We start from the raw sequence: 54986 nt of genomic DNA, 5'->3' as shown, positions 1-54986 counted from the left end.
CGGGAAGGTGACGGACGCTGAAAACACCCAACGGATGGCGCGGCGATAGGTTTCCCGCTGGCGACCCCCGGGCGGCCATCCGCGCCGCGTCGGGCGCGGATTGTGGTGCGGCGGGGCCTGTCGCAGCATCGCGCCGCACAGGAGGAATGACACGGCATGGACATGCGACCGCTGGGACGGACGGGGCTTGAGGTCTCGGTCATCGGCTATGGCTGCGGCGCCATTGGCGGGCTGATGGTGAAGGGCAGCGCGACCGAGCAGGACCGCGCCATCGGCCGCGCGCTCGACCAGGGCATCACCTATTTCGACACGGCCAGCGCCTATGGCGACGGTGCCTCCGAGCGCAACCTGGGCCGCGCGCTGCGGGGCCTGGGCGCCAACCCCGTCATCGGCACCAAGGTCCGCATCTTTCCGGAGCAGCGCGGCGACGTGGCCGGCACCATCGCGGCCTCGCTGGAGGCCAGCCTCGCGCGGCTGGGGCGGGAGCGGGTGGACATCTTCCAGCTGCACAACCCCATCACCGCGGCGGGCGCGGCGCCGGCTTTCACCGCCGACGCCATTCTCGAACAGGCCGTGCCCGCGCTGCGGCGCCTGCAAGCCGAGGGCAAGATCGGCCATTACGGCATCACGGGCCTGGGCGACGCGTCCGCCCTGCTGCGCGTGCTGGAGGGAGGCGGCTTCGCCACCGCCCAGATGCCCTACAATCTGCTGAACCCGAGCGGTGTGGCGCCCCTTAAGGCCGGCTCCGACATGCCAGATCTCGGCGGCGTCATCGCGGGTGCCGCGGCGCTGGGCGTGGGCGTCATGGCCATCCGCGTGCTGGCCGGCGGCGCGCTGAGCGGCACCGAGGCGCGCGGGCCCATGGGCGTGCCGGCGCCGGCACCCATCGCCTCGGGCGCGGACTACGCGGCGGATGTGGCCGCCGCGCAGCGCTTCCGCCCGCTGGTGGCGGCGGGTTTCGCGGCGGATCTGGTGGAGCTGGCGCTGCGCTTCGCCGCCATGCCGCGCGAGATCAGCACCATTCTTGTCGGCAGCGGCAGCGTGGAGGAGATGGACCACGCGGTCGCGGCCATCGCGCGCGGCCCGCTGCCGCCCGAGGCCCTTGCCATGCTGGAGACCCTGTGATGCCCCGACTTTCTTCCGAGGGGCTGATCGCCCTCGTCGCCGCCATGCTGGGCCGCGTCGGCGCCGAGGCCACCGTGGCGCGCCAGGTGGCTGCCGATTTGGTGGAGGCGAACCTCCAGGGCCATGACAGTCACGGCATGCAGCTCGTGCCGCGCTATGTGGCGAATGTGGAACAGGGCCTCATCACCCCAAACGCCGGCGCGCAACAGGTGGGTGGCATGGGCGCGTTGTCGCTGTGGGATGGCGGGATGGGCTTCGGCCAGGTGGTCGGCCGCCAGGCGACGGCGGCGGGCATCGCGGCCGCGCGCGAACATGGGCTGGCAGGCTTCGGGCTGCGGAACACCCACCACCTCGGCCGCATCGGGGCCTATGCCGAGATGGCGGTGGCCGAGGGGCTGATCGGGATCTTCTTCGTGAATGCCGTCAGCGGCGTGCCCTTCGTGGCGCCCTTCGGCGGCGCGGATGGGCGGATGGGCACCAACCCCATCTGCATCGGCATCCCGAAATCCCCGCACCCCATCCTGCTGGATTTCGCGACCAGCGCCATCGCGGTCGGCAAGGTGAAGGTGGCCTTCAACGCCGGCAAGCAGGTGCCCGCCGGCGCGCTGGTGACGCATGAGGGCGAGGCCAGCACCGACCCCGCCGTGATCTACGGCCAGGGCCCGCGCGGCGCGCTGCAGCCCTTTGGCGGGCACAAGGGCTATGGGCTGGCGCTGGTCTGCGAAATCCTGGGCGGCGCGCTGACGGGCGGAGGCACCAACCAGCCCGCCACGCCCAATGACCGCGGCATCGTGAACGGGATGCTGGGCCTCCTGCTGGACCCCGCGCGGCTGGCGGAGAGCCCGGCCTTCGCCGCCGAGGTGGACGCCATCAGCGAACACGTCATGGCCAGTGCGCCGGGCCGCGTGATCCTGCCCGGCGAGCCGGAGCGGCGCGCGCGGGCCGAGCGCCTGGCGCAGGGCATCCCGCTGGATGACGTGACCTGGGGCGATCTTTCCGCGACGGCCACGCGGCTGGGGCTGCCGGAGGGGGAAATCCGGGCGGCGATGGTGGGTTAAGCCGCAGTCCCAGGCCTTCGCAGCGCCGCCGCCAGCAGCGCCCGCGTGTAGTCGTGGCGCGGCGTGTCCAGCACCGCATCACGCGGGCCTTCCTCCACGATGCGCCCGTGCTGCATCACCACGATGCGGTCCGCGATTTCTTCCACCACGCCGAGATCATGCGTCACGAAGAGGCAGGCGAAGCCGCGCCGCCTCTGCTGTTCGCGCAGCAGCCCCAGCACCTGCTTGCGCACCGTGGCATCGAGCGCGCTGACGGCCTCATCCGCCACCACGAAGGCCGGGTCGCGCACCAGGGCGCGGGCAATGGCCACGCGCTGCCGCTGCCCGCCCGAGAGCGCGTGCGGGAAGCGTGTGCCGAGGCCGCCCAGCCCCACCTCCTCCAGCAGCGCCTCGGCGCGGCGGTGGCGTTCTTCCATCGGCATGCCGCCGGGCAGGCGCAGCGGTTCGGCCACGATGTCGCGCACGCGCATGCGCGGGTCGAGCGAGGAATAGGGGTCTTGGAAGACGATCTGGCAGGCCAGGCGGAAGTCGAGCAGGGCCGGGCCGGTGCGCGCCGTGACGTCCGTGCCGCGGAACAGCAATTGCCCCCCGCTGACCGGCACCAGGTGCAGCATGGCCCGCCCCAGGGTCGTCTTGCCCGAGCCCGAGCCGCCCACCAGCGCCACCACCTCGCCCGGATGGATGGCGAGCGAGACGTTGTCCACCGCCTGGAACATCTCCGCACGCCGGAACAGGGCGCCGCGCTTGGGGTAGGTGACGGAGAGGTTGCGCGCCTCGATGAGCGGCGGCGCGGGCGGCACGGCGCGGGCGGGGCCGCGCCGGGGCAGGGCGTCCACCAAAGCGCGCGTGTAGGCCTCGCGCGGGTTGTCGAGCAGGGGCGCGGCCGGCCCTTCCTCCACCACACGCCCATGCTGCATGACCAGCGCGCGGTCGGCGTAGCGCGCGACCAGTCCGAGATCGTGCGTGATGAGCAGCAGCGCCGTGCCCTGCTCGCGCGCGAGGCCCGCCATCAGGTCCATCACCTCAGCCTGGGTCAGGCTGTCCAGCGCGGTGGTGGGTTCGTCGGCGATGAGCAGGCGTGGGCGCAGCAGCATGACCGAAGCCAGCATGATCCGCTGCCGCATGCCGCCCGAGAATTCATGCGGGTAGGCCTCAAGCCTTCGCGGCGCGTCGGTGATGCCCACGCGTTCGAGCATGGCGATGCAGGCGTTGCGCCGCTCCGCGCGGTTCAGGCGCGTGTGCAGGGCAAGGCCTTCCTCCATCTGCGCGCCGATTCGGTGGGCCGGGTTCAGCGAGGTCATCGGCTCCTGGAACACCATGCCGATGCCGGGGCCGCGCAGTTTCCGCAGGGCGGCGGAATTCGCCTCCAGCGGCGCGCCCTCGAAGCGGATCACGCCGCCATCGGGGGCGAGGCCCGGCGGCAGCAGGCCGATGACGGCGCGGGCGGTGGCGGATTTGCCGGAGCCGCTTTCGCCCACCAGCGCCAGCGCCTCGCCGGGCGCGATGCGGAAGGAAAGGCTGTCCACCACGCGGCGGCCGCCGGCGGCGATGGAGAGGCGGTCCACCTCCAGAACGGGGGTCATGCGCGGTCCCTCGGGTCGAGCAGGTCGCGCAGCGCGTCGCCCAGGAGGTTCACGCCCAGCAGGCAGGTCGCGATCATCACGCCGGGCGCGATGGAGAGGATGGGCGCGTCCTGCATGAAGGGCCGCGCGGAGGCCAGCATGTTGCCCCAGGTGGCCGCCGGCGGCGGCACGCCGAGGCCGAGGAAGGAGAGCGCGCTCTCCGACAGGATCACCCAGCCGAAGAGGGAGGTGGCCAGCACCGTCACGGGCGCCGCCGTATGCGGCAGCACATGGCGCAGCAGCGTGTAGGCCTCGGAATTGCCCAGGGCGCGCGAGGCTTCGACGAACTCCCGCTCGCGGATGGAGAGCACCGTGCCGCGCACCACGCGCGCGACCGAGGGCGCATAGGCGAGGCCCAGCGCCAGCACGATGCCCCAGCGCGACGGTCCCAGCACCGCCAGCAGCCCCAGCGCCAGCAGGATGCCCGGGAAGGCCAGCAGCGTGTCGTTGATGGCGCCCAGGATGCGGTCCGTCCAGCCGCGCAGGAAGCCGCCGGCGAGGCCGATGGCCATGCCCAGCGCCAGCGCCACCAGCACGGTGGAGGCGGCGACCGTCAGGCTGGTGACGGCGCCTTCCATCAGGCGCGAGGCGACGTCGCGGCCGAACTCATCCGTGCCCAGCCAGTAGTCGGAGGAAGGCGGCACCAGGCGGCGGCGGAGGTTGGTCCGCACCGGGTCATAGGGCGTCCAGACCAGGGCCGTGGCCGCCACGACGAAGACGAAGCCCAGCAGCGTGCCGCCGATGAGCAGGTTGGGGCGCAGCCGCATCTCAGCCCGCCGTCACGCGCGGGTCGAAGACCGGATAGAGCAGGTCCACGATCAAATTCACCACCACATAGATCACCGCGATGAAGAGCATGACGCCCTGGATGACGGGATAGTCGCGCGCGAAGATGGCCTCCACCAGCAGGCGCCCGAGGCCTGGCAGGGTGAACACCGTCTCGATGACGGCGATTCCGCCCAGCAGGCTGCCCATGATGAGGCCGATCAGCGTCAGCGTCGGCGCGAAGGCGTTGGGGAAGGCGTGGCGCGCCAGCACGCGCCATTCGGGCACGCCCTTGGCGCGGGCATGCGCGATGTAGTCCAGCCGCAGCACCTCGACGGTGGAGGCGCGCGCCATGCGGATCAGCACGCCCGTCTCGATCAGCGCCAGCGTGACCACCGGCAGCGCGATGTAGTGCAGCGCGCCCCAGAAATCCTCGGCGAAGGTGACATAGCCCACCACCGGCACCCAGCCGAGCCACAGCCCGAACACCAGCAGGAAGATCAGGCCCAGCCAGAAGGAGGGGATGGAAAGCAGGAAGGTCGCCGCCGCCACCGCCGCCACATCGCCCCAGGAATTCTGCTTCCACGCCGCCAGCATCCCCAGCGGCACCGCCAGCAGCACCGCGATGCCCACCGAGGCGAAGACGATGGCCGCCGTCACCTGGAAGCGGGCGAGGATGAGCGGCCCCACGGCCTCGCCGCTCGTGATGGAACGCCCGAGATCGCCCGCCAGCGCGCGTTCGATCCACAGCGCGAACTGCACCAGCACCGGCCGGTCCAGCCCATAGGCCAGGCGCAGATCGGCCACCGCCTCGGGCGTCGCCGCATCGCCCAGGATCACCGTCGCCGGGTCGCCGGGGATGAGGCGCATGAGGAAGAAGACGCTCGCCGCCACCAGCAGCAGGGTGGGCAGGGCGACGAGCAGGCGCTTCAGGACATAGGCGAGCACGTCAGCGCCGCGCCAGCCGGACACCCCAGGCGCGCGGCGCGTCCACCGCCCAGCTGCGGAAGCCCTGCACATGGGCGGGCGTCACCGCATTGTTCGTGGAGGAATAGAGCGCCACCACCGGCACATCCTCCATCAGCTGGCGGAACATGGTCTCGAACAGCGCGATGCGGCGGGCGCGGTCGGTCTCGCGCATGGAATCCTCCAGCATCGCCTGCACCTGCGGGTTGTCCCAGGCCTTGCGCGGCTGGGTCGCCTTGGGACCGGTGAACATCTCGAAGGAGAGCGAGGGGTCGAGGCGCGCCGAGAAGCCGAAGGCCATCATCTGGTATTCGCCGCGCGTGTAGCGTTGCAGCTGGGTGGCCCATTCCAGCACCTCCAGCTCCAGGTTGATGCCCGCCTCGCGCAGCATGTCCTGGGCGAGGACCGCGATCTCGTAGAAGGCCTCGTAGCGGCGGGTGGTGACGATGCGGATGGGCTGGCCGCGATAGCCGGCTTCCTGCGCCAGGCGCCGCGCGGCGGCCAGGTCCCGCGCCGGCACCTCGGACATGAGCGGCGTGTGGAAGCCCGAACCCACCGGAATGGGCGCGCGGGAGGGGCGCGACCCACCCTCGGTCAGCGCCCGCACCAGCTCCGGCACGTCCAGCGCCAGGGCAATGGCGCGGCGCATCCGCACATCGGACAGCAGCGGGTCCGTCGTCTGCATCAGGATGATCTGCAGGTCGAAGGAGGGCGAGGAATGCACGGTCAGCCCCGGCCGCGCGCGCAGGTCACGCAGGTCGCGCGTGCGGGCATCGGGCAGGATGTCAATGTTGTCGGCCAGCAGGGCCGCGCGGGCCGCGGCGTCATCGGGAATGACGGTGAAGCGCACACGGTCCACATGCGGCGTCTTGTTGCCGGCGAGTCCATCAGGCTCGCCGGGCAGGGCCGCGTATTCCGCGAAGCGCTCCAGCTCGATGAACTGGCCGCGGCGCCATTCGCCCAGGCGGAAGGGACCAGTGCCCACGGGCGCGCGCCAGCCGCCATCGGCGTTCAGGCTGTCACGATGGAAGATGCCCGTCTGGCCGCAATCGGTACGGGCGAGGGTGGTGAGGAACAGCGCGGATGGGCGTTCGAGGCGCATCACGACGGTCTGCGGGTCCGGCGTCTCGATGGCGGTGATGCGGGTGACGGCGCCGTCGAGGTCGCCGCGGCAGCGCCAGTTGGTCTCGCGCGCGCGGTAGCGTTCCATGGCGAAGGCGACATCGGCCGAGGTCAGGGGCTGGCCGTTGTGGAAGCGCACGCCCTGGCGCAGCGGGAAGGTGTAGGTCAGCCCGTCATCCGAAACCTCCACGCGCTCGGCCAGCATGGGCGCGACGGTGGCGTCGCCGCGCAGCGCGACCAGGCCCTCCAGCACGTGCCAGACCAGGCCATCGGTGTTGGCGTCCCGGTTCACGCCCGGGTCGGTCGAGCGGATATCGGCGTTGAGGCGGATACGCAGGGTGTCCTGCGCGGCGGCGGGCGCGGCCAGGCCGAACCCCAGGCTGGCGGCGAGCGCCAGGAATGATGCGCGCAGTCGCATGGACAGACCCCTTTCGTGACCCCTGTTTGGTTCTTCATTTGCAGAAAATACCAAGATGGCGGTAAACACAAGCGTGATGATGCAGGCCACCCCGCTCCACCACGAACTGGCCCGCGCCGCCCGCGCGCTGTGGCTGGCCGAGGCCACGCCGCCCGGCACGCCGGTGACCGAGGCCGCGCTGGCGGCACGGCTTTCCGTCTCGCGCACCCCGCTGCGTGCCGCGCTGCGCCTGCTGGAGCAGGCGGGCATCACCAGGCGCGAGGGCCGCGCGACCCTGCTCGCCGACCCGGCGCGCGACCTGCCCGAGGAGACGACGCGCGACCCGGCGGAGACGTTGGCCACCGAGATGGTCCGCGCCCATGGCGAGGGTGCGCTGCAGGACCCGCTGCGGGAGGCCGACCTGATGCGCCATTTCGCCCAGCCGCGCGGGGTGGTGGCGCGGGCGCTAGGGCAATTGGCGAAGCTTGGCATGGTGGCGCGCAACCCGGCGCAGGGCTGGCATTTCGCGCCGGGCCTGACCTCCGCCGAGGACCGCGCGGCGGCGCAGCGCTTCCGCCTGGTGGTGGAACCCGCGGCACTTCTGGAGCCCGGATACCGCCTCGACCCCGGCTTCGCGCGCGCCATGCGCCAGGGCCATGAGGCGGTGCTGGCGCGTCCCTGGCAGGACCGCCACGCGGTGGCCTTCTTCGAGATGAATGCGGCCTTCCATTCCGGCCTGGCGGCCGGCAGCGGCAACCGCTTCTTAGTGGATGCGGTGGAGGCGCAGAACCGCCTGCGCGCGCTGCGCAACGCCGATTGGCGCTTCGGCGAGGAACGCGCCCATGCCTCTTGCCGCGAGCATCTGCGCGTGCTGGACGCGCTGGAGGCCGGCAGCCCGCCGCGCGCCGCCGCCCTGCTGGTGGAGCATCTGGTGAGCGCGGGGATATGAAGGCGCAGAACTCGCTCTGGGAAGCGACGGCCGAACCGGCGCCGGATCTGTCCCCGCTGGAGGGCGCGGCGGAGGCGGAGGTCGCCATCGTCGGCGCGGGGTTCTCGGGCCTCTCCACCGCGCTGGCGCTGGCCGAGCGCGGCGTCGCGGTCACGGTGCTGGAGGCTGTCGCGCCGGGGGCCGCGGCCTCGGGCGCCAATGGCGGCCAGGTGATCCCGGGGCTGCGGCATTTCGTGCAGGACCTCATCGCCGAATATGGCGAGACCCTCGGCCGCCGCCTGCACGAGCACGGCGCGCGCGACGCGGACGCGACCTTCGCGCTGATCGAGCGCCACGGCATCGCCTGCGAGGCCACGCGCAATGGCTGGCTGCAGGTGGCCGACAGCGCGCCCGAGATGGAGGCCTGTCGCAAGCGCGCCCGCGCCTGGGCCGAATGGGGCGCGCCGGCCCACGCGCTGGACGCCGAGCAGGTGCGCGCCATCACTGGCGCCGAGGGCTATCTGGGCGGCTGGATGGATATGCGTGGCGGCACGGTGCAGCCCTTGTCCCTCGCGCGCGGGCTGGCGCGGGCAGCGCTGGCGGCGGGGGCGCGGATCCATGCGCCTTCGCGCGTCACCGCCATCCGGCCTGATGGGCGCGACTGGCGGCTGGAGACGGCGACGGGCCACCTCCGCGCGCGGCGCGTGCTGCTGGCCACCAACGCCACGGGCGGCGCGCTCTGGCCGGGGCTGGCCGCCACCATGATCCCGGTCTGGTCCTTCCAGACCGCGACCGCGCCGCTGCCGGCAGGCAGCCCGGTGCTGCCTGGCCACCAGGCCGTCTCCGACACGCGGCGCGTGCTGCGCTATTGGCGGCGCGACGCGGCCGGGCGGCTGGTCGTGGGCGGCAAGGGCACGCTGCGCCCGCCCCGCGGCCCGAATTCCTTCGGCGTGCCGGAGCGGATGCGCGCGCGCCTCTACCCCGCGCTGCCGGACGTGCCGCCCGAATACTGGTGGGGTGGGCAGGTGGCCGTCACGCTGGACCGGCTGCCGCGCCTCTTGGCCCTGGCCGAGGGCGTCTTCGCCACGGTGCAATGCAACGGCAAGGGGGTGGGCTGGTGCACCGCCTCCGGCCCCGCCTTCGCCGATTTGCTGACGGGGGTGGATGCGCGGGACCTACCGCTGCCGCCCGTGACACCGCTCCAGCCCATTCCCCTTCACCCGCTGCGCACGCTTTACGCCATGGCCGGATCGCTCTGGTTCCGGGCACGCGATGCGCTCGACCGCGCGAGGCCCACGCCATGAACATGCTCCGCAACACCCCTTCGCCCGAGGAAGGCTTCTGGCTCCCCTTCACCGCCATGCGCGCCTTCCACGACGCGCCCATCCTGTTCGAGCGCGCGGAGGGCATGCACTACATCACCCCCGACGGGCGCCGCGTGCTGGACATGATGGCCGGCCTCTGGTGCGTGAACGCCGGCCATGCGCATCCGCGCGTGACGGAGGCCATCCGCGAGGCGGCGGGGAAGCTCGACTTCGTCTCCTCCTTCCGCATGTCGCACCCCGCGGCCTTCACCTTCGCGAGGCGGCTGCTGGACGCGGTGCCGATGATGGGGCGGGCCTTCTTCTCCAACTCGGGGTCGGAGGCGGTGGACACGGCGCTGAAAATCGCGCGCGCCTATCACCGCGCGCGGGGGGATGCGGGGCGGACCAAGTTCATCGGGCGCGCGAAGTCCTATCACGGGGTGGGGTTCGGCGGGCTGTCGGTGGGCGGCATCGCGCGGCACAAGAAGGAGTTCGGGCCGCTGCTGGCGGACGTGTTCCACATGCCCCTGCCGCATGACCCGGCGCAGAGCTTCCTGACCGACCGCCCGGCGGAGAACCCGCGCTGGATGGCCGCGCTGGAGGAGATCCTCTTCGTGCAGGATCCGAGCACGGTCGCCGCCATCATCGTGGAGCCGGTGACGGGTTCGGGCGGCGTCTATCCGCCGCCGCATGGCTATCTGGAGGGGCTGCGCGCCATCTGCGACCGCCACGGTATCCTGCTGATCTTCGACGAGGTCATCACCGGCTTCGGGCGCCTCGGCGCCTGCACGGCCAGCGAGGCGCTGGGCGTGACACCCGACATCATCACCATGGCCAAGGGCCTGACCAATGGCGCGGTGCCGATGGGCGCCACGCTGGTGACGCAGGCGGTCTATGACGCCTTCATGGCGCATCCGCGCGGCGCGCCTGAGTTCCTGCACGGCTACACCTATTCGGCGCATCCGCTCGCCTGCGCCGCGGGGATGGCGACGCTGGACGCCTACCAGCAGGAGGGGATGTTCGAAGCCTCGGCGCGCATCGCCGGCCCCTTCCGCGACGCGCTGCTGGCGCTGCGCGGCGCGCCGCATGTGGTGGATGTGCGCTGCTGCGGGTTGCTGGCGGCGGTGGACCTCGCCCCCCGCGCGGACGCCCCTGGCGCGCGCGGCGCGGAGGTGGCCGACCATTGCCTCGCCGCCGGCGTGCTGGTGCGCGCGGCGGGGGACATGATGGTGCTGTCGCCGCCGCTGGTGGTGACCGAGGACCAGGTGGCGCAGACGGTGGCGGCGCTGCGCGCGGCGCTGACGGCGACCGCCTGACTATTCGGCGGCCCGCGCCACCTTGGCCGGGTCCAGGCTGTAGCTCGTGAACTGCCGGTTCAGCGCCGGCAGCGGCGCGACTTCCATATGGCCCTCGGCGGGCTTCATCAGGATCATCGCCACCGTGGCCGAGAGGTTTCCGCCCAGATTCATCCGCGGCGGGCGGCACACGGACCAGGGCGTCTGCCAGTCGTCGAAGAAGGCGGCGCGCAGGTCGTCCATCGTCAGCTTGCCGCGCTTCGCCTCCAGCGCCGCCCGCACGCGCCGGTCGCGATAGACACTGTCCGGCGTGGTGGCGATGCCCGTGTCCCGCAGCTTGGACAGCGCCACCGGCGAGCGCCAGTTGTTGGCATGCACCAGGATGCCGCCCTCCGCCTCCAGCAGGAAGCTCTCATCGGGCGCGCATTCGATGTCGAGGCCCCAGCCCGAACCGTGCGACAGCATGACGTTGTTCGAGGCCGATTTCGGCGTGGCATATACCGTCTTCACCGCCAGGGCCACATGCTCCTGCTCCAGCACCTTGCGGCGCAGCAGGGAGAGGGGGATGCCCTCGCTCTGGTAGTCGCGGTCGCTCTCCAGGTAGTTGGCCGTGATGGCGATGCCGGCGGCGTTCAGCCCCGCGCGGGAGAGGCCGCCGGCCTCGACGAAGGTCAGGATGTCCGGCCCGTCCTCACGGCGGATGCGCAGCACCACGCCCGTCTCGGCGCATTCGCTCTTCCAGTCCCAGTTCTGGCCGTGGATCAGCGCGCCATCGGCGGTGGCTTCGGGCAAGAGGATGGCGCCGGTGCAGCCATCCGGGTCCGCCTCCGGCAGCAGGCCGCGTTTGGCGAGCTGCAGGATCTCGGTGCGGCAGTTCAGCAGCATCACATCCTCGAAGGCCACCTCGGCCCCCGTCGCGATGCCGCGCATCTCGGCCACGTAGTCGGCGTCGAAATTCTCCACGCGGGGCGTGAAGGCGCGGGCCAGCCTGTGGATCTTCGCCCCGTCCAGCCCGCCCGCCGAAAGCTGCGCGTGGTAATGGCCGATGGAGCGCTTCACCCGCTCCGCCGCCTGGCGCCCGTAGGAGAGGCCGCGCGCCTCGGCCCCGCCCGAGACCTCGTAGAGGGGGAAGGGCGGCGGGATGGGATGGGCCATGGTTTTCCCTCGCGATTGAATACCGAGGCGCAAGGTGGCACGTCGGCGCCCGCAGGGCCAGCCCGGCCCTTGCCTTGCGCCCCATTCTGCCCCCCATGTTGCAAGGCACAGCCCCACAGGAACCCCAGCATGCGCGTCCCCGTCCCGCACCCCCGCCCCGGCATCATCGGCGAGAACCGCACGATGCTGACGCCGCATTACTGCGTCTTCCCGGCCGAGGGCATCATGGACAGCGTGCTGCCGGGCTGGCCGGGCTGCGTCATCCGCTTCCAGACCTCGCCCGCCATGGGGGCGCGCTTCGCTCAGGCGCTGCTGATCGTGCCCCCGGGCGCCGGCACGGACGCGCCCGTGGATAATGGGCTGGAGCATTTCTTCTACGTGCAGAAGGGCAGCCTGACGGTGAAGGTGGGCGGGCGCGAGACGGCGCTGCCGCCCGGCGGCTATGTCTATGTGCCGGCCGGCACGCCCTTCACGCTGAACAACATGGGCGGCGAGGAAGCCCGCGCCCTCTGGGTCAAGCGCCCTTACCAGCCCGCCCCCGGCGTGCCGGCGCCCGGCGTCATCCTGGGCCACCGGGACGACGCGCCCCGCGAGGACAACGGCCCGCGCTGGCGCTACTTCCTGCTGGGCAACAAGGCCATGTCCATGGACTTCGAGATGAACATCATGTGCTACGCCCCCGGCGCGCATTTCTGGTGCATCGAGACGCACATCATGGAGCACGGCATGGTCATGCTGCAGGGCCAGGCGCTGCAGCTGCTGGGCCGCGACTGGCACGAGCTGTGGGAGGGCGACTTCGTCTGGATGGGGCCCTATGTGCCGCAGCAGATCTACGCCGTCGGAAACGTGGATGTGGAATACATGCTCTACAAGGACGTGAACCGGGACGTCACCTTCGGCTGACTTCATATGCACGAAGGCTTTGCCTTCGTGCCCCTCAGTCGCCGGGCGCCGCGCATCCGCGCGGCTTGGCTTCGCGGCACTTGCCGCGGCGGCCGTTCGGCCCCTGCGGGCCGAACTTCCCTGCGCGGCGGCGCCCCGGCTCACATGGGCCGGGACGCCATGTTCCGCTCCCGCGACGTGGCCGCGGTCAGCGCGCGGCGGATTTCCTGCTCGCACTTGGCCAGTTCGGCCTCCGCCGTGCGCCGCTGGGCCTTGGCTTCGTCGGCGATGCGCAGGCTGTCCTCGATGGTGCCGACCAGGGCGGCGTTGGCCTGCTTCACCGCCTCGATGTCGAAAGTGCCGCGCTCCAGCTCCTTGCGCGCCTCGGCATTGCCGGCGCGCAGCGTCTCGGCATTGGCCACCAGCAGCTTGTTCGTGAGGTCGGTCGCGGTCTTCACCGCCTGGCCCGCCTGGCGCATGCGGTGGATGGCCAGCGCCTGGGCAAGCTGCTGGCGCCAGAGCGGCACCGTGTTGGCCAGCACCGACTGGATCTTCGACGCCAGCGCCTTGTCGTTCTCCTGGATCAGCCGGATCGAGGGCAGGGCCTGCATGGCCACCTGCCGCGTCAGGCGCAGATCGTGGACGCGGCGCTCCAGCTCGTCGCGCGCGGCGCGGGCGTCGCGCAGCTGCTGGGGGGCGAGGGGCTTCTCGGGGTCCTCGGCCTCGGCCTGCAGGCGCGGGATCATCTCCTCGTCGGTCTGGCGCAGCACCATCTCGCCGGCGGCGATGTGGTCGGCCAAGGCGTGGAACCAGTCGAGCGTCGCGACATAGAGGCGTTCCAGCCGCTCCACATCCTCCAGCAGCTTGGTGCGGTGGGTGTCGAGCTTGTCGCCGATGGCCTCGATCTGCCCGCGCACGCCCTCGTATTTCTGGGTGATGGCCGTCACCTCGGCGCCGGCGCGGGTGAAGACGCGCTGGAAGAAGCTGGGCTTCTCGGCCAGCGTGGTCACGTCGAAGCCCTTCAGCGCCGTCAGCATGGAGGAGAGGGTCTGCCCCGCCTCGCCCGTCTCGCGGTTCTGGGCACCTTCCAGCATGGCGTCGGCGGCCGCCTGGGCGCGGGACTGCGCGGCGGCGCCGAAGCGCAGGATGGTGCCCGGGTCCTTCAGCGAGATGGCGCTGGCAAGGCGGGTGATCTCCTCCTGCCGCGCGGGTTCGATTTCGTTCATAGGCCCTCCTGGCGCAGCCGGTCCGACAGCACCTTCACTTGGATATCCAGCGCCTGGCTTTCCACCTGGCGCAGCTCGCCGCGCAGGCGGTGGGCGGAGGCGGCCAGGTCACGCAGCAATTGCGGCAGGGTCTCGGGCGGTTCGGCGCCCGCTTCCAGCCGTTCGACGATCCGCACCAGCCCGTCCAGGTGCACGGCCAGGAAGCGCCGCGCCTCGTGCAGCTGGGCGGGGCGGGCGGCCAGGTCATCCACCACGCCCTGCATGGCGGAGACCGCTTCCAGCAGGAGCGGTGCGTGCGGCAAGGGTGGGGCGGCGGCACGGATGCGGGCGATCTGGGCACGCGGGCCCACCAGCGAGGCGGCCTCGGGCGTAGGCGTCGGCGCCGGCGGTGGCGGCGCCGGCGGCGGGGGCTCGTAGGCGGCCATGTCGGCCGTCAGCAGCCGCACGCCGAAGAAGGTGCCAAACCCCATGGCGACCGCGATGGGCGGAAAGATCTTGGCGGCCAACCCCGCGGTCAGCCCCGCCGCGACACCCATCAGGATGGCGCCGGCGCGCAGGTCGCCGGGGCCGCCGCGCGCCATGCGCGCCGCGCCCATCCAGGCCAGCGCCACGCCAAGGATGCCGCCGACCAACTGGCTGGCATTGCCGCGCAGGATTTCGATGGGAATGTCGAAGGCCAACGGCCAGAGAAACAGCGGCAGCAGCCAGACCCGCCAGCCGAAGATGGGGCCGGGGCGTTCGGTGCGTTCCTCTTGCCGCTCTCCGCGGCGCTGGGCCTTCCAACCGCGCTTGTAGTCCTTCCAGGCGCGCTTGCGGTCTTCCCACTCCTGTTGCGCGCCCATCAGCGGAACAGCGCGGCGAAGGCCGGCAGCCACATGCAGAAGGCCAGCAGGGTGAAGCCGAGCACCAGCCGCACGGGCAGGGGCGCCGAGGCGAAGGGGATGGGCGGGCGCGGCTTGTCCATGCGGCGCAAGTTGGGCCTTGCGGGGGGGCGCTGCAAGCGTGGGGAGCATATCCTCATGTGAGCAATGTAAACATTGCCCGCGCGGGTTTCAAGGCGGCGTGGGCGAGAGTTCGGCGATCAGGCGCGGGATGTTCTCGCGGAAGGGGAAGAAGCCGCGCCGGGCCAGCGGCCAGCAGGCCGCATCCCAGGGGCGGCGCCAGCGGTGCAGGGTGATGCCTTGCGCCGCGAGGGGCTGGCGCAGCGCCTCCAGCGTGTCGGCCGTCTCGCCGATGGCGGGCTCGGGGGCCAGGACAGCGCGGGCGCCCGAGGAGGCCGCCCATTCGGCGATGGCGCCGGGCGGCAGCATGTGGCCCCCCAGGCCGAAGCGCGCCGAGGCGCGGGCCAGCCCGTCCTGCAGCGCGGCCTGGGTGAAGGCCTGGGCGGCCTCCGCGCGGGGCGCCGGGGCCAGCGCCGCCAGCGCCGCGACCCGCAGCGGGGGCAGACTCTCCGGGTGCAGGTCCTCCTCGTGCAGCAGCAGCGCCACGGGGCCCTCGGGGAGCGGCTCGGCAGGGGGCAGGGGGCGTGCGGAGGGTGGGGGCGGTTCGTCCAGCGGTGCCGCGTCCTCGTCCAGCTGCTCGCGCGGGTCGAAGCGGCCTTCCGTGTGGCGGGCGATGTTCTCGGCCCGCGCCAAATAGTGCTTGCCCGGCGTCTGGATGCCGGCCACCCAGCGCCAGGACAGCGTGTTGGACGCCGCATCCGCATCCTTCAGGTGGTGGCGGAAGAACTCGGCGCCGAGCGGCCAGGGCAGGCGCAGCGTGAAGATCCAGATGCTGGCGAACCACATGCGGGCGTGGTTGTGCAGCCAGCCCGTCTCAACCAGCTCCCGCGCCCAGGCGTCGAAGCAGGCGATGCCGGTGGCACCCGCCATGGCCTGTTCCACCGCGCGGCGGCGGCCGCCCTGGGTGAGCAGGGCGTCCTGCGCCTCGGCCACGCGCGCGCGGTAATCGGCCCACATCGCGGGCCGCAACTGCAAAAAGCCCTTCCAGTAGCTGCGCCAGAAGACCTCCTGGATGAATTTCTCCGCGGCCACGGGGCCGTGATGGGCGAGGGCGGTGCCGACCAACTCGCCCTCCAGCAGCAGCCGGTGCCGCACATGCGCCGACAGCAGCGACACGTCGCGCCGCGCCCCCGGCCCCGGGTCGGTGTTGCGCCCGGCCGCGTAATGGCGGCCCATGCGCGGGGCGAATGCGTTCAGGCGGCGCAGCCCATCGGCGCGAGTCGGGGCGGGGAGGTCGGACATGGCGCCGAATTGGCCCCGCTTCATCGCGCGGCAAGCCAGTGCGTGCTACGCGGCACGCATGTGGAAACGCCGTGCCCTCATCGCCGCCGGCCTGGCCGGCGCCGCGCCCGCTGCCTATGGCTTCGGCATCGAGCCCTATTGGGGGCCGCGCGTGGCGCGCTACCGGCTGTCACCGCAAGGGTGGCCCGCGGGCCGCCCGCTGCGGATCGCCGCCCTGGCCGACCTGCACGCCGGCGCGCCGGCCATGACGCTGGACCGTATCGCCACCATCGTCGCCGCGACCAATGCCCAGGCGCCGGACCTGGTGGTGCTGCTGGGCGACTATGGGCCGACCACGCCCCTCATTGGCCCACCCTATCCGCATGCCGAGGTCTGCGCCCTGCTGGCGGGGCTACGGGCCCCGCTGGGCCGCTACGCCATCGCCGGCAACCATGACTGGTGGGAGGATGAGGCCGCGATGCAACGTCGCGGTGGCCCGCTGCTGTGGATGGAGGCGCTGGCGGAGGCGGGCTTCACCCCCCTGCAGAACCAGGCCCTGCGCCTGGAACCCGGCTTCTGGCTGGCCGGGCTGGACAGCCAGGTGGCCTTCCTGCCCCTGCCCTGGCGGCCGCATCGCGGCGCGGACGACCTGGAGGCGACGCTGGCCCAGGTGACGGACGATGCCCCCGTGATCCTGCTGGCGCATGAGCCCGACATCTTCGCGGCCGGCACGGCGCGCGTGGCGGTGCAGCTGTCAGGGCACACCCATGGCGGGCAGATCCGGCTGCTGGGCTGGTCGCCGCATGTGCCCTCGCGCTACGGCAACCGCTATGCCTATGGGCATGTGCGCGAGGAGGGGCGGGACCTGGTGGTGTCCGGCGGGCTCGGCACCTCCACCCTTCCGGTGCGGCTGGGCGTGCCGCCGGAGGTGGTGGTGGTGGAGTTGGCCCGCGCCTGATCCGCGGCGGGCTTCCGCCGCGGTGAATCAGTCGCGCAGCAATCCGCGCCTGATCCGCGGCGGGTTGCCGCCGCGGTGAATCAGTCGCGCGAAAACCCGCTACTTCCGGCGGGCTTCGACCAGCACGCCGGCTTCCTCGAGCTTCGCGATCTCGTCGGCCGAGAAGCCCTTTTCGGCGAGCGCGCTGCGCGTGTGCTCGGCGAAGCGGGGCGGGGCGGCGCGGGTGCCGCCCGGCGTGCGGCTGAGCTTGATGGGCGTGCCCAGGCCGACGAAGCCGTCCTTCTCCGTGATCATGGCGCGATGGGCGGTGTGCGCCTGCGCCATGGCCTCGTCCACATGCAGCACGGGGCCGGCGGGCAGGCCCGCCGCCAGCATGCGCTGGCAGAGGTCATGCCCGTCCTCCTCCGCGAAGCGCGCCTCCAGGATCTCAGTCAGCGCCGCACGGTTCGTGGTGCGCCCGCCATTGGTGGCGAAGCGCGGGTCACTGCCGAGGTCGCCGAGGCCCAGGAAGGCCGCGAATTTGCGGAAGGTCGGGTCATTGCCGCAGCCCACGAAGATCTCGCAGGTCTTCGTCTTGAACTTGGCGTAGGGCGCCAGGTTCGGGTGCGGGTTGCCCGTCGCCACCGGCCGCTTGCCCGAGAGGAAGAAGTTGGCCGCGTGCGGGTGCAGCAGCGCCATGCCGCAATCATGCAGCGTCATGTCGCAATACTGGCCCTTGCCCGACCGCTCCCGCTCATGCAGCGCCATCAGGATGGCGATGGCGGAGTAGAGGCCCGTCGCGATGTCCACGATGGGCGTGCCGAGGCGCGTGGGGCCGGAGGTCTCGGTGCCGTTGATGGACATGAGGCCCACCATCGCCTGCACGATGGCGTCATAGCCCGGGAAGCCGCCCAGCGGCCCCGTGGCACCGAAGCCCGAGACGCGGCAATGCACCAGGCGCGGGAAGCGCTTGGACAGCACCTCCTCATAGCCCAGGCCCCATTTCTCCATGCTGCCGGGCTTGAAGTTCTCGATGAGCACGTCCGCGCCTTCGAGCAGGCGCATCAGCACCTCCCGCCCCTCCGGCTTGCCGAGGTCGAGGCCCACCGATTTCTTGTTGCGGTTCACGCCCACGAAGTAGCTGGCGTCGCCATCTTCGTTGAACGGGGGGCCCCAGTCGCGCACCTCATCGCCCTGGGGCGGTTCCAGCTTGATGACCTCGGCGCCGTGGTCCGACAGGATCATGGTGCAATAGGGGCCACCCAGCACGCGGGTGAGGTCCACCACGCGCAGGCCGGACAGGGCGCCGGGGCCTGTGGCCAGCGCGCGGCCCTCGTTCATGGGAACAGCATCGGTCATGCGGCGGCCTTTCTCTCGAACACGCGGGCGCAGAAGTCGGGGTAGGTTTCCAGCATTTCGTCGCAGACGGCGCCGCGCAGCAGGGCGAGTTCGGCGTCGGAGGGCGGCACGGTCTCGCCCACGCCCTCGGGCACGTCGAACTCGAAGCCGGTCATGGCGCGGATGCTCTCCACACTCTCGCCCGCATGGTAGGAGGCGAGCGAGAAGCGGCCGCGATCGGGGTGGAAGTCGAAGACACAGCGGCCCGTCACCAGCGCCTGGGCATGGCCGCGGCGGAACACGCCGGGCTCCGAGGTGCCGGGGGCGGAGATGTGGTCCACGCGGTCCACGAGGACGCGCGGCGAATGCTCCTCGCGGAACAGGATGGTGCGGCCGGACATGTAGTACATGAAGGCCGAGCCGAAGCTGCCCGGGAAGCGCACCTCCAGCCCCGGCCAGGCGCCGGTGCCGATGAGGTTGATGTTCGCCTGCCCATCAATCTGCCCGCCGCCCAGGAAGAAGAGGTCAATGCGGCCCTGGCCCGTCAGGTCGAACAGCTCGCGCGAGCCATCGGTGAAGGGGTTGCCGCTGCGCTTGTGCAGCAGCGACAGATGCAACGGGTCGCCCTGCTTCACGCAGAGCCAGGCGGCCGCGGCTGGGATGGGCGAGGCCGCGCCCACCGCGATATGCCGCGTGGGCCGCGCGCGGATGAGGCGCGCGATGCAGACGGCCAGAAGTTCCTCGGTCTTGTAGCTCATTCCGCGGCCACCGCCTGGTTGTCAAAGACGTGCTCGGCGCACCATTCGGCGAAGCCCGCCTCGGTCTTGGCGGCGCGGGCATAGGCCATGACATAGTCGGTGTCGAAGCCATATTCGTCGAGCAGCGCCGAGGGCTGCGCGCCGCGTTCGGCGATGGCGATGCCGCTGATGTAGGTGGCGTTGATGGCGCCGGGGCAGAGACGCTCATCCTCCAGGAAATTGCCCTCCACCACGCGCTCGACGGTGACGAGGCTGCGCTGGCTGGCATGGGCGATGGTGGCGCATTCGCGCCGGCGCCCCACCCAGACATTGCCCGCGCTGTCGGCCATCACCGCGTGGAACACGGCCACGTCGGGGTGCAGGGCGGGGAGGAGGGTGATCTTTTCCCCCGTTCCAAACGGGCTTTCGATCACCATCCAGTCGGGCCGGTTGGCCAGGATGTCGCTGCCGATCAGGCCGCGCAGCGGCATGAAGGGCACGCCCTTCTCGGCGGCCTGGAGCATGGTGTGCATGGCCGGGCAGGTGGCGTCGCGCACCACCAGCGTGCCGGCCTTCAGCGCCGCCGAGAAGCGCGGCGCGAAGCCGGCCTCGCCCAGGGTGACGGCGCTGGTGTTGACCTCAGCCACGCAGCCCGCGCCGATCAGGATGTCGGTCGCGAAGCCGGAGATGGGCACGCCCACCAGGCGCAGCCCCCGCGCGCGGCGGCGGATCAGCGCCTTCGCCAGCGCCACGGACGGGATGGAATTGTCCGGCGGCAGGGCCACCATGGCGCCATCCGGGATCGAGGCGGCCATTGCCGCGAGGCTCATCGGGGTCATGTTGCGTCCCTCCCCCGGCATGATTATGCCCAAGGGCGCATTGGGGGAAGGGGACGCCGCCATGATCCTGGAAGGGCCGCGCCTGATCCTGCGCCCGCTGGAAGACGCCGACGCCACGGAATTCGCCGCCATGAACGGCGATGCGGCGGTGATGCGCCATTTCGTGAAGCCGCTGGATTTCGCCGCCTCCGAGGCCTTGCGGGCCCGCATCGCCGCCCACATCGCCGCGCACGGCTTCGGCTTCTGGGGCGTGTTCCGCCGCGACGCGCCGGGCCTGGTCGGCATGGTGGGGCTGCTGCGCGTGGCGTTCGAGGCGCGCTTCACGCCCAATGTGGAAATCGGCTGGCGCATCGCGGCCGCGCATCAGCGCCAGGGCTATGCGGAGGAGGCCGCGCGGATCGCGCTGGCCACGGGCTTCGGCCCGCTGCGCCTGCCCGAGATCGTGGCCTGGACCATCCCGGACAACGAACCCTCCTGGCGGCTGATGGAAAAGCTCGGCATGCGGCAGGATGGCACCTTCGAGGAACCGCGCATCCCCGAGGGGCATCCGAAGCGCCTGCAGCGCCTCTACCGCATCACTCGCGCCGAATGGGTTCGGAGCCGCATGGGCTGAGGGCGCCTTCACCAAGCCTTCATCATGGGGGTGGCATGCGTGCCCGGTGCCCCAACTCGACGCCGCGCAGTTCGATCCGGTCCGCTTCCCCGGTGTGCCCGAGGATGTGCGCTGGCCGCCCGATAGTTTCTCCTTCGAGGCGCCCTGGCTGCGCGGCAATGACCTGGCCTTCGAACGCGGGCTGGACGGGCAGATCATCTTCGTGCGGCGCTATGACGCCATCCGCCTGGTGCTGGACGTGGACACGGCCCATTCCGCGCTGGACCTCAAGCCGGGCAGCCATGATTTCCGCCTGCTGCGGCTGATCCCCTCCGCGCTGCGGCTGGTGGAATGCGTGGTCCCCGGCGACCCCATGCCGCCCGCCCTGCTGGGCGAGCCGTTGCCATTGCCGGCCGAACACCTGCTCTATGCCGCCACCACCGCGCTGGTGGGTGCCCTGTCGCGCGGCGCCGGCGAGGCGGGCGAGGCCTATCTGGCCGCGCTGCGCCGCACACCCCCCGGCCTCGACATGTTCGAGACGGCGGCCGCGCGCTGCGTCACCGACGGGCATTTCGAACTGGCGCGAATCGCGAAGCTGGCCCGCGCGCTGAAGCGCCTGGCCCGCGCCCATGCGGAGGTGCTGGGCGCCCACGCCGCCCAGCCCGACTATCCCGGCATGGAGCGCATGGTGACCGCCACCACCAAGGTGATGCTGCGCGACGCCCATTGGTCCGGTGACCTCATCGCCCAGGCGTTGCGGCAGGTCTCGCCGCTGGTGACGGTGCCGCGGCAGACGGCCGACATGCTGATGGCCGCCGCCGTGGCCGCGCTGGAGGAACAGGGCAGCCTGGAAGCCGTGACGCGCATGACCGACACCCAGGCCCGTCTGCGCGACCGGCTGACCGAGCTCGGCCTGTTCTGGCGCCGCGCCGCCGCCGCCTGGGCCACTGTCCATCCCGAGACGACCGACCGGCGGGAGATCGACCTGCTGTGCCGGAACCTGCTGCGGCGGTTGCAGATCAAGTCGCTCTACCTGCCGGAGTAGCGGCGCCGCGCGTTTTGCGCGAGGCTGCGCGGCGCAACGGGTGGCAGGCCATGACGGGCAGCATGACGGAGGAATTCGGCGTCCAGGGCGAATGGACGCTGGCCAAGCGGCATACCATCCGCTGGGCCGAATGCGACCTCTATGGCCATGTGAACCACGCCGCCTACCTGATCATGTTCGAGGACATGCGGATCGAGCATTGGGCCTCGCTCGGCCAGGTGCTGCGCGCCGATGCCGCCGGGGCCGGTCGTGGCCAAGCTGGAGGCGCGCTATGTGCGGGCCATCGGCTTCCAGGAAGAGGTGCTGCTGACCCTGCGCTGCCCCAGCCTGCGCCGCACCAGCTATGTGCATGACTATGCGGTGTGGAAGAACGGGCTGGTGTTCGAATGCCAGGCGCTGCTGGTCTGTGTGAAGGATGGCGTCTCCACGCCCATCCCGGATGAGGCGCGCCGTTTGATGGTGGAGCGGGACGGGGCGCGGCAGGCCTGAACCTGGTTTGAGCGACTGATTCACCGCTCCGGCGATTCCGCCTCCGCGGATCAGGCGCTAGACGGCCACCACCAGGTCAATTTCCACCAGCGCACCCAGGGCGAGGCCGGTCACCCCCACCGTGGTGCGGGCGGGCAAGCGGCCGGGCGGGAATTCCGCTTCCCAGATGGCGTTCATGGCCGCGTAGTCGCGGGCGAATTCGGTCAGGTAGATGCGCGCCATCACCACGCGCTCCCACTCTGCGCCGCAGCCCGCCAGCACGGATTTCAGTTGACGATGACCTGGCGCGTCTGCGCCTCAATGCCGCCCGGCACGCAGCGCGTGTTGTCGCCGGGGTCGGTCGGCATCTGGCCGGTGACGAAGAGGAAATCCCCCGCCCGCACCGCATGGCTGAAGGGGGCCACGCGCCTGGGGCCATCGCCCAGGACGAAATGGGTAAGGTCCGTCACAGGCCCCGCTCGGCCCGTGTGGCCCGCAGGTCATCCTCGCGGAAGGCGGCCAGGATCTCGGCCACGCCCTCCTGCGGGGCGAAGCCCAGGGCGCGGGCGCGGTCTGCGGTGAAGCTGGCGGGCCAGCCGCCCACGATGGCGGCGACGGTGGCGTCGGGCTCGGGCTTCACCAGGGCGCGTTCGGCGGGGGTGAGGGCGGCCAGCATCTCGCGCACCGTGACCGAGAGCCCCGGCGGGTTCACGCCGCGGTCGAGGCCCAGCGGCGCCGTGTCCATCCGCGCCGCGTGCAGGAACCACTCCACCGCGCGGCGGGGCGAGCAGACCCAGACGGCGAAGTCCTCCGGCACGGGCAGGGGCGTCTCCAGCCCCAGCAAAGGCTCGCGCAGGATGGCCGAGACGAAGGAACTCGCGGCCTTGTTGGGCCGGCCCGGGCGGACGATGACGGTGGGCAGGCGGATGGAGACGGCATCCATGAAGCCCTTGCGCGTCGCGTCCTGCAGCAACAATTCGGCCGCCGCTTTCTGGGCGCCATAGGAGTTGGCGGGAAGCTGGCGCGAATCATCGGGCAGGTGGGCGGATTGCCCACCGCCGAAGCTCGCCACGCTGGAGGTGAAGATCACGCGCGGGGGGGCGGGCAGGGCCCGGCAGGCCTCGATGACGGCCAGCGTCCCATGCAGGTTCACCCGCATGCCGAGGTCGAAATCCGCCTCGGCCGCCGCACTCACCACGGCCGCCAGGTGCACCACCAGGCCCGTGCCGGGCGGGATGGCGGCGCGCAGTTGCGCGGGGTCCGCCACGTCGCCGGCCAGGCGGCGCACCGGGAAGGGGGCCTCCAGCGGCGCGGGTTCGTGCAGGTCGAACAGGGTCAGCCCCGTGCAGCCCGGGATCGCGCCCTTGGCCAGCCGTTGCGCCAGCTTGCGGCCGAGGAAGCCCCCGCCGCCCAGGATGGTGATGTGCATGTCGCGGAGATTGCCCCGCGCCGCCCGCCCCGCCAAGCTGCGCGCCATGCATCGTCTCGTTCCCAATGCCCACCACGGCACCCCCGGCATCATCGTCCTGCCCGAAGGGGGGTATCGCCGCGCCCGCGCCGAGATCACCGCCTGGCCGGGCTATGCCCCCACCCCGCTGCACGCCATCCCCGCCGAGGGGGTCGCCAGCCTGCACTACAAGGATGAGAGCCAGCGCTTCGGGCTGCGCAGCTTCAAGGCCCTGGGCGGCGCCTATGCCGTGGCCCGGCTGCTGGGGCAGGAGCTGGCGCGGCGCGGCACGGCCAACAACGCCAATGGCGCGGCGCTGGAATCCGGCCAGTATGCCCATGCCACGGAACAGATCACCGTCACCTGCGCCACCGACGGCAATCACGGCCGCAGCGTGGCCTGGGGCGCCCAGCGCTTCGGCGCGCGCTGCGTCATCTTCGTGCACGAGAACGTGTCCCAGGGAAGGCGTGACGCCATCGCCGCCTTCGGCGCCGAGGTGCGCGAGGTGCCGGGCAACTACGATGACAGCGTCCGCGCCGCCCAGCGCGCGGCGGATGAGAATGGCTGGTTCGTCATCAGCGACACCTCCTACCCCGGCTACACCGAGCCCCCGCGCGACGTGATGCAGGGCTACCGCCTGATGGCGGAGGAGGCGCTGGCCCAGATGCCCGCGCCCCCCACCCATGTGTTTGTCCCTGGCGGGGTGGGCGGGGTGGCGGCCGCCGTCTCGGTGCAGCTGCGCCACCAGGCCCCCGGCGCCCGGCTGGTGGTGGCCGAGCCGGAGGAGGCCGCCTGCCTGCTGGAAAGTGCCGCCGCCGGCGAGATGCGGGCCGTGACCGGCGCGCTGGACACGATCATGGCCGGGCTGGCCTGCGGCGAGCCCTCCCTGCTCGCCTGGCAGGAGCTGGAGCGGGCGGCCTTCGCCTTCATGGCGGTGCCCGATTCGGCCGTGGCGCCGGCCATGCGCGCCCTGCATGCGCGGGGCATCGAGGCCGGCGAAAGTGCCGTGGCGGGGCTGATCGCCTTCGAATCGGCCATGGCCGATGTCTCGGCCCGGGCGATGCTGGGGCTGGATGCGGACAGCCGGGTGCTGGTCTTCGGCACCGAGGGGGCCACGGACCCCGCGCTCTACGCCGAACTGACGGGGGGATGAACGAAGCCTCTTGCCAGGGGATGGTCGCCTTCATCATTGTGCAAAAAAACTGTCACACCGAGGCAACCAAGCGCGTATAGCGCCCCGCAAGACCAAAACCCCTGGGAGAGCACCTTCATGCAGCGCCGCTCACTGCTGGCCGGTTCGGCCGGCCTTTTGTCCGTTCCCTTCATCGCCCCCTCGGCCCGCGCGCAGACCGGCGCCGGCGGCCGCACCGAGATCCAGTTCTGGTACGGGCTGGCGGGCGCCCTGGGCGAGCGCGTGGCCGAGCAGGCGCAGCGCTTCAACGAGAGCCAGGACCGCTACCGCGTGGTGGCCACCTTCCGCGGCTCCTACCCCGAGGTGATGAGCGGGGCGATCGCCGCCTGGCGCGCGGGCACGGCCCCGCACATCGCGCAGGTCTTCGAGGTCGGCACCGCCACCATGATGGGCGCGGGCCCCGCCATCCGTCCCGTCTATGAGCTGCTGGGCGAGGCGGGCATCGAGCTCGACCCGCAGCGCTACCTGGCCGGTGTCCGCGGCTACTACAGCGACACCCAGGGCCGCATGATCTCCATGCCGCACAACTCCTCCTCGGCGGTGATGTGGCTGAACCTGGACGCCTTCGAGCGCGCGGGCCTCTCCACCACCGACCTGCCCAAGACCTGGGCCGAGGTGCGCGCCGCCGCCCAGGCCATCCGCGCCCGCAACGCGGCCGAGATGGCGATGACGACCGCCTGGCCGACCTGGGTGATGTACGAGCAGATGTCGTCCATCCACGACGTCGCGCTGGCCTCGCCCGCCAATGGCTTCCAGGGCCTGGACGCGCGGATGAACCTCGCGGACCCGATCTTCCTGAAGCAGACCGAGATGCTGCTGGAGATGCAGCGCGCCGGCCACTTCACCTATGGCGGCCGCGATGGCGGCGGCGGCGCGGCCTTCCCGGCCGGCCAGGCGGCGATCAGCTTCAACTCCTCGGCCGGCCGCGCGGCGGTGCAGCGCGAGGCGCGGTTCCGCTGGGCCTCGGTGGTGCTGCCGCACCATGCCGACATCACCACCAGCCCGAAGAACGGCGTGATCGGTGGCGCGAGCCTCTGGGCGCTGACCTCGCGCAACCGCACCGCGGCCGAATATCGCGGCGTGGCGGAGTTCTACCGCTTCATCTCCGACGTCGAGCAGGACAAGTGGTGGCACCAGGTCACCGGCTATGTGCCTCTGACGCTGGCCGCCTACGAGGCGTCCAAGGCCGAGGGCTTCTACGAGCGCAACCCGGGTGCGGACGCCGCCATCACCCAGCTCTCGCGCGCGGAGCCCACGCCGAACAGCCAGGGCTTCCGCCTGGGCGGCTTCGTGGAAATCCGCAACATCATCCAGGAGGAGCTTGAGCGCGGCTTCCAGAACCAGCAGAACGCGCAGACGGCCCTGGCCAACGCCAACCGCCGCGCCGACGTGGTGCTGCGGAACTTCGAGCGCGCCAACCGCCGCTGAGACTGAACCTTACCGGGGGGCGGCTGTTCCGCCCCCCACCATCCCGAGAGAGGCCCAATGCGGCGCAAGGTCATCTTCGGCAACAAGCTGCTTCCCTATCTGCTGCTTGCGCCACAGCTCATCGTCACCGCCATCTTCTTCTTCTGGCCCGCGGCGGAGGCCATCCGGTATTCCTTCCTGCGCCAGGACGCCTTCGGCATCTCGGTCATGTTCGTGGGGCTGGAGAACTTCCAGGACCTCTTCGCCGATGAACGCTACCTGCAGGTGGTCTGGAACACGATCTGGTTCAGCTTCTGGGTGACCGTGCTCTCCATGGGCGTGGCGCTGCTGCTGGCCGTGCTGGCGGACCGGCACATCCGCGGGCGCGACACCTACCGCACCCTGTTGATCTGGCCCTATGCCATCGCGCCCGCCATCGCGGCGGTGCTCTACATCTTCCTGTTCCACCCGAGCCTCGGTCTGCTCGGCCGGGCGCTGAACGGCTTCGGCGTGCCCTGGGACTACCGGCTGAACGGAGACCAGGCGATGCTCGTCGTCATCCTGGCCGCGGCGTGGAAGCAGGTCTCCTACAACTTCCTCTTCTTCCTGGCGGGGCTGCAATCCATCCCGAAATCCGTGCTGGAGGCGGCGGCCATTGATGGCGCCAGCCCCTCGCGCCGCTTCTGGACCGTCATCTTCCCGCTGCTGTCGCCCACCACCTTCTTCCTGCTGGTGATCAACATCACCTCGGCCGTGTTCGACACCTTCGGGATCATTGACGCGCTGACCGGCGGCGGGCCCGGCAACGCCACCCAGACCATGATCTACCGCGCCTATGTGGACGGGCGGGTAAACCTCGACCTCGGCTCCTCGGCCGCGCAATCGGTGGTGCTGATGATCGCGGTCATGGCGCTGACGCTGGTGCAGTTCCGCTTCATCGAACGCAGGGTGCATTACTGATGTCCCAGGCCCAACCCGCCATCGCGGCGCCCGTGCCGCTGGCCGCGGAGGCGCCGCGCCGCCGCCGCTTCCTCGGCGCCGACCTCACCACCCATGTGATCCTGCTGCTGGGCGTGGTGCTCTTCGCCCTGCCCATCTGGATCGTGCTGATGGGCTCCACCCATGACGCGGCCACCATCGGCCGGGGCGAGGTGCCCCTGCTGCCGGGCTCCGAGGGGTGGAACAACTACGCGACGGCCTGGAGCGAGGGGAACACCCGCCGCGCCTCCGTGCCCGTCTCGACCATGATGTTCAACAGCGCGGTGATGGCGCTGCTGATCACGGTGGGCAAGCTCGCCATCTCGATCACCTCGGCCTATGCGGTGGCGTTCTTCTCCTTCCCCGGGCGGATGCTCTGCTTCTGGGCCATCTTCATCACGCTGATGCTGCCCGTGGAGGTGCGCATCTTCCCCACCTTCCAGGTGGTGAGCGACCTCGGCATGGTGAACACCTATCAGGGGCTGATCATCCCGCTGATCGCGTCCGCGACGGCCACGCTGCTGTTCCGCCAGTTCTTCCTGACCATCCCGGATGAGCTGGTGGAGGCCGCGAAGATGGACGGCGCGGGGCCGATGCGCTTCTTCAAGGACATCGTTCTGCCGCTCTCGGCCACCAACATCGCGGCGCTCTTCGTCATCCTCTTCGTCTATGGCTGGAACCAGTATCTCTGGCCCCTGCTGGTCACGACCAGCACGGATGTGGAGACGATCGTCATCGGCATCGTGAAGATGCTGGGGGCGGAAGCCGACACCGAATGGAACATCGTCATGGCGACCACCGTGCTGGCCCTGCTGCCGCCGGTCGCCGTTGTCATCCTCATGCAGCGCTGGTTCGTGAAGGGCCTGACGGAGACCGAGAAGTAATGGCGACCCTCAACATCCAGGGCGTGACCAAGGCCTTCGGGCCCACCCATGTGCTGCACGGCATCAATCTCGACGTGGCCGATGGCGAGATGATCGTCATTGTCGGCGCCTCGGGCTGCGGCAAATCCACCCTGCTGCGGATCGTGGCGGGGCTGGAGACGGCCAGTACCGGCAATGTCGTCATCGCCGGGCGGAATGTCACGGCGCTCGAACCCGCCGAGCGGGACGTGGCGATGGTGTTCCAGAACTACGCGCTCTATCCGCACATGAGCGTCTTCGACAACATGGCCTATGGCCTCAAGATTCGGGGCCTGCCGAAGGACCAGATCGCGAAGCGCGTGCAGGAGGCGGCGAACCTGCTGGGCATCGGCGCGCTGCTGGAACGCCGGCCGCGCCAGCTCTCGGGCGGGCAGCGGCAGCGCGTGGCCATGGGCCGCGCGATCGTGCGCGAGCCGAAGCTGTTCCTCTTCGACGAGCCGCTGTCCAACCTCGACGCGAAGCTGCGCGTGCAGATGCGCGCGGAAATCCGGCGCCTGCAGAAGCGGCTCGGCGTCACCTCCCTCTTCGTGACGCATGACCAGGTCGAGGCCATGACGCTGGGCGACCGGCTGGTGGTCATGCATGCCGGCCACGCCGCGCAGATCGCCACGCCGATGGAGATCTGGGCGCGCCCCGCCGACACCTATGTGGCGAGCTTCATCGGCAGCCCCGCCATGAACCTCTTCCCCGCCACGCTGGAGGAAGGGGGCCATGCGGCGCGGCTTGACACCAATGGCCTCGTCCTGCCCTTCCACGACGGCCCGCGCCCCGGCCCCGCCGGCCGCAAGCTGACCATTGGCGTGCGGCCCGAGCACCTGACCCCCGGCCAGGGCGGACTTGAACTCCAGGTTGAGCTAGTGGAGCCGCTGGGGGGTGAGAGCGTGATCCACGCACGCCTGGAGGATGGCACGGAGGTGACGGCGAAGCTGCCGGGCAGCAGCTATTCCGACGGGCGGCTCGACGTCATCATCCCGCTGCACACCCTGCACGTCTTCGACGGCGAGACGGGCAAGCGGCTGGAGGCGGGCGGCTGAGGGCCGCCGCGCCCCGCGCGCGGGCTCAGCGGTAGCCCGCGCCTTCCAGCTCGGCCGCGATGGCCGAATCGGGCAGGGGCATCTCGGTGATGATGCCCTCGGCCTCGGCCATGGTCTGGCGCAGGTCGCGCAGGAAGACCGAGCCCTTGAGGGTGCGCTGCACCAGCACGCTGCGGCGGTCCATGGGGTCCACCTTGCGGCGGGCCAGGTCCAGCTCGCCCAGGCGGTCGAGGGCGCGGGTGATGGCGGGCTTGGAGACGTTCAGCTCATGCGCCAAGCCGCGGACCGTATGTGGCCCCGGGCTGAGATACACGGTGAGGAACACACCAAGCTGGCGGGCCGACAGGTCCGGCCCATCCCGGCGGACCAGCGCCACGATGGTGTCCCGAAGGACGCCCACCAGCTGGTCGGGGTTGGAGTGGACAGACATGGCATCCTTCCTTTCCCGGCAGGGCCTTGGAGGGGTTCGGATGTAGTGGGATGCCCCTCTGGCTCGCGGAATGTGACTGTGATGGCGGTCACATGGGGTTGCCGCCATGTGAACAGTAGGGATCAGCGCCGAGAAAATTGCAAGGAATTCATCAACCGCTCGTTAAAATGATTGCGGGTTGAGCGGATGCTGGTTCAACCACCCAGGAAGTGTTGCAACCCTCGGCGCAGGGCGCGCAGCCCGGTTGCCTCGCCTCCTTCGGGGCGGCCATGGCGGGAACTGTCATTCCAAGCATACAGGTCCAGGTGTCCCCACGGAATGTCACTTGGCGCAAATCGCTGAAGAAAAAGGCCGGCCACGATGGCGCCGGCCATGGGCTTGGCGGACACGTTGTTGAGGTCGGCCACCGGGCTCTCCAACCAGCCCGCATAGCCCTGGTGCAGGGGCAGACGCCAAAGGGGTTCGCCGGCGGCCTCGCCGCCCGCCAGCAGCGCGGCGGCAAGGCTTTCATCGTTGCTGAACAAAGCGGGCAGGTCCGGGCCCAGGGCCACGCGCGCGGCGCCCGTGAGGGTCGCGCCGTCCAGGATCAGGCGGGGGCGGCGTTCGGCGGCGAAGGCCAGCAGGTCGGCCAGGACCAGCCTTCCCTCGGCGTCGGTGTTGCCGATCTCGACCGTCAGCCCCTTGCGGGTGCGGATCACGTCCAGGGGGCGGAAGGCGGTGCCGGAGACGCTGTTCTCCACCGCGCCCACCAGAAGCAGCAGGCGGATGGGCGCGCGGGAGTCCATCAGCGCCTCCGCCAGCCCGATCATCACCGCGGCGCCGCCCATGTCCTTCTTCATGCGCAGCATGGCGGAGGAGGGCTTGAGGTCCAGCCCGCCCGTGTCGAAGCACACCCCCTTGCCGCAGAGCGCCACCAGCGGCGCATCGGCCTCGCCCCATTCCAGAACGGCCACGCGCGGCGCGCGGGGGCTGCCCTGGCCGACCGCGGCCACGGCCGGGAAGCCCTGTTCCAGCGCCGAACCCTCGATGATCTCGACGCGTGCCCCATGGGCGGCGCCGATCTCCGCCACGGCGGCGGCCAGTTCGGCGGGGCCCAGGTGGTTGGCGGGGGTGTTGATCAGGTCGCGCGCGCGCCAGATGGCGGCGGCCTCGATGGCGGCATCCTCATGGCCGGGTGCGGCGACCAGCCGGGCGGGGGTGCGCTTGCCGGGCTTGAAGCGGGTGAAGCGGTAGGCGCCGAGGCACCAGCCCAGGGTCACCTCGGCCGCATCCGCGCCTTCCGCGCGCCAGGTGGTGTCCTCGGGCAGGGTGAAGGGCAGGGCGCCGAAGCCGTGCGACGTCTCGGGCGCACCCAGCAGCGCGCCGGCCAGCCCATCCCCGCCAGGCAGCAGGACGAGTTCCCCCGGCTTGGCGCGGAAGCCACTCGCGCGGGCGAAATCGGCGCCGGGCAGGGCCTCCCAGCCGCCTTGCGTCACCACATGCAGGGGCAGGGCGGGCGAATCGGCCGGGGCGAGGCAGGGCAGCATCGGGTCGGTCTCCATAGATGCGCGATGTTCGGGTCCGTCATGCGATCGGGCAAGCCGCATTGCCGAAGCGGGGCCGACGCGCCACATCGGCACCATGTCGAACACAACACATGATCCGATCGGCTGGCACGGCACCACCATCCTCTGCGTGCGCCGTGACGGAAAGGTCGCGATGGCGGGCGATGGCCAGGTCTCGCTCGGCCAGACCGTCGTGAAGGGCAATGCGCGCAAGGTGCGGCGCATCGCCCAGGGGCGGGTGCTGACGGGCTTCGCCGGCGCCACCGCCGATGCCTTCACGCTGCTGGAGCGGCTGGAGGCCAAGCTCGAACGCTTCCCCGACCAGCTCGAACGCGCCTGCGTCGAACTGGCGAAGGATTGGCGCACCGACCGCTACCTGCGGCGCCTGGAGGCGCTGCTGGCGGTGGCCGACAAGGACCGCTCTTTGCTCCTGACCGGCAATGGCGACGTGCTGGAGCCGGAGGATGCCATCATCGGCATCGGCTCCGGCGGCAACTACGCGCTGGCCGCCGCGCGGGGCCTGATGACGGTGGAGGGGCTTTCCGCCGAGGAGATCGCCCGTCGCTCCATGAAGATCGCCGCCGATATCTGCGTCTACACCAATGGCAACTTCATCCTGGAGACGTTGCCTGCATGAACGAGATCACCCCCATCGAGACGGTCAACCTCTCCCCGCGCGAGATCGTGAGCGAGCTGGACCGCTTCATCATCGGCCAGAACGACGCGAAGCGCGCGGTGGCCATCGCGCTCAGGAACCGCTGGCGCCGGCAGCAGCTGCCGGAAAGCCTCCAGGAGGAGGTGGTGCCGAAGAACATCCTGATGATCGGCCCCACGGGCTGCGGCAAGACCGAGATCGCGCGGCGCCTCGCGCGCCTGGCCAATGCGCCCTTCCTCAAGGTCGAGGCCACGAAGTTCACCGAGGTCGGCTATGTCGGCCGCGACGTGGAGAGCATCGTCCGCGACCTGGTCGAGGCCGCCATCCTCCAGGCGCGCGAGCAGGCGCGGCGCGGCGTGCAGGCCAAGGCCGAATTGCAGGCCGAGGAACGCATCGTTTCCGCGCTGGTGGGCGAGGGCGCCTCGGGCGAGACGCGCCTGAAGTTCCGCCGCATGCTGCGCGAGGGCACGCTGGAGGGCCGCGAGGTCGAGGTCCAGGTGAACGAACCGCAGGGCACGCCCATCGGCATGATGGACATGCCCGGCATGCCGCCCGGCCAGATGCAGAACATGCAGGACATGCTGGGCAAGATGTTCGGCGGCCGCGCCAAGCCCCGCCGCATGACGGTGGCCGCCGCGCGCGACGCGCTGATCCGCGACGAGGCCGACAAGCTGCTGGACAGCGAGGCGCTGACCCGCGCCGCCGTGCAGAACGCCGAGAACAACGGCATCGTCTTCCTGGACGAGATCGACAAGATCTGCGCCCGCACCGGTGAGGGCGGCTTCCGCGGCGGCGATGTCAGCCGCGAGGGCGTGCAGCGCGACCTGCTGCCGCTGATCGAGGGCACCACCGTCAACACGCGCCATGGCCCGGTGCGGACGGACTTCATCCTCTTCGTGGCCTCGGGCGCCTTCCATCTGTCCAAGCCGTCGGACCTGCTGCCGGAATTGCAGGGCCGCCTGCCCATCCGCGTGGAACTCAAGGCGCTGACCCGCGATGATTTCCGCCGCATCCTGACCGAGCCGGAGCATTCCCTGCTCAAGCAGGCGAGCGCGCTGATGGCGACCGAGGGCGTGGAACTGGTCTTCCTGGACGAGGCGGTGGACGCGCTGGCGGACCTCGCGGCCGAGATCAACGCCAGCGTCGAGAACATCGGCGCGCGGCGGCTCGCCACCGTGCTGGAACGCCTGCTGGAGGATGTCAGCTTCCACGCCAGCGACCGCCGCGGCGAGACCGTGACGGTGGATGCCGCCATGGTGCGCGACCGCGTGGCACCGCTGGCCGCCAGTGCGGATCTGTCGCGCTACATCCTGTAGCCAAGCCGGACGCGGCCCGCCATCATCTGCGGTGCAGATCATGGCGGGCCGAATGTTCACGAGGTTGAGAAGCTGGGTGTTGCTGCTGGCGCTCTTCGCGTTGGGGGCCTGCACGGAATACGCCTATATCCCGCCGCCGGGGCCCGAGGGGCAGGCCTGCGTCTCGCAATGCCGCTTCGAGCAGCAGCAATGCCGCGCCTTCGCCGATCGCGACTACCAGCATTGCAATGCCAGCCGGAACTTCGCCATGGCGGCCTATAACCGCTGCGTGCAGTCGCGCGGCATGGGCTGCGTGCAGCCCCCCGCCTGCCTCAACCAGTCCTGGCGGTGCAGCGGCGACTTCGACCGCTGCTTCCGCGGCTGCGGCGGCCGGATCGAGGAGGTCCAGCCGCGCCGCTGACTACTTCACCGGCGCGGTGACAGGCCCGGGCACGCGCGCCTGGGCCAGAGCCTCGGCCTGGCGCTGGGCGAGGGCGGCCTCGTTGTAGTCCTCGATCAGCTCGTGGAACATGCGGTGCCAGTTCAGCTCCGCCTTCAGGCGGAAGAACACGCTGCCGAGGCCGATCGCCGCGCGGTCCATCAGCGGGAATTCGCGCGGGATTCGCACGCCGCCCGTGGATTTGAGGCCGCGATGCACCTCCTCCGCCACCTTGCGTCCATGGGTAGGGTCGGAGGATTGCTGGATGAGGCGCACACGGTCCTCCAGCAGCGGCTCGTAGAGGAAATCCGCCCACTTCTTCAGCACCAGCATGGTCTCGCGCGAGAGGTTGCGGAAACCCCAGACCTCGAAGGCATGGTGGGCCTTGTCGTCATCGCCGTCGCGCACCGCCTCGTAGAGGGTGATGACGCCGGTGATGAAATGCGGCGGGAAGATCCGCACCACGCCGAAATCCAGCAGGGAGAGCCCGCCCGGCGCGCCATCGGTGGGCCGGCGGATCTGGTAGTTGCCCAGGTGCGGGTCGCCATGGATGACGCCATAGCGGTAGACGGGCTTGTACCAGGCGGCGAAGAGGGCGCGCGCGTAGTCGTTGCGCTCCTCCAGCGGCGGGTCCTCGTCCAGGCGCTTCAGGATGGAACCGCCCTCCAGCCAGGTCATGGTCAGCAGGCGGCGGGTGGTCAGGTGGTCTATGGGCGTCGGCACCTGGACGGCCGGCTCATCGGCGAGGATGAGGTCGTAGAGGCGCTGGTGCGAGGCCTCGCGCGTGTAGTCCAGCTCCTCGCGCAGCCGGTCGGCGATTTCCGCGTAGGCGTCCTCGTTGTCCAGGGCGCTGTCCATGCGGCGATAGAGCTGCATGCCGAGCTTGAGCTGGCGCAGGTCCGCTTCCACCACGCTCGGCATGTCCGGGTATTGCAGCTTGCAGGCGACGCGCGTGCCGTCCTTCAAGGTGGCGCGGTGAACCTGGCCGAGGCTGGCCGCGGCGGCGGCCTCCTGTCCAAACTCGGAAAAATGCTTCTGCCAGTCGGGGCCGAGTTCCGTGCCCATGCGGCGCTTCACGAAGGCCCAGCCCATGGGCGGCGCGTTGGATTGCAGCGTGGCCAATTCGCGCGCGTATTCCTCGGGCAGCGCGTCGGGGATGGTGGCGAGGAACTGCGCCACCTTCATCATGGGGCCCTTCAGCCCGCCCAGGATGGCCTTGAGGTCCTCGGCATGGCTGTCCTTGTTGGTCTTGATGCCGAGATAGCGCTCGCCCGCCACGCGGGCCGCGATGCCGGTGACGGCGCCGGAGGTGCGGACCATCCGCCGCACCTCGCCGAAAAGGCTGCTTTCGCGGCGCTCCTCGCTCATGGGGTGCGTTCCAGCTCATCGATGAAGCCCGCGATGACGTCGAGCCCCTTGTTCCAGAATTCCGGCCGCGAGGCGTCGAGGCCGAAGGGCGCCAGCAATTCCTTGTGCCGCAGCGTGCCGCCGGCGCGGAGCATGTCGAGATACTTGGCCTCGAAATCCGGCACCGTGCCGTCGCGGAACACGCCGTAGAGCGCGTTCACCAGGCAATCTCCGAAGGCATAGGCGTAGACGTAGAAGGGGCTGTGCACGAAGTGGGGCACATAGGCCCAGTAGACGGCGTAATCCGGCGTGAAGTCGAAGGCGGGGCCGAGGCTTTCGGTCTGCACCTTCATCCAGATCTCGCCGATGCGTTCGGCGCTGACTTCGCCCTTGCGGCGCTCGTCGTGCAGCAGGGTCTCGAAGCGGTAGAAGGCGATCTGGCGGACCACCGTGTTCAGCATGTCCTCCACCTTGCCGATCAGCAGCAGGCGGCGCTTCGCGGGGTCCGTCTCGGCGTCGAGCATGGCGCGGAAGGTCAGCATCTCGCCGAAGACCGACGCGGTCTCGGCCAGGGTCAGCGGCGTGCCGCTCATCAGATAGCCCTGTTCGGCCGCGAGTCGCTGGTGCACGCCATGGCCGAGCTCATGGGCCAGCGTCATCACGTCGCGCGCCTTGCCGTGGTAGTTCAGCAGCAGATAGGGGTGGGCCGATGGCACGGTGGGGTGCGCGAAGGCGCCGCCCGCCTTGCCGGGGCGGAGGGCCGCGTCAATCCAGGGCTTGTCGAAGAAGGGCGCGGCGACCCGCTCCAGCTCCGGCGAGAAGGCGCCATAGGCCGCGCGCACGCGGGAGACGGCCTCGGGCCAGGGGATGGTCGCGTCGGTGTCGCGCGGGATGGGCGCGTTGCGGTCCCAATGCTGCAGCTTGTCCAGGCCCAGCCACTTCGCCTTCATGGCGTAGTAGCGGTGCGACAGGCGCGGATAGGCGCCGCGCACGGCGGTGACGAGGGCATCCACCACCTCGTCCTCGACCATGTTGGCGCGGTTGCGGGAGGAGCCGGGGCGCGGGTGCTTGCGCCAGCGGTCCATCACCTCCTTGTCCTTCACCAGCGTGTTGGTGATGAGCGAGAAGAGGCGGATGCGGGACTGGAAGGCCTCCGACACGCCCTGGGCCGCGGCCTCGCGCACCGCGCGATCGGTGTCGGACAGCTTGTTCAGCGCGGCGGAGACGGAGAGTTCCTCGCCCGAGACGGTGACCGTCATGTTGGCCATGGTCTCGTCGAAGAGGCGGTTCCAGGCGGCGCGGCCCGTCACCTCCTTCTCGTGCAGCAGCTTCTCCATCTCGTCGGGCAGCTGGTGCGGCAGCCAGACGCGCAGGTCGCGCAGCCAGGGGCGGAAGCGCGACAGGGCGGCGCTTTCGCGCAGCCTGTCTTCCAGCGCGGATTCCTCCAGCCGGTTCAGCTCCAGCGTGAAGAAGACCAGGTAGGAGGAGATGGTCGTCACCCGCTCCTGCATGGTCTGGTAGAAGCGGCCATTGGCGGCGTTCTGCGCGTCGCCCGAGAAGACCAGCTGGGCGAAGCTCATCACCCGGCCCAGGATTTCCTCGATCCGCTCATATTCCGCGATGGCCTGGGCCAGGCCGTCGCCGGAGAGCCCGCCCAGCTTCGTGGCGAAACGGTCCTGGAAGGCGCCGGCCTCGGCCTCGGCCCGGGAGAGGTCCGCTTCCAGCGCGGGGTCGTCTTCCCCCTTGTAGAGGTCCGACAGATCCCAGGCGGGGAGGGCGGCTTCCCCCGCGGAGGCATCGAGGGGGGCGCGCAGCGGAAATGGGCGGTCTTGCATTCCTCTCATATATGCGAAGACAAGGCGCGGCCAAGGCGCGCGCGCCCAGAGCCGGGGGGGAAACATGAATCAAGCCGGAACCCGATGGAGCAGCCTGCCGGGCATGATGCTGGGCCTGGCCCGCGAAATGCCCGACAGGCCCATGCTGACCGCCTGGCGCGATGGGCGGTGGCGGACGCTGTCCTGGGGCGATTTCGCCATGAAGGTGGCGGCGGTGGCCGCCTGGCTGCGCGCCCAGGGCGTGATGCCGGGCGACCGGGTGCTGCTGGTCAGCGAGAACCGGCCCGAATTCCTCATCACCGACGTGGCGGTGATGACCATCGGCGCCGTCACCGTGCCCACCTATGTGACCAACACCGTGGCCGACCACGCCCATGTGCTGGGCGACAGCGGGGCGCGGGTGGCGGTGGTGTCCACGGCCGCGCTGGCACGAGCGGTGGTGGAGGCGGCGGGCCGCACGGCCGGGCTGGACCTGCTGGTCTGCATGGAGGCCGGCGCCCCCGCACCCCCCGGCGGCCGAAGCGCCGAATGGGCGGCGCTGGAGGCCGCCCCCAGCGACGTGGTGATGCTGATGGCGGAGGCCGAGCACATCCCCGAGGGGCGGCTGGCCTGCCTGATCTACACCTCCGGCACGGGCGGCGCGCCGCGCGGGGTCATGCTGCCCCACCGCGCCCTGCTGGCGAACCGTGAGGGCATCCGCCCCCTCATCGCGCGGCTGGATGTGGCGGGGGAGAAGTATCTCTCCTTCCTGCCCATGTCGCACAGCTATGAGCACACGGTGGGCGGCTTCCTGCTGCCCTCCTTCGGGATGGAGGTGGTCTATTCCCGCGGCGCCGACCGGCTCGGCGCCGAAATGGCCGAGTTCAAGCCCGCCATCATCACCGCCGTGCCCCGGCTGTTCGAGGTGCTGCGGGCGCGCATCACCGCCCAGGTGGAGAAGGATGGCGGCCTCAAGAAGCGCCTCTTCGACCAGGCCCTGGCGCTTGGGCTGCGGAAGCTGGACGGCCCGCCGCTGAACCTGTTCGAGAAGGCGCAGGACGTGGTGCTGGACCGGCTGGTGCGGAACAAGATCCGCGGCCGCTTCGGCGGCAATGTGCGGGCGCTGGTCTCGGGCAGCGCGCGTCTTGATCCCGAGTTGTCGGGCTTCTTCCTGGCCCTCGGCCTGCCGCTGATCCAGGGCTATGGGCAGAGCGAGGCCGGCCCCGTCATCAGCGTGAACCTGCCCTGGGACAATGCCCGGCGCAGCGTGGGCCCGCCCTTGCCCGGCGTGGAGGTCCGCATCGCGGCGAATGGGGAGATCCTGGTCGCGGGCAAGCTCGTCATGGATGGCTACTGGAACAACCCCGAAGCGACGGAAGCCGCCCTGAGGGTGCCGGAGGGCGATGGCAGGACCTGGCTGCACACCGGCGATGTGGGGCGGTTGGAGGAGGGGCGCCTCGTCATCACCGACCGCAAGCGGGACTTCATCAAGCTGAAGGGGGGCGACATGGTGGCGCCTTCCAAGCTCGAAGCCCTGCTGGTGGGCGAGCCCGAGATCGCCCAGGCCGTGGCCGCCGGCGAGGGCATGGCCGGCGTCGTCGCCCTGCTGGTGGCGGCGGAGGGGCAGGCGGAAAGCCTGGCGGGTGCGGTGGCGCGGGTGAACGCAAAGCTCTCGCCCGTCGAGCGCATCCGCCGCTGGGCGCCCGTGACCGAGCCTTTCACGGTGGAGAACGGCATGCTGACGCCCACCATGAAGGTGAAGCGCCGGCTGGTGCTGGAGCGTTATGCGGGCGTTGTGAACGGGTTGGGCTGATCCTTCCCGCATTATCGAAGGAAGCCGACATGCGCAGACGCCACCTCGCCGCCATTCCCTTGTTGGCGCTGGTCCCCGGGCTGGGGCGTGCCAATGAGGCGCTGGGGGCGCGGCTGAACGGCCAGCACCCCTCCGCCTATTACCGCGAGGCAGGGCGGCTCTTCGGGGCGGGGCAGCGAGAGGACGCGGTCTTCGTGTTCTACCTGGGCCAGCTGCGCTACCGGACGCACCTGGTGGCCCGGCCCGACCTGCCGGCGGACGGGGACCGCGCCCTCTTCGCCGCGCTGACCGAAAGCGTGGGGCGGCCGCTGAATGAATGGGCCTTTGGCGACGTGTCCTTCCTGGTCCGCACCATGGACGCGGTGCTGGCCCATGACGAAAGCCAGCCGGACCGCTTCACCCCGCCGCGGGAATTCCCGGAGGCCCATCGCGGCGTGCGCGAGGGGCTGGCCCGCTTCCGGGAGCAGGTCGGTGCCTCGGCGGACAGTATCCGCCAGCAGCGGGCGGCGCGGGGGCTGGAGAACCGGTAGCGGGCGGCCGGGCTGAGCGGCTGATCGGCTTCGGTGATTTCACCGAGGCCGACCGGCCGCTAGTCCAGCGGCTGGGTCAGCAGGCGCCGCAGCGTCTGCCGGTCCAGCTCGCGGTGGCCGCGCACGCCCAGCACCAGCTCCCCCTCCCATCGGCCGCGCCAGGTGCCGAAGAGCCGGTCCCACAGGGAGAGGCAGAAGCCGAAATGGCTGTTCGTCTCGTGCTCGCGCTCGCTGTGGTGGATGCGGTGCAGGTTGGGCGTGACGATCACCCAGCCCAGGGCGCGGTCGAGCTTCGGCGGGATGCGGATGGCCGCGTGTTCGAACAGGCTGGTGGCATTGAGGATGATCTCGAAGGCCAAGATGCCCTCGGGCGGCGCGCCCAGCGCCACCGCGAAACCGATCTTCACCAGCATGGAGAGCCAGATTTCCACCGGGTGGAAGCGCACCCCGGTGGTGGCGTCCATCTCGGGGTCGGCATGGTGGACGCGGTGCAGGCGCCACAGCCAGGGCACGTGGTGGAAGACGCGGTGCTGGAAGTAGATGATGAGGTCGAAGACCACGACCGTCAGCGGGATGGCCACCCAGAGCGGCAGGTCCAGCCAGTTCATCACCCCGATGCCCTGGCCCTGCGCCCAGAAGGCCGCCGCCACGGCGGCCAGCGGCAGGGTGAAGCGCACCAGCACCGACCCCACCGCCACCAGCCCCAGGTTCGGCCACCAGCGCCGCATGCCCAGCGGCCGCGGATGCGCCCAGGGCAGCAGGCGCTCCGCCAGGATCAGCGCGGCCAGGACGCCCGCGAAGGCGCCCAGGCGCAGGGTGGCTTCGAGTTCCATGGCAGATAGATAAGCGTCCGTGCAGGGAAGGGGAGGGGCTGCCTCCCGCTTCGCCGCCGCGCGCCGGAAGGTTACGCGGCTATTCGGCCGCCGCCCGCTGGCCTTGGCCCCAGCCAGGATTCACGATGGGCGAATGCGCCCCCAGCGCCCGGCGCCCTTCCGCGTATTCCGCCGCCAGCCGGTCCACCAGCGCCGCCGCCGGCATCACCTCATGGATGCCGCCCACGGATTGCCCGGCGCCCCAGATGTCCTTCCAGCGCTTCTTACGGTCCGAGGCGAAGGTCATCTGCGACTTGTCGCCCGTGTCCAGGTTGTCGGGGTCGAGCCCCGCCCGCGCGATGGAGGGCTTCAGGTAGTTCCCGTGCACGCCGGTGATGAGGTTGGTGTAGACGATGTCGCCCGCCCCGCTCTCCACGATCATCCGCTTGTAGTCCTCCACCGCGCGCGCCTCGGGCGTCGCGATGAAGGCCGTGCCCATATAGGCGAAATCCGCCCCCATGGCCTCGGCGGCCAGGATGCTGCGCCCATGGGCGATGGAGCCCGACAGCGCCACCGGCCCGTCGAACCATTGCCGCGTCTCCTGCACCAGGGCGAAGGGGGATTGCGCGCCGGCATGGCCGCCCGCGCCGGCGGCCACCAGCACCAGCCCATCCGCGCCCTTCTCGATGGCCTTGCGTGCGAAGAACTGGTTGATCACGTCATGGATCACGAAGCCGCCATAGGAATGGATGGCCTCGTTCACCTCCGGCCGGGCGCCCAGGCTCGTGATGATCAGCGGCACCTTGTGCTTCACGCACAGCGCCAGGTCCTGCTCCAGCCGGTCATTGGACTTGTGGACGATCAGGTTGATGGCGAAGGGGGCCGAGGGCCGGTCGGGATGGGCGCGGTCATGCGCGGCCAGGCGTTCCTTGATCTCGGTGAGCCATTCGTCCAGCTGCTCCAGCGGGCGGGCGTTGAGCGAGGGCATGGAGCCGATGATGCCGCTGGTGCATTGCGCCACCACCAGGTCCGGCACCGAGATGATGAAGAGCGGCGAGGCGATGAGGGGCAGGCGCAGCCGCCCCTTGAGCATGTCACGCAGGTCCATCGGGTGCGGTTCCTCTCCATTCGGTTGGGGCCAGTCTAGCCATGGTTCCATGCCCACGGAAACGCCCGCCACGGCCGATATTGCGCTGCCGGATGATGGCCATAGCCTGTGCGCATTGGCAGCTTCGCCCCGGCCGCCCTACATGCGGAACGAAAGCGGAACCCCGCCCGGAAGGAATTCCATGACCGAAACACTCTCGCCCGCCGCCCTCGACCAGCTCTTCCGCGAGGCGCGCACCCAGAACAAGTGGCAGGACAAGCCCGTCTCCGACGAGACCCTGCGTGAGCTGTACGACCTCGTGAAATGGGGCCCGACCAGCGCCAATTCTTCGCCCGCGCGCTTCCTGTTCCTCCGCACGCCGGAGGCGAAGGCGAAGCTGAAGGAGACGCTTTCGGCCGGCAATGTCGAGAAGACAATGACCGCCCCCGTGGTCGTGATCGTCGCGCATGATCCGAAGTTCTACGACCTGCTGCCGCGCCTCTTCCCCCATGCGGATGCGAAGTCCTGGTTCTCCGGCAACTGGTCGCTGGCCGACACCACCGCCTTCCGCAACGGCACCCTGCAGGGCGCCTACCTGATGCTGGCCGCCCGCGCGCTGGGCCTCGATGTCGGCGCCATGAGCGGCTTCGACAATGGCAAGGTGGATGAGCTGTTCCTGGCGGACACCGGCTGGAAGTCCAACTGGCTGGTGACGCTCGGCCATGGCGACCCGTCCGGCGTCTTCGAGCGCAGCCCGCGCCTGGCGTTCGAGGAAGCCTGCAAGCTGCTCTGAGCCCGCGTCCGATCGCCTCCGGCGGTATCGCCGGGGGGTGAATCGGCCGCCAAGAAAAGCTTAGGGGGCGGGTTCCAGCCGGTACCCGCCCTCTTCCGTCACCAGCAGGCGCGCGAGTTCCGGCGCCTTCTCGATCTTGCGGCGCAGCCGGTAGATGTGCGTCTCCAGCGTGTGGGTGGCGACCGCGGCCGAATAGCCCCAGACCTCCCCCAGCAGTTCGGCGCGCGAGACGGCGCGGCCGGCCGCGCGGTGCAGGTAGAGGAGGATGGCGGCCTCCTTCTCGGTCAGGCGGATGCGGCTGCCTTCCGGCGTCAGCATCAGGCGCGAGGCCGGGTGGAAGAAATGCCCGCCCATCCGGATGCCGGCCTCGGGCGAGGCCTCGAAGGCCGCCAGCAGCGCGTTCATCCGGGACACCAGCGCCGCCAGCCGCACGGGCTTGGGCAGGCTGGGCAGTTCCGACGCCGCGCCATCGCCCAGCAGCAGGATGGGCCGACCGCCGCTGGCGGCGCGCAGGGGCTCCACCCATTCCAGGGCGGGGGCATCGAGCAGCGTGGCGTCAATGCGCGCGAGAGGGTCCATCAGGCGGGCGGCGCCGTCGCCGGGTGCCACGGGCTCGGCCCGATATTCGGTGCCTTGCGCCAGTTGCGCGGGAAGAATGGCCGCCAGGGCCTCGTCCTCGGTCAGTAGAAGCAGGTGGCGCGGGCCGGCCATGGTCGCCTGGAGGATGTCGGCTTGATGACAGCCGCTGTGGTTTACAATCCCTTCCCTCTTAGCACTTGCACCGCGCGGGCGGAATGCTTGCGCGAAAGGTTGCACATGTCCGCGAAAATAAGTTTCACGCGGCGCCCTGTCGCTTCCCACTGTGACGCCACATTCTCAAGGCAAAGTTTCTACCCATGAAGGATCGGTCGTCCATGAATGTCGTCGCTTCGCAACCGCAGGCTTCCCTTGGTGCGCTGACGGAGGATGTCCTGGTGCTGCGGGCGGTGCATCGCGCCGTCTCCGAAGTCCGCCGCGGCACGCCCGTGCTGGTGCATGGCGCCGAGGGCGCCCTCCTGGTGGCGGCGGCCGAGACCGTCGGCGCGCAGGGCCTGGGCGAGATGGCGCGCGCCTCCGCGCGCCCGCCGGTGCTGCTGCTGGCGCCCGTGCGCGCGGCCGCCCTGTTGCAGCGCCCCGTGCCGCTCGACGCGCCGGAGGCCGGCGCCGTGGCGCTGCGCCTGCCGGCCGGGCTGATGGACCCCGCCTGCCTGCGTGCCTTTGCCGACCCCACCGCCGACCAGCTGCTCGGCGCCGAGGGCCAGCAGCTGGACCGCGCGGCCACGCCGGCCCTTGCCCCCGCCGCGCTGGCCCTTGCCAAGCTGGGGCGCCTGCTGCCCGCGCTGGTGGCGGTGCCGCTGGACCGTGTGGTCACTTCCGTGCCGGGCCTGATGGGCATCGCGGCCGAGGAGATCCTGGCCTACCCCCACACCGCCGCCACCACGCTGCGCGCGGTGGGCGAGGCACGGGTGCCGCTGGAGGATGCGAAGGACACGCGCATCATCGCCTTCCGCGCCGCCGATGGCGGGATCGAGCACCTGGCCATGCTGGTGGGCAAGCCCGAGGCGGTGCTGGCCGGCGGTGGCGCGCCGCTGGCGCGGCTGCATTCGGAGTGCTTCACCGGGGACCTCCTGGGCTCGCTGCGCTGCGATTGCGGGCCGCAGCTGAAGGGCGCGCTGCGCCGCATGGCCGAGGAAGGCGCGGGCGTCCTGATCTATCTGGCGCAGGAGGGGCGGGGCATCGGCCTCGTCAACAAGCTGCGCGCCTACACGCTGCAGGACCAGGGCCTGGACACGCTCGATGCCAACCGGGCCCTGGGCTATGGGGCGGATGAGCGCACCTTCCTGGTGGCGGCCACCATGCTGCGCGCCCTGGGCGTTCCGCGCGTGCGGCTGCTGACGAACAACCCCGACAAGCTGGCGGGCCTCGCCGCCTGCGGCATCGAGGTGCAGGCCCGCGAGGAACACGCCTTCGCCGGCAATGGCGTGAATGACGGCTACCTGGCCACGAAGGCGCAGCGCTTCGGGCATATGCTGCCGGAGTGAGGAGCGTCACCTGGCCTAAGGGCGCTGCCCGGACCACCGCGCCAACAGCACCCCCGCCGCGCGGCGAAAGCCCAGCCGCCGGAGGCGGCGCCCGGCGTTTGAGGGCCAACCCCACCCGGCCTGGGGGCGCAATGTGAGAGCATCCGGCCGCACGGCGGCCGGCGCCGCCCGAGCCACCGCCCCACCGTCACCCGCGCCGCGCGGCGAAAGCCAAGCGCGCGGAGCGCGCGCCCGGCGTTTGAGGGCCAGCCCTACCCGGCCTGGGCGCACAACGTGGAAGCATCCGGCCGCACGGCGGCCGGCGCCGCCCGAGCCACCGCCCCACCGGCACCCCCCGCCGCGCGGCGAAAGCCAAGCGCGCGGAGCGCGCGCCCGGCGCCTGAGGGCAGAAAATCAAGTCACTCTTTCCAGCTCCGCCTCGGTCATCTCGCCCGGCACGATGGTCATGGGCACCGTCATCTTGCCGGCCAGCCGCCCCGTCAGCGCGGTGATCAGCGGCCCCGGCCCCTTGCCGCCGGCCGAGGTGGCCAGCACCAGGATGGAAATGCGGGGGTCCTCGTCGAGCAGGGCCAGCAGCTCATCGGCGACGTTGCCCTCGCGGATCACGAGCATGGGCAGGCCACCGGTCAGCTCCTTCACCTGGGCGGCGAGGCCCGCCAGCAGCGCCTCCGCCTCCTCGCGCCGCTCCTCCTGCATCATGGAGCCGATGCCGGCCCATTCGGACTGCTCCACCGGCTCCACCACCCGCAGCAGCGTCACGCGCCCACCCCCCTTGGCGGCGCGCAGGCATGCGTAGCGCAGGGCGATGGCGCGCTCAGGGCTGTCATCCACCACCACCAGGAACACACGGTCGCGCCGGGCCTTTTCCGTTCCGTCCTCGGTCATCAGCTTCTCCGGAAGAGGATGCTGCCCAGCCAACCGGCCAGGGCGGCAAGAATGATGCAGATCAGCGCATAGACGGCGGGCTGCAGCCGCGCCAGGCGTTCGATCTCGGCCGCGGTGCCGGTGCGGGCCACCACAAAGCCCATCCGCTCGGTCGCCACGACCTGGCGCGAGCGGACCAGGTGGACCGCAATCTCATAGACGCCCGGCCGCACCGTGGCGGGCAGCGGCAGGCGCAGCTGGAACAGGCGGTTGCCTGCGATGTCCACGGGCGCGACATCCTCCAGCCAGAGGCCCTCGTTCCGCTTCAGCTCCAGCAGCGCCGCGCGGAACTGCGGCGAGCGCGCGCCGGAACTGGGCGTCAGCGGCAGCGCGTCGAGGCCGAGGCCACGCGCCTGGCGCACCTCCTCGGGCAGCAGCCGCCAGGCGGGCAGGGTGCCGGCGATGGCGTAGAAGCTCGGCACCTCGTCGAAATGCGCCGAGGGGCCGTTCAGCCACATGCCCAGCACGTTGACGCGCCGGCGGACCACGAAATGCGTGGACGGGCCGCGCGCCACCACGATGACCTCGTCGCCGCCGGGGCCGATGGGCTGCTCGGTGCTGCCGAAGACCAGCACGCTCTCGCCCACGAAGGCGGTGGTTACGTCCACGCGGTCGGTGGAGAGGCGGGCCACCAGCGGCTGCGCGGCGGCGAGGCCCGGGGCCAGCAGCAGGAGGATGAGAAGCAAGGCCCTCATGGCGCGCGCGTCACGGAGAAGAGGCGTTCGGGCGGGGTGACGAGGTTCCACATCAGCATCAGGGCCACGCCCAGCACCAGCAGGCCCAACAGCGCGCGCGTCTCCTCGCCGCGCAGCCTGGCCCCCATGGAGGCCCCGAACTGCGCGCCGGCCACGCCGCCGGCCAGCAGCAGCATGGTCAGCACGATGTCCACGCCGCCCACCTGCACCGCCTGGAAGAAGGTGACCGAGGCCGTGATGCAGACCACATGGAACAGCGAGGTGCCGATGACGACCGAGGTCGGCATGCCCAGGATGTAGATCATGGCCGGCACCAGCATGAAGCCGCCCCCCACGCCCATCACGGCCGAGAGCACGCCGATGGCGAAGCCCACCGCCAGCGGCGGCAGGACCGAGATGTAGAGGCGGCTCTGCCGGAAGCGCATCTTCAGCGGCAGCCCATGCGCCCAGGAATGCTGGTGCAGCCGCTGCGGGCGGGCGCGGACGCGGCGGAAGATGGCGCGCACGCTTTCCATGACCATCAGCAGGCCCACGATGCCCAGCACCACCACGTAGAAGAGGGCGACGGCGGCATCCACCTGGCCCTTCTCGCGCAGGAAGGCGAAGAGCTGCACCCCCGCGAAGCTGCCGAGCAATCCGCCCGCCACCAGCACGCCGCCCATGCGCCAGTCCACATTCCCCCGCCGCGCCTGCGCGATGAGGCCCGAGACCGAGGCGCCCAGCGTCTGGTTGGCGCCGGAGGCGACGGCCACGAAGGAGGGAATGCCGATGAGCATCAGCAGCGGCGTCAGCAAAAAGCCGCCGCCCACGCCGAACAGCCCCGACAGCCAGCCCACGCCGAAGCCGATGCCGACCAGGAGAAGGGCATCCACGCTCATTTCCGCGATGGGCAGGTAGATTTGCAACAACAGGGCCCGGTTCTGTGAAGGGCAAGGGTTCACCCATCGCCCGCAGGTGGCAAGGCCCGAAGGAGGGTTGGGGTTGCGTCACGGAACATCACTGGACTTGGGCGGGAACTGCCCGCAGGGTGGGCCATGCTTCGCCGCCGTGTCCTTGCCGGGCTTCCCGTCTCGGCCCTGCTCGCCAGTCCCGCGCTGCGCCCCGCCCGGGCGCAGAGTGTCAGCCGGGTGGCGCTGCTGCACCTGAATGATTTTCACAGCCGGCATGAGCCCATCGCGGCCAGCGGCGCCACCTGCCGCGCGGGCGAGGCCTGTTTCGGCGGCTCGGCGCGAATCGCGACCGCCATCGCCCAGGCGCGCGAGGCCGCCCGCGCCGACCAGCGCCCCGCCCTGCTGCTGGAGGCGGGCGACAGCTTCATGGGCAGCCTGTTCTTCTCCCACCATGAGGGGCTGGCCGAGGCCGCGGTTCAGCGCGCCTGGGGGGTGCAGGGCTTCGCGCTGGGCAATCACGAATTCGACAAGGGGCCGGCCACGCTGGCCCGCTACATCGAGATGGCGGCCTTCCCCGTGCTCTGCGCCAATCTCGACGCCACGGCCGAGCCCGCGCTGGCCGGCCGCGTGCTGCCCACCGTCACCTTCCGCAACGGCCCGGCACGGCTGGTGGTGGTGGGGCTGGTGACGACGGACACGCCCGTCATCTCCTCGCCCGGCCCCAACCTGCGCGTCACCGACCCGGCCGAGGCGGCCGAACGCGCCGTCTGGGCGGCGCGGCGCGAGGGACCGGCGACGGTGGTGCTGCTCTCGCACCTGGGGCTCGCGGAGGATGAGCGTCTGGCCGCGCAGGTGCCCGGGGTGGACGCCATCATTGGCGGGCACACGCATCTCCGCATCGCCCCGCCGCGCCTGGTGGACGGGCCGGACCGGCCGGTGCTGATCGTGCAGGCGGGCGCCTTCGGGCGCTTCCTGGGGCGCCTCGACCTCGACCTCGCGGCCGATGGCACGGTGCTGCACCACGCCCAGGCCATGGCGGAGCTGGACGCCGCCCTGGCCGAGGATGCCGCGGTGGCCGCCATCGTCGCCGAATACGCCGGCCCGCTGGAGGCGGTGCGCCGCGCCGTGGTGGGCCGCCTGCCGGAGGCCTTCACCCTGGAGGGCTGCCGCGAGCAAGCCTGCGCCATGGGTGGTTTCGTGGCCGAGGCGATGCGCCGCGCGGCGGGCGCCGAGATCGGCTGGATGAACGGCGGCGGGCTGCGCGCCGGCCTGCCCGCGGGCGATGTGAGCCGTGGCGACACGCTGACCGCCTTCCCCTTCGGCAACACCCTGGCGCGGCTGACCCTGCGGGGCGACACGCTGCGGGCCGCGCTGGAGAACGGCCTCTCGCGCCTGCCCGAGCCCAATGGCCGCTTCCCGCAACTGGCCGGGCTGCGCTTCCGCGCCGACCCCTCCCGCCCGGTGGGCGAACGCGCCCTCGAAGTGGAGGTGGAGGAGGCGCCGGGCGAATGGCGCCCGCTCGACCCCGCGCGAGCCTACCGCATCGCCACCAACAATTTCCTCCGCCGCGGCGGCGACGGCTATGCCGAGTTCGCGGAACGCGCGCTGGAGGCCGTGGATGACGGCCCCCTGCTGGAGGAAGTGGTGGTGCGGGCGCTGGGCGGCTGAAGCGTCCTCTCAGCGTCTCGGCAGGAAGCCCACCAGGCGCTTCGCCTCGGCCAGGATGGGGTTGGCGATGTCCTCCGCCCGCTCCGCGCCGCGGCGCAGGGCGGCGTCCAGCGCCGGCGCATCCTCCAGCAGCCGCAGCATTTCCTTGCGGATGGGGGCGAGGTGGGCCACCAGCGCCTCGGTCAGCACCTCCTTGAAGGCGCCGAAGCCCTGGCCCTCATGCTCGCGCAGCACGTTCTCGGGCAGGGTGCCGGTGACGGCGGCGAGGATGCCCACCAGGTTGCGCGCCTCGGCGCGGCCTTCGAGGCCGGCCAGGTGGCCGGGCAGGGGCTCGGCATCGGTCCGCGCGCGGCGGATCTTGAGCGCGATGGTGTCCGCATCGTCGTTCAGGTTGATGCGCGACTGGTCCGAGGGGTCGGACTTCGACATCTTCTTCGTGCCGTCGCGCAGGCTCATCACGCGGGCCGCGACGCCCTGGATGAAGGGCTCGATGCGCGGGAAGAAATCCGTGCCGTAGTCGTGGTTGAACTTCTGGGCGATGTCGTTCGCCAGTTCCAGATGCTGGCGCTGGTCGTCGCCCACCGGCACGCTGGTGGCCTTGTAGGCCAGGATGTCGGCGGCCATCAGGTTCGGATAGACGTAGAGGCCGCTGCTCGCCGCCTCGCGGTCCTTGCCGGCCTTGTCCTTGAACTGCGTCATGCGGTTCAGCCAGCCCAGGCGCGCCACGCAGTTGAAGATCCAGCCCAGCTCCGCATGGGCGGGCACATGGCTCTGGACGAAGAGCACGCATTTCTCGGGGCTGAGGCCGCAGGCCAGCAGCGTGGCCGCCATCTCGCGCGTCTGCGCCAGGAGCTGCGCGGGCTCCTGGAACTGGGTGATGGCGTGCAGGTCCACGATGCAGAACAGGCATTCGTGCTGGTCCTGCATCGGCACCCAGTTGCGGATGGCGCCGAGGTAGTTGCCCAGGGTGGGCACGCCGGAGGGCTGGATGCCGGAGAAGACGCGCTGCATGGAAATTCCCGTGAATTGGCCGTGGGGATCGTTCGCGCGCGCGGGGCGCGGGGTCAAGACGCCACGGCGTGTTACCGCCGCCGCCGCACCATCCGGCGCAGCTCGCGCAGATCCAGCCCGCCCAGCAGATGCGCCACGCCGAAATAGATGATGCCCCCCATGGCGCAGAGCACCGCCAGCCACGCCGCCCCCGCGCTGCCCGGGCCGGGCGCCAGCCAGATGGCGCCCAGCGCCAGGACCACGCCCATGGCCAGCGCCGCCGCCAGCAACCGGGGCGCGTTGCGGCGCAGCCGGCGGTCGGCGCGGAAATGGCGCTTGCGGTGCAGCAGCCAGAGCAGCACCGCCACATTGGCCCAGGCCGCAAGCCCGGTGGCCAGCGCGATGCCCGAGGCCCCCAGCGGCGTGGCCCAGAGGAAAAGCAGGTTCAGCCCCAGGTTCATGCCCACCACGCCCACGCCCACGATCACGGGGGTGGTGGTGTCGCCACGGGCGAAGAAGGCCGGGACCAGCGCCTTGACCAGCACGAAGGCGACCAGGCCCAGCGCATAGGCCGCCAGCACCCGCGCCGTCTCGGCCGCCGCGGCCGCGCCGAAGGCCCCGCGCTCGAACAGCACGCTGATGATGGGCGCTGCCAGCACCGCCAGCGCCACGGCGGCGGGCAGGGTGAGGGCGAGGGAGATTTCCAGCGCCCGGTTCTGGCTGCGATGCGCCGACAACCTTTGCCGCGCCGCGATCTGCGCCGCCAGCAGCGGCAGCAGCGCGGTGCCGATGGCCGCCCCCACCACGCCCAGCGGCAGCTGCGCCACCCGGTCCGCGTAGTAGAGGAAGGACACGGCGCCCGCCGGCAGCAGCGAGGCGATGATGACATCCACCGCCAGGTTCAGCTGCGTGACCCCCGCGCCGATGATGCCCGGCCCCATCCGCCGCAACACGCCCCTTTCGTTGGGGCCAAGGGTGATGCGCCGCACCGGGTTCAGCGCCATGCCCGCTTGCCGCGCCGCCCACCACACCAAGGCGAGTTGCAGCACGCCCGAGGCCGTCACCCCCCAAGCCAGCGCATGGGCCGGCGTGGCGACGAAGGGTGTCAGTCCCAGCAGGGCCGCCATGGCCGTCACGTTGAACAGCACCGGCGCCCCCGCCGCCGCGCCGAAGCGCGACAGCCCGTTCAGCACGCCGGAGACCAGCGCCACCAGGCAGATCAGCAGCAGGTAGGGAAAGACGATCCGCGTCAGTTCCACGGCCAGCGCGAACTGGTCGGGCCGCGCCGAGAAGCCCGGCGCCAGCACCGACAGCACCTGCGGCATGAAGACCATGCCCAGCAGCGTGAGCAGGGACAGCCACAGGGCCATCAGCCCCGCCATCCGTTCGGCCAGGCGCTGCGCTTCGGCGAAGCCCTCGCGCGTCAGGGTGGCGGCGAAGGCAGGGACGAAGGCGGCGTTGAAGGCGCCCTCGCCGAAGAGGCGGCGGAAGAGGTTGGGCAGTTTCAGCGCCACGAAGAAGGCATCGGCCATCGGGCCGGCCCCCAGGCGCGAGGCGATCAGGATGTCGCGCGCGAAGCCGAGGATGCGGCTGGCCATGGTCCAGCCGCCCACCGTGGCGATGGAGCGCAGCATCAGGCCTGGCTGGCGACCTCGCGCATCAGCACCGAGACGCCCCCGCCGCCGGGCGCGTCGGGCGGGGTCAGCGCGTCGAGCAGCGCCTCGCGCAGCGGGGCGAGCTTGCGCTCATTCTCGATCTTCAGGCCGAAGACGTCCTTCACATAGAAGACGTCCACGGCGCGCACGCCATAGGTGGTGATGTGCGCGGAGGCGATCTGCAGCCCCTGTTCGCTGATGGCGGCCGTCACGTCATGCAGCAGGCCGGGCCGGTCGCGGCCATTCACCTCGATGACGGTGTGGGTGTTGGAGGCGAAATTGTCGAAGACCACGCGCGGCGGCACCGTGACGGCGGCCAGCCGCGCGGGCTCGCGCCGCACCTTGCGGATTTCGGCGTCGAGCTGGAGGCGGCCGGAGAGCGACTGCTCGATCAGCACCGACAGCCGCGCCAGGCGGTGCGGCGCGTCGAAGGCGTCATCCGAACTGTCCTGCACCCAGAAGGTGTCCAGCGCCATGCCGTTGGTCAGGGTGTGGATGCGTGCATCCACGATGGAGGCGCCGGCGACGGCCAGGGCGCCCGAAATCTTGCTGAACAGCCCGGGGTGGTCGGTGCAATAGACCGTGACCTCGGTGACGCCCCGCTCAGGCAGGACCCGGGTGCGGACGGTGAGCGGCGCGCGCGTGGCCTCGGCATCGCGGATCATGGAGGCGTGGCGGGCATGGGTCTCGGCGTCGAAGGACAGCCAGTAGCCAGGGTAGCCGAGGGAGAGGAAATGATCGGCCTCGGCCTGGGTGAAGGCGGGCAGGGTGGCGATGGCCGCTTCCTTGGCGCGGGCCACGCGCACGTCGCGCTCGGGCACCGTCATGCCGCCGGCGAGCACCTCGGAAACGCGCCAATAGACCTCGCGCAGCAGGGTGGCCTTCCAGGCGTTCCAGACGCGGGGGCCGACGGCGCGCATGTCCGCCACCGTCAGCACCAGCAGAAGGCGGAGGCGTTCGGGCGACTGCACCTGGTCGGCGATGTCGAGGATGGTCTTGGGGTCCTCGATGTCGCGCTTGAAGGCGGTCTGGCTGACCAGCAGGTGGTGCAGCACCAGCCAGGAGACGGTCTCGGTCTCCTCCGCGGTCATGCCCAGGCGCGGGCAGATTTCCTGCGCGAGGCGGGCGCCGATCTCGCTGTGGTCGCCGCCGCGGCCCTTGGCGATGTCATGCAGCAGGGCGGCCACATAGAGGGCCCGTCGGGATTGCAGCTGGCCGGCCAGTTCGCTGGCCACGGGCGCCACCTCGGCCAGCGCCCCGCCCTCGATCTGCTGGAGGACGCCGATGGCCTCGATGGTGTGCTCATCCACCGTGAAGACGTGGTAGGTGTCGAACTGCATCAGCCCGGTGATGCGCTGCCACTCGGGGAGGAAGCGGCCGAGGAAGCCCGCCTCGTTCAGCAGGCGCATCCATTTGGCCGCACCCTTGCCCATCAGCAGGTCGAGGAAGAGGCGGTTGGCCTCGGGGTCGCCGCGCAAACGTTCGGCCTGGCGGGCGTGGCGGATCAGGGCGCGGATGGCGAGGGGGTGGATGTCCAGGCAGCGGTCCCGCGCCGCCTTCACGATCCGCAGCATCAGCACGGGCTCGCGCGAGAAGTCGCGGTCGGGGGGCGCGGCCACCAGCTTGCCATCGGCGAAGGCAAGTCCCAGCGCGGCGAGCCCCTCATCCCCCTCGCGCCGCGTGGCGGGCGGGCCCAAGGCCGCGCGCTCGATGGCCGGTTCCAGCACGCGGGTGAAGCGCACCACGTCGCGCGCCGTCAGGAAGAGGTGCTTCATCAGCCGCTCCGACCCGTCCTGCGCGCCATGGCGGGTGTAGCCCATGCGGGCGGCGATGACGGGCTGGAGGTCGAAGGTGAGGCGTTCCTCGGCGCGGCCGGTGACGTAGTGGAGGTGGAAGCGCAGCGTCCAGAGGAAGTCCCAGGCGCGGCGGATGGAGCGGGCCTCATGCGCGCTGAGCAGCCCGCCGCCGGGGCTGTCGGGCCCCACCAGCTCCGGCATCTTCTGCACGCCGAAGGCGTAGCGGGCCAGCCAGTAGAGGGTCTGCAAATCCCGCAGCCCGCCGCGGCCTTCCTTCACATGGGGCTCGACCAGGAAGGGGCTTTCGCCGTAGCGGGCATGGCGGGCGGCGCGCTCGGCGCGCTTGGCGGCCAGGAAGGGGGCGATGCCGCTCTCCAGCCGGTGCCGGGTGAAGCTTTCCGCGAAATGGGCGTAGGCCTCGGCGTCGCCGCCCAGGAAGCGCGCATCCACCAGGGCGGTCAGGATGGTGACGTCCTTGCAGCCCTCGGTCAGGCAATCCTGGGCGCTGCGGGTGGCGTGGCCCACCTTCAGCCCGAGGTCCCACAGCAGATAGAGGATGAACTCGATCAGCCGCCGGGTCCGCGCCCCCGGGTCCTTGGCCGTGAGGAAGAGCAGGTCAATGTCCGAATGCGGCGCCAGCACCCCGCGCCCGTAGCCGCCGGTCGCGACCAGGGCGAAGTCCACCGGCGCCGCGCCGGGCAAAGGCGGCACCATGGCGGCCCCGTAGTCGAGAATGGCCAGCATCACCTGGTCCATCCGTTCGGCCAGGCGGCGGGCGGCGCCCAGCCCGTGGGTTTCGCGGCTTTCGAAGGCGTGCTGGACCCAGGCCTGCACCCCGCCCAGCTCCCGCCGCAGCAGGGCCAGCGCCTGGTCGCGCGCGATGGGCACGCCGTCAGGCAGCAGGCGGTCCTGCAGCCGTGCTTGGGCCCGAGGGGCGGTGGCGAGCGTCATGTCAACCAGACTACAGGCCTTCCTTCGCGGCTGCGAGTGCCTTGAGGCTGTAGAGTGCGTCATGCGCCTCACGCGGGGAAAGTGCGTCGGGATCCAGCGCCAGCAAGGCCTCCAGCGCGGGCGATGCACGCATGGGTTGTGGCGGCGGCGCCCCGGCAAAGAGGGGCATGGCGGCGGTCAGCGGGTCCGTGCCCGCCGCCGCGCGGGCCTCGAGCCCGGCCAGCACCTCGGCCGCGCGCTTGAGCACGGCGGGCGGCACCCCGGCCAGCTTGGCCACATGCACGCCCCAGCTCTTTTCCGCGGCGCCCTCGGCCACGCGGTGCTCGAACACCACCTGCCCGCGCCATTCCCGCACCTGCATGGCGGCGAGGCGCATCTCGGGCAGTCCGTCGGCCAACCGGGTCAATTCATGGAAATGGGTGGCGAAGAGGGTGCGGGCGCGGATGCGGTCATGCAGAGCCTCCAGCACGGCGGTCGCGATGGCGAGCCCGTCCCAGGTCGCGGTGCCGCGCCCCACCTCGTCCAGCACCACGAGGCTGCGGGGGCCGGCCTGGTTCAGGATGGCGGCGGTCTCCGTCATCTCCACCATGAAGGTGGAGCGGCCGCCCGCCAGGTCATCGGCGGCGCCCACGCGGGAGAAGAGCCGGTCCACCAGCCCGATCCGCGCCGCGCGGGCGGGAACATACAGCCCCGCCTGCGCCAGGATCACCATCAGCGCGTTCTGCCGCAGGAAGGTGGACTTGCCGGCCATGTTGGGGCCGGTCAGCAGGCAAAGGCGGCGGCCGGGCGAGAGGTCGCAGTCATTGGGCACGAAGGCGGGGCCGCGCGCGCGGCGCAGCGCCGCCTCCACCACCGGGTGGCGGCCGGCCTCGATGGCGAAGTCGGGCCGGTCGGTGATCTCGGGCCGGCACCAGCCGCCGCCGGAGGCCAGTTCGGCGCTGGCGGTGAGCACGTCGAGCGCGGCCATCTCCCGCGCGGCGGTGGCGATGGCCTCGCCCTCGGCCAGGATCATGCGGCGCAGATGGGCGACCACGAGCCTTTCGCGGGCGCGCGCCTGGTCGCCGGCCTCGGACAGGCGCCGGTCCAGCGCGGCCAGGGCGGCGCAGGTGAAGCGATGCGCGCTGGCCATGGACTGGCGATGGATGGGGGCGAGGTCGCCGCTGGCCGCGGCTGGGGCGCCGCGCAGCAGCTTCTCCCCGGCGGCGGCGGGCATTTCCGCCAGATAGCCCAGCTGCTGGTGGTGCCGGATCTTGAGCGAAGCCACGCCCCAGGCCTGGGCCAGCTGCATCTGCATGGCGGCGATGGCGCCGCGCGCGTCATCCCGCAGGCGGCGCAGCGCGTCGAGTTCGCCATCATAGCCGGGGGCAACGGTGCCGCCCTCCTCCAGCCGCGCCGGCAGCTCGGTGGCCACGGCGCGGGAAAGTTCCTGGGCAAGGGCCGGCAGGGCGGATAGCGGTGCCTGCGCGTCCTCCAGCAGGCTGGGGCGGGCACCATCCAGCAGGCGGGAGAGGCGCCCGGCACGGTCCAGCCCGTCGCCGATGGCGCCTAGGTCGCGGGGCGCGAAGCGCTCCACCGAGAGGCGGCCCAGCGCGCGGGCCATGTCGGGTGCGCCCTTGAGGGCCGCGCGCAGCCCGGCGCGGCGGGTGCCGTCCTCCAGCAGCAGGGCCACGGCGTCGTGCCGGGCGCGGATGGCGGCGCGGTCGTCCAGCGGCGCGGCGAGGCGCGCAGCCAACTCCCGCGCGCCCGGCCCGGTCAGGGTGCGGTCCACGGCGG

Annotated in this window: 50 protein-coding genes and 2 pseudogenes (1 of these 52 cut by a window edge); 24 read left to right on the top strand and 28 right to left on the bottom strand. The window is 71.2% G+C overall.

Going from position 1 to position 54986, the window contains the following annotated elements:
* The first annotated feature begins 156 nt into the window (after nt 1-156).
* Both JTN19_RS16860 and JTN19_RS16855 read left to right on the top strand, forming a co-directional pair.
* On the top strand, nt 157-1125 hold the full coding sequence (locus tag JTN19_RS16860) for an aldo/keto reductase (protein ID WP_206935001.1): 969 nt from the start codon (nt 157-159) through the stop codon (nt 1123-1125).
* A complete protein-coding gene (locus tag JTN19_RS16855; RefSeq protein ID WP_206934998.1) occupies nt 1125-2183 on the top strand; it encodes a malate/lactate/ureidoglycolate dehydrogenase in 1059 nt (352 codons plus the stop codon). The genes JTN19_RS16860 and JTN19_RS16855 overlap by 1 nt, the downstream gene beginning before the upstream one ends.
* On the opposite strand, the gene JTN19_RS16850 is transcribed toward JTN19_RS16855, so the two are convergent.
* Genes JTN19_RS16850 through JTN19_RS16835 form a run of 4 tightly spaced genes read right to left on the bottom strand, consistent with a single transcriptional unit; the run spans nt 2180 to nt 7076 of the window.
* Nucleotides 2180-3766: a dipeptide ABC transporter ATP-binding protein gene (locus JTN19_RS16850; RefSeq protein WP_206934995.1), complete on the bottom strand. Its 1587-nt coding sequence runs from the start codon at nt 3764-3766 to the stop codon at nt 2180-2182. The genes JTN19_RS16855 and JTN19_RS16850 overlap by 4 nt on opposite strands.
* Nucleotides 3763-4572, bottom strand: coding sequence for an ABC transporter permease (locus JTN19_RS16845; protein ID WP_206934992.1), 810 nt, complete (start codon nt 4570-4572; stop codon nt 3763-3765). The genes JTN19_RS16850 and JTN19_RS16845 overlap by 4 nt, the downstream gene beginning before the upstream one ends.
* Nucleotide 4573: 1 nt before the next feature.
* Nucleotides 4574-5518: an ABC transporter permease gene (locus tag JTN19_RS16840; protein ID WP_191083745.1), complete on the bottom strand. Its 945-nt coding sequence runs from the start codon at nt 5516-5518 to the stop codon at nt 4574-4576.
* 1 nt (nt 5519) lies between these two features.
* Entirely contained in the window at nt 5520-7076 is a 1557-nt protein-coding gene (locus JTN19_RS16835; RefSeq protein WP_206934989.1) for an ABC transporter substrate-binding protein, read from the bottom strand.
* 55 nt (nt 7077-7131) lie between these two features.
* Here JTN19_RS16835 and JTN19_RS16830 point away from each other — a divergent pair, with 55 nt between their 5' ends.
* From JTN19_RS16830 to JTN19_RS16820, 3 genes are read left to right on the top strand one after another with little or no spacing between them, the layout of a single operon-like run.
* Entirely contained in the window at nt 7132-8004 is an 873-nt protein-coding gene (locus JTN19_RS16830) for a GntR family transcriptional regulator (RefSeq protein ID WP_206934987.1), read from the top strand.
* Entirely contained in the window at nt 8001-9287 is a 1287-nt protein-coding gene (locus tag JTN19_RS16825) for an NAD(P)/FAD-dependent oxidoreductase (RefSeq protein ID WP_206934985.1), read from the top strand. Before JTN19_RS16830 ends, JTN19_RS16825 begins: the two co-directional genes overlap by 4 nt.
* Nucleotides 9284-10603, top strand: coding sequence for an aminotransferase class III-fold pyridoxal phosphate-dependent enzyme (locus JTN19_RS16820; protein WP_340643353.1), 1320 nt, complete (start codon nt 9284-9286; stop codon nt 10601-10603). The genes JTN19_RS16825 and JTN19_RS16820 overlap by 4 nt, the downstream gene beginning before the upstream one ends.
* Here JTN19_RS16820 and JTN19_RS16815 read toward each other — a convergent pair whose 3' ends face one another.
* Nucleotides 10604-11737, bottom strand: a complete 1134-nt coding sequence (locus JTN19_RS16815) for a C45 family autoproteolytic acyltransferase/hydolase (RefSeq protein WP_206934983.1) — start codon at nt 11735-11737, stop codon at nt 10604-10606.
* Nucleotides 11738-11866: 129 nt separating this feature from the next.
* Between JTN19_RS16815 and allE the strand changes: the two genes are divergently transcribed.
* The gene (gene allE / locus JTN19_RS16810; RefSeq protein ID WP_206934981.1) at nt 11867-12640 is read left to right on the top strand and encodes a (S)-ureidoglycine aminohydrolase; all 774 of its coding nucleotides are present in this window, start codon (nt 11867-11869) and stop codon (nt 12638-12640) included.
* A gap of 140 nt (nt 12641-12780) precedes the next feature.
* Here allE and JTN19_RS16805 read toward each other — a convergent pair whose 3' ends face one another.
* The 4 genes from JTN19_RS16805 to JTN19_RS16795 all read right to left on the bottom strand — a co-directional run bounded on the left by JTN19_RS16805 (nt 12781) and on the right by JTN19_RS16795 (nt 16088).
* Nucleotides 12781-13845 carry a toxic anion resistance protein gene (locus tag JTN19_RS16805; RefSeq protein WP_206934979.1) on the bottom strand — a complete coding sequence of 355 codons (1065 nt, stop codon included), beginning with the start codon at nt 13843-13845 and terminating at the stop codon, nt 12781-12783.
* Nucleotides 13842-14687, bottom strand: a complete 846-nt coding sequence (locus JTN19_RS16800) for a hypothetical protein (protein WP_206934977.1) — start codon at nt 14685-14687, stop codon at nt 13842-13844. The genes JTN19_RS16805 and JTN19_RS16800 overlap by 4 nt, the downstream gene beginning before the upstream one ends.
* Nucleotides 14687-14809, bottom strand: a complete 123-nt coding sequence (locus JTN19_RS20450) for a hypothetical protein (RefSeq protein ID WP_269749822.1) — start codon at nt 14807-14809, stop codon at nt 14687-14689. Before JTN19_RS20450 ends, JTN19_RS16800 begins: the two co-directional genes overlap by 1 nt.
* 88 nt (nt 14810-14897) lie before the next feature.
* Nucleotides 14898-16088 (bottom strand): FAD-binding domain-containing protein, encoded by a 1191-nt coding sequence (locus JTN19_RS16795; protein WP_206934975.1) that lies wholly within the window; start codon nt 16086-16088, stop codon nt 14898-14900.
* Between the two features lie 58 nt (nt 16089-16146).
* On the opposite strand from JTN19_RS16795, the gene JTN19_RS16790 reads away from it, so the two are divergent.
* Nucleotides 16147-17025: a metallophosphoesterase gene (locus tag JTN19_RS16790; RefSeq protein WP_206934973.1), complete on the top strand. Its 879-nt coding sequence runs from the start codon at nt 16147-16149 to the stop codon at nt 17023-17025.
* Between the two features lie 99 nt (nt 17026-17124).
* Here the strand turns inward: JTN19_RS16790 and JTN19_RS16785 are convergent, their stop codons facing one another.
* The 3 genes from JTN19_RS16785 to JTN19_RS16775 are packed head-to-tail and all read right to left on the bottom strand — an operon-like array spanning nt 17125 to nt 19909.
* Nucleotides 17125-18363, bottom strand: a complete 1239-nt coding sequence (locus tag JTN19_RS16785) for a CaiB/BaiF CoA transferase family protein (RefSeq protein ID WP_206934970.1) — start codon at nt 18361-18363, stop codon at nt 17125-17127.
* Nucleotides 18360-19100 (bottom strand): CoA-transferase, encoded by a 741-nt coding sequence (locus JTN19_RS16780; protein WP_206934968.1) that lies wholly within the window; start codon nt 19098-19100, stop codon nt 18360-18362. Before JTN19_RS16780 ends, JTN19_RS16785 begins: the two co-directional genes overlap by 4 nt.
* Complete coding sequence (locus tag JTN19_RS16775; RefSeq protein WP_242531218.1) at nt 19097-19909, bottom strand: CoA transferase subunit A; 813 nt, start codon at nt 19907-19909, stop codon at nt 19097-19099. The genes JTN19_RS16780 and JTN19_RS16775 overlap by 4 nt, the downstream gene beginning before the upstream one ends.
* Nucleotides 19910-19979: 70 nt before the next feature.
* Between JTN19_RS16775 and JTN19_RS16770 the strand changes: the two genes are divergently transcribed.
* The 4 genes and pseudogenes from JTN19_RS16770 (at nt 19980) to JTN19_RS16760 (ending at nt 22044) form a co-directional block, all read left to right on the top strand.
* Nucleotides 19980-20531 carry a GNAT family N-acetyltransferase gene (locus JTN19_RS16770; protein WP_206934963.1) on the top strand — a complete coding sequence of 184 codons (552 nt, stop codon included), beginning with the start codon at nt 19980-19982 and terminating at the stop codon, nt 20529-20531.
* 46 nt (nt 20532-20577) lie between these two features.
* A complete protein-coding gene (locus JTN19_RS16765) occupies nt 20578-21555 on the top strand; it encodes a hypothetical protein (RefSeq protein ID WP_206934961.1) in 978 nt (325 codons plus the stop codon).
* Nucleotides 21556-21605: 50 nt separating this feature from the next.
* Nucleotides 21606-21761, top strand: a pseudogene (locus tag JTN19_RS20595) (acyl-CoA thioesterase); the annotation flags it as partial.
* Between the two features lie 25 nt (nt 21762-21786).
* Complete coding sequence (locus tag JTN19_RS16760) at nt 21787-22044, top strand: acyl-CoA thioesterase (protein ID WP_206934959.1); 258 nt, start codon at nt 21787-21789, stop codon at nt 22042-22044.
* A gap of 57 nt (nt 22045-22101) precedes the next feature.
* On the opposite strand, the pseudogene JTN19_RS20240 reads toward JTN19_RS16760, so the two are convergent.
* Both JTN19_RS20240 and denD read right to left on the bottom strand, forming a co-directional pair.
* Nucleotides 22102-22427, bottom strand: a pseudogene (locus JTN19_RS20240) (RidA family protein).
* 62 nt (nt 22428-22489) lie between these two features.
* Complete coding sequence (gene denD / locus JTN19_RS16745) at nt 22490-23452, bottom strand: D-erythronate dehydrogenase (RefSeq protein ID WP_206934953.1); 963 nt, start codon at nt 23450-23452, stop codon at nt 22490-22492.
* 46 nt (nt 23453-23498) lie between these two features.
* Between denD and JTN19_RS16740 the strand changes: the two genes are divergently transcribed.
* The 5 genes from JTN19_RS16740 (at nt 23499) to ugpC (ending at nt 29004) form a co-directional block, all read left to right on the top strand.
* Complete coding sequence (locus JTN19_RS16740) at nt 23499-24623, top strand: diaminopropionate ammonia-lyase (protein ID WP_206934951.1); 1125 nt, start codon at nt 23499-23501, stop codon at nt 24621-24623.
* A 117-nt stretch (nt 24624-24740) separates the two neighbouring features.
* Entirely contained in the window at nt 24741-26090 is a 1350-nt protein-coding gene (gene ugpB / locus JTN19_RS16735; protein WP_206934948.1) for a sn-glycerol-3-phosphate ABC transporter substrate-binding protein UgpB, read from the top strand.
* Nucleotides 26091-26147: 57 nt separating this feature from the next.
* On the top strand, nt 26148-27029 hold the full coding sequence (gene ugpA / locus JTN19_RS16730) for a sn-glycerol-3-phosphate ABC transporter permease UgpA (RefSeq protein ID WP_206934946.1): 882 nt from the start codon (nt 26148-26150) through the stop codon (nt 27027-27029).
* On the top strand, nt 27029-27931 hold the full coding sequence (ugpE, locus tag JTN19_RS16725; RefSeq protein WP_206934943.1) for a sn-glycerol-3-phosphate ABC transporter permease UgpE: 903 nt from the start codon (nt 27029-27031) through the stop codon (nt 27929-27931). The genes ugpA and ugpE overlap by 1 nt, the downstream gene beginning before the upstream one ends.
* Nucleotides 27931-29004 carry a sn-glycerol-3-phosphate ABC transporter ATP-binding protein UgpC gene (gene ugpC / locus JTN19_RS16720; protein WP_206934941.1) on the top strand — a complete coding sequence of 358 codons (1074 nt, stop codon included), beginning with the start codon at nt 27931-27933 and terminating at the stop codon, nt 29002-29004. Before ugpE ends, ugpC begins: the two co-directional genes overlap by 1 nt.
* Nucleotides 29005-29029: 25 nt before the next feature.
* Here ugpC and JTN19_RS16715 read toward each other — a convergent pair whose 3' ends face one another.
* Nucleotides 29030-29434, bottom strand: a complete 405-nt coding sequence (locus JTN19_RS16715; RefSeq protein WP_184382872.1) for a MarR family transcriptional regulator — start codon at nt 29432-29434, stop codon at nt 29030-29032.
* A 194-nt stretch (nt 29435-29628) separates the two neighbouring features.
* Nucleotides 29629-30975, bottom strand: coding sequence for a leucyl aminopeptidase family protein (locus tag JTN19_RS16710; protein ID WP_242531217.1), 1347 nt, complete (start codon nt 30973-30975; stop codon nt 29629-29631).
* 79 nt (nt 30976-31054) lie between these two features.
* Between JTN19_RS16710 and hslV the strand changes: the two genes are divergently transcribed.
* From hslV to JTN19_RS16695, 3 genes are read left to right on the top strand one after another with little or no spacing between them, the layout of a single operon-like run.
* Nucleotides 31055-31615 (top strand): ATP-dependent protease subunit HslV, encoded by a 561-nt coding sequence (gene hslV / locus JTN19_RS16705; protein ID WP_191083768.1) that lies wholly within the window; start codon nt 31055-31057, stop codon nt 31613-31615.
* A 14-nt stretch (nt 31616-31629) separates the two neighbouring features.
* Nucleotides 31630-32949 carry an ATP-dependent protease ATPase subunit HslU gene (gene hslU, locus JTN19_RS16700; protein WP_340643354.1) on the top strand — a complete coding sequence of 440 codons (1320 nt, stop codon included), beginning with the start codon at nt 31630-31632 and terminating at the stop codon, nt 32947-32949.
* A gap of 40 nt (nt 32950-32989) precedes the next feature.
* On the top strand, nt 32990-33349 hold the full coding sequence (locus JTN19_RS16695; RefSeq protein ID WP_206934937.1) for a hypothetical protein: 360 nt from the start codon (nt 32990-32992) through the stop codon (nt 33347-33349).
* Here JTN19_RS16695 and JTN19_RS16690 read toward each other — a convergent pair whose 3' ends face one another.
* The gene (locus tag JTN19_RS16690) at nt 33350-34735 is read right to left on the bottom strand and encodes an ABC1 kinase family protein (RefSeq protein ID WP_206934936.1); all 1386 of its coding nucleotides are present in this window, start codon (nt 34733-34735) and stop codon (nt 33350-33352) included.
* Nucleotides 34732-36549 (bottom strand): M3 family oligoendopeptidase, encoded by a 1818-nt coding sequence (locus tag JTN19_RS16685; protein WP_242531216.1) that lies wholly within the window; start codon nt 36547-36549, stop codon nt 34732-34734. The genes JTN19_RS16690 and JTN19_RS16685 overlap by 4 nt, the downstream gene beginning before the upstream one ends.
* A gap of 64 nt (nt 36550-36613) precedes the next feature.
* Between JTN19_RS16685 and JTN19_RS16680 the strand changes: the two genes are divergently transcribed.
* Together JTN19_RS16680 and JTN19_RS16675 are read left to right on the top strand one after the other, a co-directional pair.
* Nucleotides 36614-38341 carry an AMP-dependent synthetase/ligase gene (locus JTN19_RS16680; RefSeq protein ID WP_206934932.1) on the top strand — a complete coding sequence of 576 codons (1728 nt, stop codon included), beginning with the start codon at nt 36614-36616 and terminating at the stop codon, nt 38339-38341.
* A 29-nt stretch (nt 38342-38370) separates the two neighbouring features.
* Entirely contained in the window at nt 38371-38871 is a 501-nt protein-coding gene (locus tag JTN19_RS16675; RefSeq protein ID WP_206934929.1) for a hypothetical protein, read from the top strand.
* Between the two features lie 59 nt (nt 38872-38930).
* Here JTN19_RS16675 and JTN19_RS16670 read toward each other — a convergent pair whose 3' ends face one another.
* A complete protein-coding gene (locus JTN19_RS16670) occupies nt 38931-39704 on the bottom strand; it encodes a sterol desaturase family protein (RefSeq protein WP_206934926.1) in 774 nt (257 codons plus the stop codon).
* A gap of 79 nt (nt 39705-39783) precedes the next feature.
* Nucleotides 39784-40791: an NAD(P)H-dependent flavin oxidoreductase gene (locus JTN19_RS16665; protein WP_206934923.1), complete on the bottom strand. Its 1008-nt coding sequence runs from the start codon at nt 40789-40791 to the stop codon at nt 39784-39786.
* A 181-nt stretch (nt 40792-40972) separates the two neighbouring features.
* Here JTN19_RS16665 and JTN19_RS16660 point away from each other — a divergent pair, with 181 nt between their 5' ends.
* Nucleotides 40973-41563, top strand: coding sequence for a malonic semialdehyde reductase (locus JTN19_RS16660; protein WP_206934920.1), 591 nt, complete (start codon nt 40973-40975; stop codon nt 41561-41563).
* 60 nt (nt 41564-41623) lie between these two features.
* Here the strand turns inward: JTN19_RS16660 and JTN19_RS16655 are convergent, their stop codons facing one another.
* Entirely contained in the window at nt 41624-42274 is a 651-nt protein-coding gene (locus tag JTN19_RS16655) for a response regulator transcription factor (RefSeq protein ID WP_206934917.1), read from the bottom strand.
* Nucleotides 42275-42477: 203 nt separating this feature from the next.
* Here JTN19_RS16655 and JTN19_RS16650 point away from each other — a divergent pair, with 203 nt between their 5' ends.
* Nucleotides 42478-43644, top strand: coding sequence for a GTP cyclohydrolase II (locus JTN19_RS16650; protein WP_206934914.1), 1167 nt, complete (start codon nt 42478-42480; stop codon nt 43642-43644).
* Nucleotides 43645-44037: 393 nt separating this feature from the next.
* On the opposite strand, the gene JTN19_RS16645 is transcribed toward JTN19_RS16650, so the two are convergent.
* From JTN19_RS16645 to JTN19_RS16635, 3 genes are read right to left on the bottom strand one after another with little or no spacing between them, the layout of a single operon-like run.
* Nucleotides 44038-44529, bottom strand: a complete 492-nt coding sequence (locus JTN19_RS16645) for a universal stress protein (RefSeq protein ID WP_206934912.1) — start codon at nt 44527-44529, stop codon at nt 44038-44040.
* Entirely contained in the window at nt 44529-45263 is a 735-nt protein-coding gene (locus tag JTN19_RS16640; RefSeq protein ID WP_206934909.1) for a TIGR02186 family protein, read from the bottom strand. Before JTN19_RS16640 ends, JTN19_RS16645 begins: the two co-directional genes overlap by 1 nt.
* Entirely contained in the window at nt 45260-46171 is a 912-nt protein-coding gene (locus tag JTN19_RS16635) for a sulfite exporter TauE/SafE family protein (protein ID WP_456315804.1), read from the bottom strand. Before JTN19_RS16635 ends, JTN19_RS16640 begins: the two co-directional genes overlap by 4 nt.
* A gap of 126 nt (nt 46172-46297) precedes the next feature.
* Between JTN19_RS16635 and JTN19_RS16630 the strand changes: the two genes are divergently transcribed.
* Complete coding sequence (locus JTN19_RS16630; RefSeq protein ID WP_206934906.1) at nt 46298-47821, top strand: bifunctional metallophosphatase/5'-nucleotidase; 1524 nt, start codon at nt 46298-46300, stop codon at nt 47819-47821.
* A gap of 9 nt (nt 47822-47830) precedes the next feature.
* Here the strand turns inward: JTN19_RS16630 and trpS are convergent, their stop codons facing one another.
* The 4 genes from trpS to mutS form a co-directional block, all read right to left on the bottom strand.
* The gene (gene trpS / locus JTN19_RS16625; protein WP_206934903.1) at nt 47831-48832 is read right to left on the bottom strand and encodes a tryptophan--tRNA ligase; all 1002 of its coding nucleotides are present in this window, start codon (nt 48830-48832) and stop codon (nt 47831-47833) included.
* A 71-nt stretch (nt 48833-48903) separates the two neighbouring features.
* Nucleotides 48904-50445, bottom strand: coding sequence for a murein biosynthesis integral membrane protein MurJ (gene murJ / locus JTN19_RS16620; protein WP_206934901.1), 1542 nt, complete (start codon nt 50443-50445; stop codon nt 48904-48906).
* The gene (locus JTN19_RS16615) at nt 50445-53213 is read right to left on the bottom strand and encodes a [protein-PII] uridylyltransferase (RefSeq protein WP_242531215.1); all 2769 of its coding nucleotides are present in this window, start codon (nt 53211-53213) and stop codon (nt 50445-50447) included. Before JTN19_RS16615 ends, murJ begins: the two co-directional genes overlap by 1 nt.
* A 10-nt stretch (nt 53214-53223) precedes the next feature.
* Nucleotides 53224-54986: the 3' portion of a DNA mismatch repair protein MutS gene (gene mutS, locus JTN19_RS16610; RefSeq protein WP_206935031.1), read on the bottom strand. 784 nt of this gene lie beyond the right edge of the window; the window shows 1763 of its 2547 coding nt (coding positions 785-2547); its start codon lies beyond the right edge, outside the window — the gene reads right to left on this strand; it ends in the stop codon at nt 53224-53226.

This window comes from Roseococcus thiosulfatophilus (assembly GCF_017311575.1).
GTDB lineage: Bacteria > Pseudomonadota > Alphaproteobacteria > Acetobacterales > Acetobacteraceae > Roseococcus > Roseococcus thiosulfatophilus.
The sequence above is the reverse complement of the archived record's forward strand: the minus strand, read 5'-3'. Positions and strand labels throughout refer to the sequence as shown.

Coding starts and splice junctions, on each gene's coding strand:
- JTN19_RS16805 (WP_206934979.1), bottom strand. CDS start 13,845: ATGAACGAAATCGAACCCGCGCGGCAGGAGGAGATCACCCGCCTTGCC.
- JTN19_RS16650 (WP_206934914.1), top strand. CDS start 42,478: ATGAATGTCGTCGCTTCGCAACCGCAGGCTTCCCTTGGTGCGCTGACG.
- JTN19_RS16740 (WP_206934951.1), top strand. CDS start 23,499: ATGCATCGTCTCGTTCCCAATGCCCACCACGGCACCCCCGGCATCATC.
- JTN19_RS16715 (WP_184382872.1), bottom strand. CDS start 29,434: ATGTCTGTCCACTCCAACCCCGACCAGCTGGTGGGCGTCCTTCGGGAC.
- JTN19_RS16825 (WP_206934985.1), top strand. CDS start 8,001: ATGAAGGCGCAGAACTCGCTCTGGGAAGCGACGGCCGAACCGGCGCCG.
- JTN19_RS16770 (WP_206934963.1), top strand. CDS start 19,980: ATGATCCTGGAAGGGCCGCGCCTGATCCTGCGCCCGCTGGAAGACGCC.
- JTN19_RS16850 (WP_206934995.1), bottom strand. CDS start 3,766: ATGACCCCCGTTCTGGAGGTGGACCGCCTCTCCATCGCCGCCGGCGGC.
- JTN19_RS16790 (WP_206934973.1), top strand. CDS start 16,147: ATGTGGAAACGCCGTGCCCTCATCGCCGCCGGCCTGGCCGGCGCCGCG.
- JTN19_RS16760 (WP_206934959.1), top strand. CDS start 21,787: ATGCCGCCGGGGCCGGTCGTGGCCAAGCTGGAGGCGCGCTATGTGCGG.
- JTN19_RS16685 (WP_242531216.1), bottom strand. CDS start 36,549: ATGCAAGACCGCCCATTTCCGCTGCGCGCCCCCCTCGATGCCTCCGCG.
- allE (WP_206934981.1), top strand. CDS start 11,867: ATGCGCGTCCCCGTCCCGCACCCCCGCCCCGGCATCATCGGCGAGAAC.
- hslV (WP_191083768.1), top strand. CDS start 31,055: ATGTCGAACACAACACATGATCCGATCGGCTGGCACGGCACCACCATC.
- JTN19_RS20450 (WP_269749822.1), bottom strand. CDS start 14,809: ATGGACAAGCCGCGCCCGCCCATCCCCTTCGCCTCGGCGCCCCTGCCC.
- JTN19_RS16775 (WP_242531218.1), bottom strand. CDS start 19,909: ATGAGCCTCGCGGCAATGGCCGCCTCGATCCCGGATGGCGCCATGGTG.
- ugpB (WP_206934948.1), top strand. CDS start 24,741: ATGCAGCGCCGCTCACTGCTGGCCGGTTCGGCCGGCCTTTTGTCCGTT.
- JTN19_RS16820 (WP_340643353.1), top strand. CDS start 9,284: ATGAACATGCTCCGCAACACCCCTTCGCCCGAGGAAGGCTTCTGGCTC.
- JTN19_RS16815 (WP_206934983.1), bottom strand. CDS start 11,737: ATGGCCCATCCCATCCCGCCGCCCTTCCCCCTCTACGAGGTCTCGGGC.
- JTN19_RS16695 (WP_206934937.1), top strand. CDS start 32,990: ATGGCGGGCCGAATGTTCACGAGGTTGAGAAGCTGGGTGTTGCTGCTG.
- JTN19_RS16830 (WP_206934987.1), top strand. CDS start 7,132: ATGGCGGTAAACACAAGCGTGATGATGCAGGCCACCCCGCTCCACCAC.
- JTN19_RS16855 (WP_206934998.1), top strand. CDS start 1,125: ATGCCCCGACTTTCTTCCGAGGGGCTGATCGCCCTCGTCGCCGCCATG.
- JTN19_RS16655 (WP_206934917.1), bottom strand. CDS start 42,274: ATGGCCGGCCCGCGCCACCTGCTTCTACTGACCGAGGACGAGGCCCTG.
- JTN19_RS16800 (WP_206934977.1), bottom strand. CDS start 14,687: ATGGGCGCGCAACAGGAGTGGGAAGACCGCAAGCGCGCCTGGAAGGAC.
- JTN19_RS16675 (WP_206934929.1), top strand. CDS start 38,371: ATGCGCAGACGCCACCTCGCCGCCATTCCCTTGTTGGCGCTGGTCCCC.
- JTN19_RS16795 (WP_206934975.1), bottom strand. CDS start 16,088: ATGTCCGACCTCCCCGCCCCGACTCGCGCCGATGGGCTGCGCCGCCTG.
- ugpA (WP_206934946.1), top strand. CDS start 26,148: ATGCGGCGCAAGGTCATCTTCGGCAACAAGCTGCTTCCCTATCTGCTG.
- JTN19_RS16615 (WP_242531215.1), bottom strand. CDS start 53,213: ATGACGCTCGCCACCGCCCCTCGGGCCCAAGCACGGCTGCAGGACCGC.
- JTN19_RS16710 (WP_242531217.1), bottom strand. CDS start 30,975: ATGGAGACCGACCCGATGCTGCCCTGCCTCGCCCCGGCCGATTCGCCC.
- JTN19_RS16690 (WP_206934936.1), bottom strand. CDS start 34,735: ATGAGCGAGGAGCGCCGCGAAAGCAGCCTTTTCGGCGAGGTGCGGCGG.
- trpS (WP_206934903.1), bottom strand. CDS start 48,832: ATGCAGCGCGTCTTCTCCGGCATCCAGCCCTCCGGCGTGCCCACCCTG.
- JTN19_RS16630 (WP_206934906.1), top strand. CDS start 46,298: ATGCTTCGCCGCCGTGTCCTTGCCGGGCTTCCCGTCTCGGCCCTGCTC.
- JTN19_RS16845 (WP_206934992.1), bottom strand. CDS start 4,572: ATGCGGCTGCGCCCCAACCTGCTCATCGGCGGCACGCTGCTGGGCTTC.
- JTN19_RS16860 (WP_206935001.1), top strand. CDS start 157: ATGGACATGCGACCGCTGGGACGGACGGGGCTTGAGGTCTCGGTCATC.
- murJ (WP_206934901.1), bottom strand. CDS start 50,445: ATGCTGCGCTCCATCGCCACGGTGGGCGGCTGGACCATGGCCAGCCGC.
- ugpE (WP_206934943.1), top strand. CDS start 27,029: ATGTCCCAGGCCCAACCCGCCATCGCGGCGCCCGTGCCGCTGGCCGCG.
- JTN19_RS16640 (WP_206934909.1), bottom strand. CDS start 45,263: ATGAGGGCCTTGCTTCTCATCCTCCTGCTGCTGGCCCCGGGCCTCGCC.
- JTN19_RS16785 (WP_206934970.1), bottom strand. CDS start 18,363: ATGACCGATGCTGTTCCCATGAACGAGGGCCGCGCGCTGGCCACAGGC.
- denD (WP_206934953.1), bottom strand. CDS start 23,452: ATGCACATCACCATCCTGGGCGGCGGGGGCTTCCTCGGCCGCAAGCTG.
- JTN19_RS16645 (WP_206934912.1), bottom strand. CDS start 44,529: ATGACCGAGGACGGAACGGAAAAGGCCCGGCGCGACCGTGTGTTCCTG.
- ugpC (WP_206934941.1), top strand. CDS start 27,931: ATGGCGACCCTCAACATCCAGGGCGTGACCAAGGCCTTCGGGCCCACC.
- JTN19_RS16780 (WP_206934968.1), bottom strand. CDS start 19,100: ATGAGCTACAAGACCGAGGAACTTCTGGCCGTCTGCATCGCGCGCCTC.
- JTN19_RS16680 (WP_206934932.1), top strand. CDS start 36,614: ATGAATCAAGCCGGAACCCGATGGAGCAGCCTGCCGGGCATGATGCTG.
- JTN19_RS16665 (WP_206934923.1), bottom strand. CDS start 40,791: ATGGACCTGCGTGACATGCTCAAGGGGCGGCTGCGCCTGCCCCTCATC.
- JTN19_RS16670 (WP_206934926.1), bottom strand. CDS start 39,704: ATGGAACTCGAAGCCACCCTGCGCCTGGGCGCCTTCGCGGGCGTCCTG.
- JTN19_RS16835 (WP_206934989.1), bottom strand. CDS start 7,076: ATGCGACTGCGCGCATCATTCCTGGCGCTCGCCGCCAGCCTGGGGTTC.
- JTN19_RS16660 (WP_206934920.1), top strand. CDS start 40,973: ATGACCGAAACACTCTCGCCCGCCGCCCTCGACCAGCTCTTCCGCGAG.